At 46.1% G+C, this 57671-nt stretch carries 46 protein-coding genes, 1 pseudogene and 2 CRISPR repeat arrays (1 of these 49 running past the window's edge); of the genes and pseudogenes, 29 read left to right on the forward strand and 18 right to left on the reverse strand.

Going from position 1 to position 57671, the window contains the following annotated elements:
• Window positions 1-673: direct repeats of the CRISPR family, unit length 37 nt; unit sequence GTCCAAGGGCTACCCCGAAACCGGAGGGGATTAAGAC (it extends 899 nt beyond the left edge of the window).
• Window positions 674-885: 212 nt separating this feature from the next.
• The 13 genes from csx2 to AC0L4K_RS05445 all read right to left on the reverse strand — a co-directional run bounded on the left by csx2 (window position 886) and on the right by AC0L4K_RS05445 (window position 15757).
• Entirely contained in the window at window positions 886-2085 is a 1200-nt protein-coding gene (gene csx2, locus AC0L4K_RS05385; protein WP_473268490.1) for a TIGR02221 family CRISPR-associated protein, read from the reverse strand.
• Window positions 2082-4217, reverse strand: coding sequence for a TIGR03986 family type III CRISPR-associated RAMP protein (locus tag AC0L4K_RS05390; RefSeq protein ID WP_473268491.1), 2136 nt, complete (start codon window positions 4215-4217; stop codon window positions 2082-2084). The genes csx2 and AC0L4K_RS05390 overlap by 4 nt, the downstream gene beginning before the upstream one ends.
• Window positions 4218-4219: 2 nt before the next feature.
• Window positions 4220-4720: a hypothetical protein gene (locus AC0L4K_RS05395; RefSeq protein WP_473268492.1), complete on the reverse strand. Its 501-nt coding sequence runs from the start codon at window positions 4718-4720 to the stop codon at window positions 4220-4222.
• A complete protein-coding gene (locus AC0L4K_RS05400; RefSeq protein ID WP_473268493.1) occupies window positions 4717-6120 on the reverse strand; it encodes an RAMP superfamily CRISPR-associated protein in 1404 nt (467 codons plus the stop codon). The genes AC0L4K_RS05395 and AC0L4K_RS05400 overlap by 4 nt, the downstream gene beginning before the upstream one ends.
• Window positions 6117-7670 carry a hypothetical protein gene (locus tag AC0L4K_RS05405; protein WP_473268494.1) on the reverse strand — a complete coding sequence of 518 codons (1554 nt, stop codon included), beginning with the start codon at window positions 7668-7670 and terminating at the stop codon, window positions 6117-6119. The genes AC0L4K_RS05400 and AC0L4K_RS05405 overlap by 4 nt, the downstream gene beginning before the upstream one ends.
• Window positions 7667-8323 (reverse strand): RAMP superfamily CRISPR-associated protein, encoded by a 657-nt coding sequence (locus tag AC0L4K_RS05410; protein ID WP_473268495.1) that lies wholly within the window; start codon window positions 8321-8323, stop codon window positions 7667-7669. The genes AC0L4K_RS05405 and AC0L4K_RS05410 overlap by 4 nt, the downstream gene beginning before the upstream one ends.
• Before the next feature lies 1 nt (window position 8324).
• Window positions 8325-9917, reverse strand: a complete 1593-nt coding sequence (locus AC0L4K_RS05415) for a Cas10/Cmr2 second palm domain-containing protein (protein WP_473268496.1) — start codon at window positions 9915-9917, stop codon at window positions 8325-8327.
• Window positions 9918-9943: 26 nt separating this feature from the next.
• Window positions 9944-10846 (reverse strand): hypothetical protein, encoded by a 903-nt coding sequence (locus tag AC0L4K_RS05420; RefSeq protein ID WP_473268497.1) that lies wholly within the window; start codon window positions 10844-10846, stop codon window positions 9944-9946.
• Window positions 10847-11024: 178 nt separating this feature from the next.
• A CRISPR array of direct repeats spans window positions 11025-12598; the repeat unit is 37 nt; unit sequence GTCTTAATCCCCTCCGGTTTCGGGGTAGTCTTCAGAC.
• 175 nt (window positions 12599-12773) lie between these two features.
• Complete coding sequence (cas2, locus tag AC0L4K_RS05425) at window positions 12774-13079, reverse strand: CRISPR-associated endonuclease Cas2 (protein ID WP_473268498.1); 306 nt, start codon at window positions 13077-13079, stop codon at window positions 12774-12776.
• Window positions 13076-14002 (reverse strand): CRISPR-associated endonuclease Cas1, encoded by a 927-nt coding sequence (gene cas1 / locus AC0L4K_RS05430; RefSeq protein ID WP_473268499.1) that lies wholly within the window; start codon window positions 14000-14002, stop codon window positions 13076-13078. Before cas1 ends, cas2 (AC0L4K_RS05425) begins: the two co-directional genes overlap by 4 nt.
• 8 nt (window positions 14003-14010) lie before the next feature.
• Window positions 14011-14292 carry a CRISPR-associated endonuclease Cas2 gene (gene cas2 / locus AC0L4K_RS05435; RefSeq protein ID WP_473268501.1) on the reverse strand — a complete coding sequence of 94 codons (282 nt, stop codon included), beginning with the start codon at window positions 14290-14292 and terminating at the stop codon, window positions 14011-14013.
• Window positions 14293-14342: 50 nt separating this feature from the next.
• Complete coding sequence (gene csx16, locus AC0L4K_RS05440; RefSeq protein WP_473268502.1) at window positions 14343-14648, reverse strand: CRISPR-associated protein Csx16; 306 nt, start codon at window positions 14646-14648, stop codon at window positions 14343-14345.
• Window positions 14649-14701: 53 nt separating this feature from the next.
• Window positions 14702-15757: a toprim domain-containing protein gene (locus AC0L4K_RS05445; RefSeq protein ID WP_473268503.1), complete on the reverse strand. Its 1056-nt coding sequence runs from the start codon at window positions 15755-15757 to the stop codon at window positions 14702-14704.
• Between the two features lie 157 nt (window positions 15758-15914).
• Here AC0L4K_RS05445 and AC0L4K_RS05450 point away from each other — a divergent pair, with 157 nt between their 5' ends.
• Window positions 15915-16163: a hypothetical protein gene (locus tag AC0L4K_RS05450; RefSeq protein WP_473268504.1), complete on the forward strand. Its 249-nt coding sequence runs from the start codon at window positions 15915-15917 to the stop codon at window positions 16161-16163.
• Window positions 16117-17139: a CRISPR-associated ring nuclease Csm6 gene (csm6, locus tag AC0L4K_RS05455; RefSeq protein ID WP_473268505.1), complete on the forward strand. Its 1023-nt coding sequence runs from the start codon at window positions 16117-16119 to the stop codon at window positions 17137-17139. The genes AC0L4K_RS05450 and csm6 overlap by 47 nt, the downstream gene beginning before the upstream one ends.
• A gap of 12 nt (window positions 17140-17151) precedes the next feature.
• Here csm6 and AC0L4K_RS05460 read toward each other — a convergent pair whose 3' ends face one another.
• The 3 genes from AC0L4K_RS05460 to AC0L4K_RS05470 all read right to left on the reverse strand — a co-directional run bounded on the left by AC0L4K_RS05460 (window position 17152) and on the right by AC0L4K_RS05470 (window position 18927).
• Window positions 17152-17757: a DUF4326 domain-containing protein gene (locus AC0L4K_RS05460; RefSeq protein WP_473268506.1), complete on the reverse strand. Its 606-nt coding sequence runs from the start codon at window positions 17755-17757 to the stop codon at window positions 17152-17154.
• A gap of 2 nt (window positions 17758-17759) precedes the next feature.
• Window positions 17760-18200, reverse strand: coding sequence for a DUF488 domain-containing protein (locus AC0L4K_RS05465; protein WP_473268507.1), 441 nt, complete (start codon window positions 18198-18200; stop codon window positions 17760-17762).
• Between the two features lie 67 nt (window positions 18201-18267).
• On the reverse strand, window positions 18268-18927 hold the full coding sequence (locus AC0L4K_RS05470) for a dual OB domain-containing protein (protein WP_473268508.1): 660 nt from the start codon (window positions 18925-18927) through the stop codon (window positions 18268-18270).
• 377 nt (window positions 18928-19304) lie between these two features.
• On the opposite strand from AC0L4K_RS05470, the gene AC0L4K_RS05475 reads away from it, so the two are divergent.
• From AC0L4K_RS05475 to AC0L4K_RS05550, 16 genes are all read left to right on the forward strand, one after another.
• On the forward strand, window positions 19305-20807 hold the full coding sequence (locus AC0L4K_RS05475; protein WP_473268510.1) for a sigma-54 interaction domain-containing protein: 1503 nt from the start codon (window positions 19305-19307) through the stop codon (window positions 20805-20807).
• A 1225-nt stretch (window positions 20808-22032) separates the two neighbouring features.
• On the forward strand, window positions 22033-22743 hold the full coding sequence (locus AC0L4K_RS05480) for a vWA domain-containing protein (protein ID WP_473268511.1): 711 nt from the start codon (window positions 22033-22035) through the stop codon (window positions 22741-22743).
• 21 nt (window positions 22744-22764) lie between these two features.
• The gene (locus AC0L4K_RS05485) at window positions 22765-23034 is read left to right on the forward strand and encodes a WXG100 family type VII secretion target (protein ID WP_473268512.1); all 270 of its coding nucleotides are present in this window, start codon (window positions 22765-22767) and stop codon (window positions 23032-23034) included.
• An 8-nt stretch (window positions 23035-23042) separates the two neighbouring features.
• A complete protein-coding gene (locus tag AC0L4K_RS05490) occupies window positions 23043-24353 on the forward strand; it encodes a Rho GTPase-activating protein (protein ID WP_473268513.1) in 1311 nt (436 codons plus the stop codon).
• Entirely contained in the window at window positions 24343-24720 is a 378-nt protein-coding gene (locus tag AC0L4K_RS05495) for a hypothetical protein (protein WP_473268514.1), read from the forward strand. Before AC0L4K_RS05490 ends, AC0L4K_RS05495 begins: the two co-directional genes overlap by 11 nt.
• Complete coding sequence (locus tag AC0L4K_RS05500; RefSeq protein ID WP_473268515.1) at window positions 24713-24934, forward strand: hypothetical protein; 222 nt, start codon at window positions 24713-24715, stop codon at window positions 24932-24934. The genes AC0L4K_RS05495 and AC0L4K_RS05500 overlap by 8 nt, the downstream gene beginning before the upstream one ends.
• A 22-nt stretch (window positions 24935-24956) precedes the next feature.
• A complete protein-coding gene (locus AC0L4K_RS05505; protein WP_473268516.1) occupies window positions 24957-28112 on the forward strand; it encodes an FtsK/SpoIIIE domain-containing protein in 3156 nt (1051 codons plus the stop codon).
• Window positions 28109-29851 carry a Card1-like endonuclease domain-containing protein gene (locus AC0L4K_RS05510; protein ID WP_473268517.1) on the forward strand — a complete coding sequence of 581 codons (1743 nt, stop codon included), beginning with the start codon at window positions 28109-28111 and terminating at the stop codon, window positions 29849-29851. Before AC0L4K_RS05505 ends, AC0L4K_RS05510 begins: the two co-directional genes overlap by 4 nt.
• Window positions 29844-30431: a VWA domain-containing protein gene (locus AC0L4K_RS05515; RefSeq protein WP_473268518.1), complete on the forward strand. Its 588-nt coding sequence runs from the start codon at window positions 29844-29846 to the stop codon at window positions 30429-30431. The genes AC0L4K_RS05510 and AC0L4K_RS05515 overlap by 8 nt, the downstream gene beginning before the upstream one ends.
• Window positions 30424-31152: a PP2C family serine/threonine-protein phosphatase gene (locus tag AC0L4K_RS05520; protein WP_473268519.1), complete on the forward strand. Its 729-nt coding sequence runs from the start codon at window positions 30424-30426 to the stop codon at window positions 31150-31152. Before AC0L4K_RS05515 ends, AC0L4K_RS05520 begins: the two co-directional genes overlap by 8 nt.
• Window positions 31149-32705: a protein kinase domain-containing protein gene (locus AC0L4K_RS05525; protein ID WP_473268520.1), complete on the forward strand. Its 1557-nt coding sequence runs from the start codon at window positions 31149-31151 to the stop codon at window positions 32703-32705. Before AC0L4K_RS05520 ends, AC0L4K_RS05525 begins: the two co-directional genes overlap by 4 nt.
• The gene (locus AC0L4K_RS05530; RefSeq protein WP_473268521.1) at window positions 32702-33148 is read left to right on the forward strand and encodes a hypothetical protein; all 447 of its coding nucleotides are present in this window, start codon (window positions 32702-32704) and stop codon (window positions 33146-33148) included. Before AC0L4K_RS05525 ends, AC0L4K_RS05530 begins: the two co-directional genes overlap by 4 nt.
• Window positions 33145-36126 (forward strand): DEAD/DEAH box helicase, encoded by a 2982-nt coding sequence (locus tag AC0L4K_RS05535; protein ID WP_473268522.1) that lies wholly within the window; start codon window positions 33145-33147, stop codon window positions 36124-36126. Before AC0L4K_RS05530 ends, AC0L4K_RS05535 begins: the two co-directional genes overlap by 4 nt.
• A gap of 4 nt (window positions 36127-36130) precedes the next feature.
• The gene (locus tag AC0L4K_RS05540; RefSeq protein WP_473268523.1) at window positions 36131-38278 is read left to right on the forward strand and encodes a hypothetical protein; all 2148 of its coding nucleotides are present in this window, start codon (window positions 36131-36133) and stop codon (window positions 38276-38278) included.
• Window positions 38278-40986, forward strand: coding sequence for an McrB family protein (locus AC0L4K_RS05545; RefSeq protein WP_473268524.1), 2709 nt, complete (start codon window positions 38278-38280; stop codon window positions 40984-40986). The genes AC0L4K_RS05540 and AC0L4K_RS05545 overlap by 1 nt, the downstream gene beginning before the upstream one ends.
• 3 nt (window positions 40987-40989) lie before the next feature.
• Entirely contained in the window at window positions 40990-45039 is a 4050-nt protein-coding gene (locus AC0L4K_RS05550; protein WP_473268525.1) for a DUF2357 domain-containing protein, read from the forward strand.
• 76 nt (window positions 45040-45115) lie between these two features.
• Here the strand turns inward: AC0L4K_RS05550 and AC0L4K_RS05555 are convergent, their stop codons facing one another.
• Entirely contained in the window at window positions 45116-45298 is a 183-nt protein-coding gene (locus tag AC0L4K_RS05555; protein WP_473268526.1) for a transposase, read from the reverse strand.
• A 21-nt stretch (window positions 45299-45319) separates the two neighbouring features.
• Here AC0L4K_RS05555 and AC0L4K_RS05560 point away from each other — a divergent pair, with 21 nt between their 5' ends.
• Window positions 45320-45802: a hypothetical protein gene (locus AC0L4K_RS05560; RefSeq protein ID WP_473268527.1), complete on the forward strand. Its 483-nt coding sequence runs from the start codon at window positions 45320-45322 to the stop codon at window positions 45800-45802.
• 109 nt (window positions 45803-45911) lie between these two features.
• Complete coding sequence (locus AC0L4K_RS05565; protein ID WP_473268528.1) at window positions 45912-46748, forward strand: hypothetical protein; 837 nt, start codon at window positions 45912-45914, stop codon at window positions 46746-46748.
• Between the two features lie 507 nt (window positions 46749-47255).
• On the opposite strand, the gene AC0L4K_RS05570 is transcribed toward AC0L4K_RS05565, so the two are convergent.
• Complete coding sequence (locus AC0L4K_RS05570) at window positions 47256-47939, reverse strand: GntR family transcriptional regulator (RefSeq protein ID WP_473268529.1); 684 nt, start codon at window positions 47937-47939, stop codon at window positions 47256-47258.
• A gap of 350 nt (window positions 47940-48289) precedes the next feature.
• Here AC0L4K_RS05570 and AC0L4K_RS05575 point away from each other — a divergent pair, with 350 nt between their 5' ends.
• The 9 genes and pseudogenes from AC0L4K_RS05575 (at window position 48290) to AC0L4K_RS05615 (ending at window position 57328) form a co-directional block, all read left to right on the forward strand.
• Window positions 48290-49288 (forward strand): TRAP transporter substrate-binding protein, encoded by a 999-nt coding sequence (locus AC0L4K_RS05575; protein WP_473268530.1) that lies wholly within the window; start codon window positions 48290-48292, stop codon window positions 49286-49288.
• A 4-nt stretch (window positions 49289-49292) separates the two neighbouring features.
• The gene (locus AC0L4K_RS05580) at window positions 49293-49850 is read left to right on the forward strand and encodes a TRAP transporter small permease (RefSeq protein ID WP_215950543.1); all 558 of its coding nucleotides are present in this window, start codon (window positions 49293-49295) and stop codon (window positions 49848-49850) included.
• Window positions 49847-51127 carry a TRAP transporter large permease gene (locus tag AC0L4K_RS05585; RefSeq protein ID WP_215950544.1) on the forward strand — a complete coding sequence of 427 codons (1281 nt, stop codon included), beginning with the start codon at window positions 49847-49849 and terminating at the stop codon, window positions 51125-51127. Before AC0L4K_RS05580 ends, AC0L4K_RS05585 begins: the two co-directional genes overlap by 4 nt.
• 10 nt (window positions 51128-51137) lie before the next feature.
• Window positions 51138-52502: an amidohydrolase family protein gene (locus AC0L4K_RS05590; RefSeq protein WP_473268531.1), complete on the forward strand. Its 1365-nt coding sequence runs from the start codon at window positions 51138-51140 to the stop codon at window positions 52500-52502.
• A gap of 13 nt (window positions 52503-52515) precedes the next feature.
• Window positions 52516-53271: an aspartate/glutamate racemase family protein gene (locus AC0L4K_RS05595; protein WP_320135507.1), complete on the forward strand. Its 756-nt coding sequence runs from the start codon at window positions 52516-52518 to the stop codon at window positions 53269-53271.
• Between the two features lie 231 nt (window positions 53272-53502).
• On the forward strand, window positions 53503-54951 hold the full coding sequence (hydA, locus tag AC0L4K_RS05600; RefSeq protein WP_473268532.1) for a dihydropyrimidinase: 1449 nt from the start codon (window positions 53503-53505) through the stop codon (window positions 54949-54951).
• Window positions 54939-55712: a hypothetical protein gene (locus tag AC0L4K_RS05605; protein ID WP_473268533.1), complete on the forward strand. Its 774-nt coding sequence runs from the start codon at window positions 54939-54941 to the stop codon at window positions 55710-55712. The genes hydA and AC0L4K_RS05605 overlap by 13 nt, the downstream gene beginning before the upstream one ends.
• A 252-nt stretch (window positions 55713-55964) precedes the next feature.
• A pseudogene (locus AC0L4K_RS05610) lies at window positions 55965-56405 on the forward strand (transposase); the annotation flags it as partial.
• A gap of 245 nt (window positions 56406-56650) precedes the next feature.
• Window positions 56651-57328, forward strand: coding sequence for a DUF1826 domain-containing protein (locus AC0L4K_RS05615; protein ID WP_473268534.1), 678 nt, complete (start codon window positions 56651-56653; stop codon window positions 57326-57328).
• Window positions 57329-57671 lie beyond the last annotated feature (343 nt).

Below are 57671 nucleotides of genomic sequence, written 5' to 3' on the forward strand. Positions count from 1 at the left end.
GTTGTCCAAGGGCTACCCCGAAACCGGAGGGGATTAAGACCCGGTGATCTCGGTCGGCTATCGGGTCAATTCGGTCCAAGGGCTACCCCGAAACCGGAGGGGATTAAGACGCAAGTACGACGGCCATGAGCCGAACATCAAATACGTCCAAGGGCTACCCCGAAACCGGAGGGGATTAAGACGGTTTGCGGCGGTAGTGTTTGGCAATATTTCGCGTCCAAGGGCTACCCCGAAACCGGAGGGGATTAAGACGGAAGGCGTTGCCCCTACATATGGCACAAAGTTTGTCCAAGGGCTACCCCGAAACCGGAGGGGATTAAGACATTGCAGTTAGTCCTTCCAGGAACATGATGATACGTCCAAGGGCTACCCCGAAACCGGAGGGGATTAAGACTTAAATTCTTTGAGCATGTCAATGCATCCCCAGGTCCAAGGGCTACCCCGAAACCGGAGGGGATTAAGACCTTTTGGTGGATGATGTTTTGTGCTGCGAACTGTCCAAGGGCTACCCCGAAACCGGAGGGGATTAAGACCTAGCACTTTGACGGTACTCTTCAGGTAGAGAGGGTCCAAGGGCTACCCCGAAACCGGAGGGGATTAAGGCTCAACACCCCTTGTTAGGGACGCTTCGTACACGTCCAAGGGCTACCCCGAAACCGGAGGGAATTAATACATCGAAGAAGCTGTCGCCGTCCAACAGGTTCGTTTCTAGGAGCTACCCTTCGAATGAAGTGTAAAACGGTTGAAATTGATCTTACAGAAAGATGCGGTGATCGGCTGCTTTAAGTGATGAAGGCATTATAGCCAGATTCAAATGTCGCTTGAGTCACCTTATGAAGTTTCATCCAGCATTTGCTGGATGAAACTTGGGGTTGAGAGTGTTATTTAATCTCTTGATGGAGCTGCATTAATGCTGAGTATTTTAAATAGCCTTTTCAGTTCAGTACTGAGCTTGGTTTCATCGGTGACGAGTTGATCAATTATTCGGTTTTCATTGCGTATTCCGTGAGCGAGCGAGTTACGGATATGCCTCAGGGTTTTATAATCGTCAGATTTACTGGCGAGTGTTTGGTTGGCTTCGTCTCGCTCTTTATATTCATCGGGTATCTTTTGTCGATAAACGTACTCTGATATTTTTGCTTCAAGCGCAAAGATTGCCGCACGGATATAATCTTTGTGGGTGAGGTATTCATGGGCGAGATGCATTTCGTATTGATAACGTGTTTGCGAACGGTGCCATGAGATACGTTTTTTTAAGGTTTCCTCAAATAGGCTGGCGACGGGGTCATCAGGGTATTGATCTGACTTTGTCCAGGTGGTGAGTTGCTCTTTGGCTTTTTTCGGGTTGCTAGTACGTTCGAAGAAGGCGGCCGCTTTGAGGCTTTTACCGGCTTCGCCTAAGAGGTCGCTAAATACACCGTAATCACCATCTTTGGCATAGGAGTGCATGGATGATAGCCAGTCCGCCATGCGGAGTAAGCCGCGAATGTTGTGTACTGGGGTGGTCTCCGTCCCCTGTGTATAGGCGCCGTACCAAATCCCTTTAATGTTCACATGGCGGATCTCTTGTAGATAAATTGATGCGAGCAGTGCGACCATCGGTAAGCTTCTAAATCCATGGGTTACATCTAGGTGAACATCGATATCGGCGTCGACGTGTTTGGCCATCAGCTCAACTAATTTCACCTGATCTTCCAATGCTTGACCGAAGGGGATGATTTGCAGTTGAACTTTAATGCCCAAAGCCTCTGCCAATAATGGCTGAAGCTGGTCAAGTTGAGTTTGACTCACTGTACTTTGTTCGACCGCTTCGGCTAATTCCAGCCGAGCATCTTCCGCCTGATCACCTAAATCGAGATCACCATCAAACAGGTGATCCCACATGCTGCCATTCGTCCCCATAATAATTAAGGTATCGGGGTTGAGGTGCCGCGTTAAGTTGAAACCTAAAAAGGCTGACGGTGTCTGGGTTTTACCTTCAATTTCATAGGTGGTTTTGGGGTAGCCATCGTTGCTTTTATGGGTACGACCAATAAAGGTAATTAAAGTGGTTGGCATCATTTTACCTATGGGTGTGTTATTCATAGCGCAAGGTGGTCTCGTAGTTTTTTACAGGCCTTGCTAATTACTTTGATCTCCAATGCTTCGGTATCGCGAAGCACCGCCTCTGCTTCGTTTTGATCGACCTGTTCGGGATCAAAACCTAGACTGTCCTTGATCAATTGTTCTAATTTTTTTCGCAATGTTTTACTGGTGGCGATATCGGGGTTTTCGAGGCACAAACGGATCTCAATCAATTGTCGTTGTTCCGGTTGCATGGTTTGCATGGCGATCTGTTGCTGTTGCTTTTTAGCCGCCTCGGCACAGTCTTGCTCATAGCGCTCAATCGCATCGTGTAACGGGGTATTAAGAGGCGGTATGGCACGGGTTATATCGAGTTCAGGGTTATCGATTAACGGCTCGATATAATCCCCTAGTTTATCGCGATTACTTTTAACCTCCTGATAGGCTTTGGGAGACGGTAGATAATCTAATTGACGGTTACTCGCTTCATCGGGTGAGGCCATGCCCAATAACTGCCTGAGGGGTTCGGAATCTTGCCATTTGGCTTTAGGGTCACCACTGACGGTTTGCCACGCACTGTCCATATACTGGGTAAAAATCTCTCGACAGCCACCGAGTAGCGCCGGTAATGCTTGCGCGGGCATAGTGGGGTCATTGGGGCGGATTTGACAGAGGGCTTCATTAATATACAGCCCTACTTGGCCGAGCCCAAAGGGTTTACCCATCCCTAAGCTGTGACGCCGTGTGTTGTCTTTACCAAAGTCTAAGCACCACAGCAAAGCTCCTAATTCCACGGGCAGTAGGTTGTGGAAGCGAATCTTACCGGTAAAGGTATGGTGTGCGGGTAAGGTTTCTAATTCGACAAAGGATTTTTCACTGTTACTTTTACCCGTCGGTTGTATCACATTGGCGTATTTAACGGGGTAGCGTTTCCAACCGGCCAGTTCGGGGTTTTTGCTCATTAGGGTATTGTAAGGCTTACCTTCCTCAGCATCTTGGCGTATATAGGCTGGATAAAAGCTGGGTTTGGGAGCATTGAGGACAGTTTTTTCGGTCCAGCGAAACTTATCAGGCGCTGAGGTGATACTCAGGCCGATGTTAACCCGCCCTCGTAAACTGGCGTTATGGGTTTCGTTGCTTTCCATGCGGCCAAAAATCAAGTCAGCGAAATCCACCGGTGTGTTGTCTAGATGGTCGGCATTGGTGTTGCGTATCGCATCATGCAAGCTGTTGGTATAAGCCAAACGGTACATGCGGGCTAGCCCAATGGACGCAGGTGATGATGGGTTGCCTGGTTTAGGATGCCAAAAGACGGGCACACCCTGTTCGGTGCCGGTTTTATCTTTCCAAAACTGCCAAGGTGAATCTTCTTCGCCGGTATCATGGACAAACAAGAAGTCCGTGATAACTTCACGGGATAGAGTAATGGGGTCGGTTTCATTGTAGAAAACAAACTCCCATTTTTTGGCTGATTTACCCGCGGTAAAATCACTCCCCGGTTGGCCGGTCACCACCAGAGTACCGTCGTGGGTGCCGTGGTCTAAATTCTCAGTGATGCCTTCTGGGTGGTTTTTATGCTCTAGTTTATTGAATTTAACGGCCCGCAAACCTTGTAGTAATGTGTAACGTTCTTTGACTTGCTTCGCACGTTTCCATGCTTGCTCATTAATTGAAAAATGCTCAATCAGAGTGCGTTGATGCACGCGGGTAAACTGGCAGGGGGTGAGTTGCCAAGCGCCGTTGGTGAAGCGTAACCAGCCGCCTAGAGGCTTATTTTGCATGACATCTTTACGGTATGGATGTTTAGCGTCCTTTAGTTCACGCACGCTTAGTTTTTTCTCTTCTACCTGATCAAAGTGACCAAAGGTAGCGATCGACATCACTTGTCTTAACATCCCTTTCAGGCTACTGCCGGGAATGGCGGGCAGCCCTTCTGGGGTGGTGAAAAAGTGCACGCGGCCCGGTTGAGTTTGGCTCGATGGGGTTTGTTTGCCGCCAACGCACAAAGGGGTGTCATTGGTGAGCTCAAAGGCTAGCTCACCACATAAACCTTGTTGAAAAGGTTGGTCGTGGCTAACGTGCGAGGCCCAATCAGGCGACAGAATAAAGGGCGACAGTGGTACAAAACTATATGGACTCGAAAAATCTGACATCTTCAGCACTCCTTAAAACCAGTGAAAGCCGCTAACGTGCATTGGCAGGTGGGCGTGTCGGAGGCATCATCCAGATACCAGAGCGATTGATAACTCAGTTTCTCGCGTTTAGGCCGCGTTGATATGTGGTGAACCGTTTGTGCCAGATGGGTCGCTTGGCTTGCTTCGCAAGGGGTAATTTTAATGTGATTGAGGAGCCATTGATCTTGCTGTATATAACTGAGTTGCCAACTGATGTTATCGGCATAACCTTCTGCTTTGAGCGGCAGTTGGTCATTGGTTAAGGTGGCGGGTAGGCGTACTACCGACGAAGGGAACTGCACCCAACCCTCTTGTTGCGACAGCTCAGACAGCGCCGCACTGACATCTGTTGCGGAGAGGGTTTGCTGTTCTAAGGTCATGCTAACCGGTTCGAATTGAGCCGGTTGATAGCCTATCTTGATGTTTGTTAGGGCGCTTTGGCAGCGCTGCCATTGTGTTAAAAACGTTTCTAAAGCGCTCATACTGCCTCCACTTGTTCTGTTAACCAGCGCGGATCGCTGCATTGGATTTCACCATGAAAACAACCGTGGCCTCGTGAACCTCCGGCACCAATGGCTAACCAGCCCTGTGTTAAGTCTTGCAATGTTAGTGTTAACGCCTGTTTAGCAAGTGGCGATATCTCTTCGGGGTGCTGTAGCGAGAGATTGAGTGTTAAAGGGGTTTGCCACAATAGCTCTTCTTCAAAAAGAGCACTGTTCATGACGCCCCCCGTAAATTGGTCGATGCGGTTATGCATCTGTCGGGTGGCGGTTGTGTTATTGAGGTAGAGGTCATTGATAATAAGGCGTCCAGCAACTCCGGTTTGTTCATTGAGTGTGTCATTGCTGGTGCCAAATATCTCTTGTACCGCGGGGCATTCCAAATGAGAGACGACGGAGGATTGCTCTGCAAATTCGCCGTTTAACCGGCGATAATGGAATGCCAGTCGGTGGGATAATGCGCCTTTGATAGCGGTGGCCGGCACAAGCGCTTGTTGCTTATGCAGTTCAGCTTGCTGCTGCTCATTCCAGCGAATACACAGCTCTGATTGCGGGAGTAGATCCGGAGTACGTCCTTGCTGATCTGGCTGGCTAAAGGGTTGTTCTCCGCCACCAATTCGCCAGCCTGCTTCGGCAGTAAGCTGTAAGGTAAAGCGTAATGCGGTGTCATTTAAAGGTGTTGTTTCAATGGGGGACAAATTGCCAAGTGTTGCACGTTGCCGTGGGCGTTGACGATAGCCTTGCTGGCCTTGCGGAGTTCTTAAATCCCAGCGGGCGCCGTCTATCGATAGCACTTTAAAGGCACCTTGGCCGGCACGGGTGCCGTGGCCTAAACGAAAGGCGGATGTACCCAATAATGACAATAAACGCTCGATACTGGTTTCCTGTTGTTCTGAACCATCGCTCCAGATACCGAGAAAACAGCTATAGCGAGCCCCTGCAGGAATCATCGTGGTATCAAATTTACCGGTATCGACGGCGCTGCCTAGGCTGTTAAGCCGTACTCTTTGGCGCACTAAAGGCTTATCATCGGCTAACATCTGTAGGAGTGTGTCGCTATTGAGATCTTGACGGATACCTTCTATGGGCTGATTGTGGCTGTTATGGATCAATCCCCAAGTAACATGCAGCGCACTGAGTTTTCCCGAGTCACCCTGGGTATAGCCAAACAGTTGCTGTGCGTCTTGGCTGCCGAAGTGTTGTGTATAGAGGTGACGAAGCACACCGGCTAAGCTGGTGGCGGGTATCGCCGGTAGGCCATTGACATCCCTTACCAGCAAGACATCGTGGGTGATATCACCTTTACCACTATGTATCCCATGGGGTGTTTCAGCTTCAAGGGCAACCCGAAAGTAATGAAAAATAGGGGTGTCAGCGATCATGGTCGTGTCTCCTGCATGGGTTTAACCGTGCCGTCAATCTGTTGTTGCCAGCGGGGACTAAGGCCCAAGGTGGCGAGTTGTCCCATGATAGCTCCCAGCTGTGGATCTTTTGCTAACGACTCCCGCTCGCAGAGCGTTCGAAGATGGTCAGCCAGGGTGGTGCTAGGGCCCACCGATAGATCCCATCCTGAGCGTGCGCGGATGACAGCATTGTCGGCTTCAAAAAGGAGCGTCCATAATGTGTCTGGGCGTGAGCGGTGATCGCTGCTAAGTGATTTGATTTGTCCCCATTGGCTGCGGCCAGGAGATGAAGGCAGCGGTTGATTTTCGGGTAAACCTAACCATTGTCTAGCGTCAATCAATGCCTCAATGAGCGCCTTAAATAGCCGTAGGGCGCACTCGGTGATTTGCTTATGTTGATCGATGCCATCGGCCCGTTGGTGTAATAAGGCGATTAATGGCGTTTTGGGCGTCGCTAATGGTGTATGTTTAGTTTTTGCAGGCAGTAACGGCTGTGTAAAGAGAGGGTGCGCCTCACTAAGTATCTTAGGGTTAACCGTGATTTGTCCTAAACCTGATTCTTGATAGAGCCCGATACGTTGTAAGTTAGCGAGTGCCTGTGCATTGAGTGACTGCGATATCTCAAAACGTAAAATACTGCCTCGGCAGATCACCTCACGTTCGCTGTCAAAGCAGCGTCGTTTTGCATTGTATTGGCTATAGCGGCGTGTGCGAAGATAACTTTGTTCCGCTAGCCATCGGCTCCCTTCTGGTAAACCGAATAGCTCAGGTGTGGGCGTTAAACAGGCCTGCCCTTGGTGGTCGAGCAAGGCTAAGTCACTTTGCAACCAAAGCGTCAACGGCGTTGTGGTTGTTGCCTCTATTAAGCTGAGCGGTTGCTGGTGTTTGATAGGTTCAAGGGTGATGCCACCATACTGGGCTGAGCGAGAACGGCCAATCTGTGCCGACCCGGCTAACCAATGGATACAGCGTTTAAATAGGGCGGCGGCTGAATCATCGGCTTGTAAGGTAAAGAGATATTGTTGACCGGCTTGCAGTGCCTGATAACCAAATAATTGACTGTGGGCAGCACGGCCAGAGTCCGGCTCGATAGCCGTTTTCATGCGATGACTGAAAACAGGTAGATGCCAGAGGCCGGTATCGGTGATATAGCCCTTACGGAGTTGCTTGGGTTGTCGTGATGAGTTGGTCTCTAGTAGGGCGGGGTCAAACACCTTATTGGCGTCGAGTCGCGAGCTTTGAGCTTCACGGGCCCGTTCACCTTTATAGGTGTGTAGAGAGAGGGGCACTGGGTATGATGGCTGCGAATCAATGAAGGGTAAGGCATCTAAAAAACGGACACTGCCACTATGAAAAACGGACCATGCTTCGGCTGTGGTTAGTTCTGCATAGCCCCGTGATGCTGCTAGCCCTAAAAACAGAGAACCGGGCAGATAATCGAGCGACTGATGTTGGCCTGTGGTTGCTGAACTGGCGCTGACGATGACATCTTGGGTTAAGGTAATGATAAAGGTTTGTGTTTGAGTCATGACCGTACTCCCTGTTGCTGGGCACTCAATGACAGGGTGGCTTCTCCAAACCCTCGGGTGCGGTGGGCACCGACGGCATCGATCAGGGGGAGGCATATTTCCAGCCATTGCCATGCGTCGGACTGGGATAACCAGGCCTGTTGCTGGGCTCTATGCTCGCTGTCGACACTGGTTAATGTCATCTGTATTTTACTACTTAGTTGTACTGGTAAGCAGACTTCAATACCGCGTAGGCTACCTTCTTTGGCTGTACCATTATCATCGATAGCGGTTGAATAGAGCGGTGTGTATAGGTGGCTAGCTAAGCGGGGATGTTGTTGCAGATAGGTCTGTTCTTCATGGCTTAACTGGGCATCATTTACCTGCAACATACCGGGTAGGGTTTCATGTCGGCTTTGTGTTTGTGAACGGCTGCCGAAGATGAGGGTTTCTAAATCGCTGGCTGGACCTGTCGGTAGGTTTGGCTCGAACCACTGCCAAATTAGACTGCGATGTAGGGCATTGCGCAGCAAACCTTTGAGCTGCTTACCGGCGACAAAAGGCAGTCCATGGAGGTCTTTTTCGGTGAGTGCGTCTAAATGGGTGCCTGCACTGCGGCCTGATCCGCTATGCCAGTAACCGGCTAAGTCAATATGAAGATATTTTTCGGTCATCCTAGTTCTCCCAATTCATATGGCCATGAATTGATAAATACATCAATAGATCGGCTAATGGACTGATGGATTCGTCAGCATTAGTTGGCAATGCTGCGCTGGTGGAGCCTAACAAGGCAGTTAAGGCATTATCAAATTGACTGAGTGTAGCTGCCTGTGTGCGTGCCACCAGTGCGCGCCAGCGTAGATAATCTTTTTTGGCCAGAGACAGATCGGTATGCAGTAACGTGGCGATGGCCCTAAGCCGTTTTTCATTTAAGCGGTTAGGTCCAAAGCACTGAGCGAGGGTTTCAAGGTGTTGATAGTTGGGCAGTTGGTTCGCGTCACCGACACCGTATACGGGAAGTCCCAAGGCGAGGCCTGCTTCGGTGGTGAGTTCTAATGCAAATAGCTGCTCGGCATCATCGATGAGCGACCCCTGTATTTTGTGAAAGCTAATACTGGATGGGATCGCTTCCTCGGTGGTGTTACGTTGCTCTCGCGAGTGTTGTTTAGCGCGGTTACATAAACTTTCTGCTAGTTCATAACATTGAGCAAACGGTTGGCTGTGCTTCATAAAAGTCACACCCGCACAAGCGGTCAGTTTAGAGGGTAATCTGTCGATAACGGCTGGGCTGATATTGCAGTCATTCATACTGGTTTTTAGCGAGTCTAAAAAACGCGCCGAGCTAATTTCAAACTGTTGGATAAACTCGACGGTAAAGGGGAGCGCTAATGAGGCTTTAACCAGTAGGGTTAAATCATCACCGCCCAGTACGAGGGGGCGGGCCGGTATTACGTGATCGTTGGTGGCCGCGGGTAGTAGCACTCTTTGGCTAGCCTTTTGTGCGGCCTCGCAGGTGGTCTGGTCAATTCCCTCAGAAAATGCACGGTACAAACGAATATAGGTTGTTTCATCAACGATTTTAGTGGCTTCACTAAGGATGCGCAGAATCTCACCTAAACCATTACCATCGGCATGCACTAAGCCAACTAAGTTATCGTTATCAAGGGGAAAACGTTTTTCAACAGAGGCGTTGGTTTCAAAATTATCCGGCCAATAATAGCCGGGCTCAGAGCAAAAACGTTGTACCAGCGTGCGGCTATCGGTTGGGCGGGTAAAGGTACGCTTGGCTTGGGTTGCGGCATCAATCGGTTCGTCCTGATCCCAAGCAACCGCTACCTCACCGGTACGCGGGCTGCGCATGGCAAACGGCGAGGCTGCTGGGTGTTTGACCGTATGTTTATTGCGAACTGTTTGTAGCGCCAGCAATCCTTTAGCCATCGCTGCTTGAACGGTTTCGCCAGCAACGCACACCTGTACTTGTTCGACACCGGGAAGCAATTGAGCCACGACCATTGGCCAGAGGTAACTGAATTGTTGCGCTTTGTCGGCATCGTCAATGAGTAAGTAAAAAGCACCGCCGGCACAACGGGGGCTGTGTTCGGCATGGTGATAGTTGGCTAGGTTACAGATCTCGAGCGTTTTGGCTAAGGGATCAGTACAGAGGTAATCGATGAGTTCACTGCCTGCCACCATATCTTTGAGTTTACCGGTGGCGAATAAAAAAGGTTGGATGGCACGTATTTCAAACAGATAAGCATGCACAGTCATCGTGTATATCCCTATGAAGTAAAAAGTTAAAAGGTAACTGCCGCTGCTTGGTTTGCCGTCGGGGTTAAGCTTAGCCCGCCTAAACCAAACGCTGTTTTACCCCCGCCGTGCAGCACACAACCGAGCGAGAGAAGACCACTTAATGGGGCTAGGCCGAAAGGGGTTGGGTGATTGATCTTGATGACCCCTTTGATGCCTCTCAGCGGGTGTTTATTCGATTGCCGTTCTGAGTGGCGTTGCCAGCTAATATCTTGCAGTGAGGACTCAATTTCAGTTTCATCGGCAAGCTGTAACAGGGTTTTGTTATCGGGCACTATCAGGTCGAGACCTAGAGATTGATTTATATGTCGTTGGCGCTGGGCCAATGCAATGAGAATATCGTGCAGACGGGTCTGATGGGCGCTGATAATTTTGCCCTTATGTTTAATTAACCAAGGAGTTGTTAGACACAAGTTGACCTGCTGCTGTAATGGTGTGAGGGTAATGGGTGACGCCTGACAGGTGAGCAGGTCACAAGGAATACGATCACGTCCAAGTCCTCGGTATAGCCCCATTTTTAACGCATCAATCAAGCTAGCATGAACGGATGTTGGTAAGCCGATGAGGGTGAGTGCAAAGCGAAAGGGTTGCTTCGTTTGCACGGTTTGATGGGCATCAATGGGGGTAATAACAAAGGCCGGTATACCGTCTTGCTGATGTTGGCGAAACCCTTCAAAGATTAGCTGGTATAAACAGTCTGGTTGATGGTTATCGGGTTGCGAACAGCGACAAAATTTCGCCAGCAAAGCATGACCCAAGGCCCCTCTAAGCATACTGCCTGGATGAGCCGGCAATGAAAAACGCTGATGTGGGGCAGCGGTAATGAGATAACGGTTAATTGTGCTGTTGGCAAGAGAAGGTGACGCCGATAACGATGACTCTACTAACATGTGCTTGTCCTTAGCAAAAAATCCACTGCGCCGAAGATTAGCGTTATCTGAGACGAATGTGAAATAACGAAGCAAAAAACTGTGCGGTATTTTTAACGATCTGTCGAATTTGCCTAATTTCCTGCGGTGTCGGGTAGCTCTCGGACGCTGTATGAAGCGATACACATCTGCAACGAGAGTCTTAATCCCCTCCGGTTTCGAGGTAGCTCTCGGACGTAAAAGCAAAAGCTCCTGTAAAAGCAAAAGCTGTCTTAATCCCCTCCGGTTTCGGGGTAGCTCTCGGACGAAATAACGTCCCATCATCGATCATCCCCCCCGTGTCTTAATCCCCTCCGGTTTCGGGGTAGCTCTCGGACTAAGAAGTGGGACTTACAGCAATCGATGGACGTCTTAATCCCCTCCGGTTTCGGGGTAGCTCTCGGACTCTAGACTCCATGGTATCGGAAGCCACGCAGGGTCTTAATCCCCTCCGGTTTCGGGGTAGTCTTCAGACAGCAACCCTGAGTCACGACGCTGTTTTAAATACGTCTTAATCCCCTCCGGTTTCGGGGTAGTCTTCAGACACATAGACGGTGATCCGCTGACTGCTCTAGCTGAGTCTTAATCCCCTCCGGTTTCGGGGTAGTCTTCAGACATCTAGCACTCATTATAGGCGAATCAGCCGCGTCTTAATCCCCTCCGGTTTCGGGGTAGTCTTCAGACATGAAACAGCGCCGCGTTAACGCAAGTGATCCGTCTTAATCCCCTCCGGTTTCGGGGTAGTCTTCAGACGGCGATATGGGAAAGCAGAAGCGCCGCCGTTTTAGTCTTAATCCCCTCCGGTTTCGGGGTAGTCTTCAGACGAACAAATTACACACCACCAAAACAGACGGTGAAGTCTTAATCCCCTCCGGTTTCGGGGTAGTCTTCAGACCCCACAGGAGCTTAAAATGGTTTATATCTCACAGTCTTAATCCCCTCCGGTTTCGGGGTAGTCTTCAGACTTAACTGATCCTCTCACTATTCAACCGTCAGGTCTTAATCCCCTCCGGTTTCGGGGTAGTCTTCAGACGGAGATGATTAATCCTACACCAAAGGCATGATCGTCTTAATCCCCTCCGGTTTCGGGGTAGTCTTCAGACCTTCAAAGACACAGGTATCAGCCTAGACGAATACGTCTTAATCCCCTCCGGTTTCGGGGTAGTCTTCAGACCTTTAATCACCTATACCCAGAGAGTGTAATAGACCGTCTTAATCCCCTCCGGTTTCGGGGTAGTCTTCAGACAAAGAATTGATCCTTATGCAAAAAGATGGGTTGGTCTTAATCCCCTCCGGTTTCGGGGTAGTCTTCAGACCTGCACGATTCACACCACGGATCGGAGTAGTAGGTCTTAATCCCCTCCGGTTTCGGGGTAGTCTTCAGACGAACACCAGTTTTCTTGTGGGTGTTGGTTGATCTGTCTTAATCCCCTCCGGTTTCGGGGTAGTCTTCAGACATTATGTCTTGCGATCTCACTGTAGAGGTTTGTCTTAATCCCCTCCGGTTTCGGGGTAGTCTTCAGACATTTTATTACGTTATTAAATTAACTGACGATAGTCTTAATCCCCTCCGGTTTCGGGGTAGTCTTCAGACAGCTAGCGGCTGTATGCTGCTATCATCATATTAGTCTTAATCCCCTCCGGTTTCGGGGTAGTCTTCAGACCCTTCGCAGGACAGCTGGCGAAAGAGCTGAAGGGTCTTAATCCCCTCCGGTTTCGGGGTAGTCTTCAGACTCCAAGATAAAATAATAATGCGCTTTATCAAGTACTTGCAGTAGTGATTTTGCTGTATGTTTTTCGATCAAAAAGTTGGCTAAAAAATAACCAGCTGTTATTGTCGTATTCATTATCATTTGAGATGAATATTGCCTGATAGGCAGGTTTTAGGCAAGAGGCGTGTTTAAGTCGATTAGTGGGTGGTGTAGATAGGGGGATAGTCGTTATTAAACACGCCGTCGACAAAAGGGCTTGCTCCCCATAGATGGATATGTTGATTCGAGGGCAGTCTATATAGGCGAAGGTCATCCTCTAACGGGCGTATCAATGTGGTGAGTTTATGTTTGAACCGTGCTGTTGCTTGGTAATCACCTTGCCAAGCAAATACCGATTCTTGCAGGGCATAACCCTGAGTGCGTAAATATCGATGCAATCGTTGTAAGCGTTTCTTATTGCGGATGTCATAGGCGACGATATACCAGTGGGTTGAGGTATTCATGGTGCGGGGGCTGCTGAGTTATCCAGCTTGTTACTAAGCCAGTGAGCACCTGCGTCTAGGTGTCGCCTCCAATTGTCGGCGTGTTCGTCATAGGCTGCATAAAAAAGTTGGCGGCCCCGTTTACCTAATAAGCATTGGCCTTCAGTTTGTGAAAAATGCTGTTGAGTTAACTGCCCTGATGAAAAAAGCTCTGTTATCCATAGTTCAATACGAGGGCGCACCGGTTCCATAAGATCACAGGCAAGCGAGTGACGGCCATAGGCGGGACGATGGTAAAAGCCTAGTTGAGGGTCGAGAGCGTGTTTTCGTGCTTGCCTGACGGCTTCATGATAGATCAGCGTATAAGCGAGAGACAACGCTGCGTTGACAGGATCTTTTGGGGGCCGTCGTTCTCGCTTGATAAAGCCCAAGCTGGCGGGTAGATGTTGACGCCATTGTTCGAAGGCGATGCATTGTATGCTGCCCTCCAGACCCCGAAGCGTTTGTTCTTGTTGGCATTGAGGCAGGCGGGCGTGAATCTGTTCGATATCGAATTGTGCGTTTGATGTTCCTTCTAGTTGCTTAAGGGCTCTCTCCAACACATTAAATTTATGATTGCAGAGGTGTTTTGCAAAGGCTAAGCGGCCTTTAGCGTCGCCTTGCCAAGCATATTGCTGACAGCGACGATTGACTTGTTTTTGTTGATCGCCATACAGGGCAAAGCTGTTTTGCGAATATCGTTGATTCAACACGATGAGGTCGATGTTCCGGCATTGTAGTTGGCCGATGAGTTGGGTCGTTAGTTGGACGCTATGCATACAAACGAGCTGCTCAATTCTGTTCAAGGGTAGCGTACGCGGCGGTTGATTATCTGCCCGAATGATTAGGCAGTCTGTCGCGTATTCTAGTGAGAGGTTTCGTTTGTCGAGAATTACTTTTGTCATCGGTCGTCTCAGCAAATAATGAACAGGGGGCCGGTCGGTGTGCTTGGTCCTGTTCCAAGCTGTTCACAGCGGCTAAAACTGTTTAAATGGATGCTAAATAGGTAGTCATCTTCATTGTTGAGTAATGCTGTTAGTTGCTGCAGAAGGTATTTATATTGCGATGCACTGATTTCTACCTCAAAGACTGAATCCTGATAACCTAGACTTTGAGCACGTAACAACCTAAGCGCGCGGTGTCGTTGTGTATTGTCATGGATGTCATAACCTATTAAATAATGCTGTATACCCATGCCGCCTCCGGTTGACGTTTATGATCGCACTAAGCGAAACAATTCATTGCTTAACTGCCCTCTGTAATCTGGTATGGCCGAATGCTGGCACCTAACTGTTCGAGTGTGTCGGCGGAGAGTTCTTGGCCACGTAAGTCTTGGGTTAACTCAATGCACAGATGCCAGTATTGAATACCTAGCTGATTAAGGCGGGCAACGATATTGATCGGCAGGTTACCGATAATACGGTCTCCTTTACAGAGCTGTGTCAGATCAAGGTGCGGCATGACTTTGCCATCGATTCCTTGGCGAGCAATAAACTCCTGTGCACCAGGGTGCCGAGTCGCGATCCATGTTGTAGGTTGCTGTACGCTCAATCGTTCTATTCCCTTAGTGTGTGTCAGTTATTGTAGTGAAAACGACGTTAATGCTAATGCTTGCCAAGCTTGGCTGGTGCTTGTTGCGTTGCTAGCCGCAGGCTATTTTCGAGTGCTGCAATACCTTGTAATCTCAACAGGTCATTGAAATCTGTGGGGCGTTGATGAAACTCGTTTGGCGAAAATTGGGGAATACAGATAATGTCGTGTTTTTTCCCTGCTAGAGTTGCTTGTTGGATACCCGTGTTTCCTATAGAGGGTTTCCACTGATCATTGTCTGCGCAGATGATGACGGGCCCTTGTAGGTGTTGGCGAACATGTTTTAAATTGTTGGCGCACAGAGCAATAGCGATGTTGCCATCCCAGATGGAAGCGAGACTTAACCCGGTTGCTAGTCCTTCACATAGTAATGTAGGTAGTGATAAGCCATGGGGGACGGCCTTGATGGGGATATAGCTGCCATTGAATAGACCTGCGGTATGGGTAAAGTGGCGCTTTTGGTCTTTTTGTGGCGTGCTGGTGATAACATGAAAACCGGTTGCACCATGAATAGCGTGTTGAATTGGAACGATAACTTGATTCTTATGCGTACGTATCTGAGTGCGTGTAAGTACGGTTACCTCTAGGTTGCCAAGTTTTTTTTGCAGCCAATGATGTTTTGGTGTTATCTCAGATGCCGTGTTGTAGTGTCTCAGTAGCGAGGTGTGGCGTGATTGTTTATAGGCGTTGTCGGCGTCTTTTTTCGGCGAATGGCCGAGGGTCGCAAATGGTTGCGGAGTATGGGCGTTGGCCTGAAATTCATGCTGATGACGTAACCAGCGTAGGCCGTTAAACTGTCTGATAAGACCGCCATGTTTGAAGGTGTGAAAGCGCAGCAATGGCCAAGATAAGCCTGAGCGACACTGGTTTATATACAATAGTACGCTGCAGGTGCCTTGATATTTTTTCGAGAGTACGGGCACGCTGTGGCCGGTCATGAGTTGGCCTGGTTGAGGGAGATTCTGTAATAGAGGCATCGCATCGATGCCCACATCTGCCGCTAATACTTGAATATCGCTGATAGCGGAATCGAGTATCTCAAAGGCTTTTGAATCGCTGCTATACATCATGTCGTACTTGTCACCGGTCTATAAAGTGATTACTGCAGCGCTGTTTGCGCTGTTTGAACCGGTATAGTAATGACGATTACTCGATTGAAAGGGTTAGCCAAGCTTGGCAAGTTGTGTCTTATGAATGAAAAACTGAGTGGTTTATATAGGGATTGATATGTCACATGTGTTGTTGTCGGTTACGGGTATGTCGCCTGCGGTTATTACTGAAACGTTGTTTTCTATTCAACAAAATGGGCTGCAATGGCCCGATCGTTTAGTGGTTATTACAACAACGGTTGGGGCCGCTAAATTAGAAAACTTACAGGCAAATATTGCGCTATTGTGTGCTGAGTATAACTGCCAACCATTGGCGGCAGATGACATTGAGATTGCTATTATCACCGATGCTGAAGGGGGGCGTTAATGATGCGCGTTCACTGGAAGACCATGAAGCTCTAGGTGATTTTATTATGCAAAAAGTGCGAGATACCTCCAGTGATCCACATACGACTATTCATGCATCGATTGCCGGCGGCCGAAAAACGATGACTTTTTATCTAGGCTATGCAATGAGTCTTTTTGGCCGTCCTGAAGATCGGTTGTCGCATGTATTGGTTAGCGAGCTGTTTGAGCAGGTGCCTGAATTTCGATTTCCTCGAGTGGAGTCTACGATGCTGTCTACCTATCAAGGGGAGGCAGTCGATGCCGCCTCAGCGAAGGTTACGTTGGCGGATATTCCCTTTATTTGTCTGCGGGATGAGTTGTCTCCTGCGATGCTAGAAATGGGGGGCGGCGTTAGCTTTCGCGAAATGGTAAAACTTATTAACTTGGGGGATCGAGAGTGTAGCGAGCCACAGTTGCATTTGGTGTTACCTTTATCGGAATGTGAATTACGTTTAGTCGATGATCAGCAGAATGTTATTCATCACTTAACCCTCAATACGCTGGATTATGCTTTTTACCGTACGGTGATTGAGCTGAGTGTAGAGCCCCAGATGGCTGCTGTGCGTCCTTTAAGAGGGGAGAGAGATACAGACTTGGCGGTGTCGCTGGCTGAGACTTTGTTACGTATGGCGGGGGTTCACTGTAATGATCTGCCGCTAACTCAGTTGTTGGAAAAATTATATGATCTTGATCAGGAGTTGCAGATCTCGTCTAGAACATTAGATACGCTCGGGTCTGGTGGTATTAATACACACTTTTTTGATACCCGTTGTAATGGTATTCGGGATGCCATTACGCAGGTGTTGCCGCCCAAAATAGCCCGCTGGTTAGTACTTCGACAAGTGACTGACGATGCTTGTATGCGGTTAGATTTTTATGCCAAGCATTGGCCCAATATTATTCGTGGTGGAGGGTATGGCATCGCTTTAACACCCACTCACGTACACCTGTATTGAATGCCGACACGTTTATTGACCATCATCATAGCGGTTTAAATAGTCAGCGAGAATGTCGCCATGGCAAGGGGCGGGCTTGCAAAAGCAGCCTAGCCGCTTACCGGTGAGTTCATGAACACGTGAAGGGTCAATATTGATGAATTTATGATGTTCAAAATCATATTGGTATTTACGGATGACCTCTTCGCGGCTTTCTCCTTCGCCATACATTGCATGTGGATTGCCCCAGTATGCGCCGCGACCAATGTATTCATAAGTAGATGAATTCTTCATACTTTGAAAATCGGGCTCTCGTTTTATATTCACGACCCGTGTAATGGGGGTTTTAATCCAACGGAATGCGATCTTCTGCTCCGTAAGCCATGTACGCACCGCTATAAACTCTTCACCGTCATCAATTATAACCGCATGGGTTATATTGGCCGTTTCAACGGTGTTTATGTCTTCTATGCTTTTTACCCTATCGTCCTGAGAGAATAATGCGTTAATCAGGCCGTGGTGGTCACCCTTATGTACGATGCTGAACCGTGCAAAGTTATGGGTGATTTTACTGAGCTTGCGATTAAACTTGCTTTGGCAGGCAAACTCGCTTGGATAGAGGATGAGTAATTTGTTCATATTCAGTAGAGGTGCTTTATGTTGAGTGTTGTGTGCCAGTATGAATTTAGATATTCAGCAATTAAGCGCCGATGGCAGAAATGTGGTTGATGTTCGCTACAAAGTAAACAGCCTTGGTCAAAAAGATCGGCTGATAATGTATTTTCTATTTGCCGCTGTGCCATTAAGTTAAGAAACTGATCTTCATAAATTTCCCAAGAGACACCCTGTTTTTTATATCCGTTGAACATATCGGGTGTCGGAGCCAGTTCAGGTAGATGTAAATAGTCAGTGTCACATAATTCACGGAGGAAAAAGCCTAAATCATCTTTTTTGGCAAAACCAGACAGCTGTGATCGATTATTTAACCTTACGTCGATCAGCGTTTTGATATTGGCTTGCCTTAACAGCGTGAAAAAGCTTTCGGCTCCTTTTTGCGTGAAACCAATAGTGTATGTATTCATCGATAGTTCCTATTCAGGTAGCCGGTTTTGTCAATGATGGCCGCGACGAGAATGTAGTGAGCATTTTTTACGCCAAAAGGGGGGATAGGCTCAAGGTAAGCCAATATGCATCACCGTGGTTCAGTGTTTTTTTCGTTGAGCATCCGGGCGTGCTTGGAAATTGGTTTTTAAAAATGCGAAATAGCACCGGGTCTGTTACGGGCAGTCCTTGATAGTAGCGACGGTTGTGTGTAAAGGCTGCAGTGATGCGTGGACACCGGTTGTTCGAGTTAAGGCTGAGTGTGAAGGTGAGGTCGATAGGTTGTACCAACATCAGAGAACGGGCCGCTTTAGCTAGATGTGCGCATTGCATCGAAATTTCATGATCTGATTGTGTACTAGCGTCAGACCAAATTGATTGTGCTTGATCAATTAGACCATTGAGGTTTGGCTTATAAGCCGCTGGGGATAGCCGTGTAATCGCTGATTCTGCCCAGCACCAATTCTCAGGTTGACCTTGAGTCGGTGTGTAGTGGGTGCATTCCAACTGTATATGGTCGAGCACTCCGAAGTTTTGGCAAGCAGCAGCGGGCAATGCACCACAGGCCCCTTGTTGTGATTTGACAACAGGCCTTAACCACCGATTGCTGATTTGGCGACCCTGTGCACTGCTATCAATCTCAAGGCCCGCGACGCAAAAGCCACCAGGCTTTTTCGATTTCGCCAATACCAGCAATTCTCTACCCATATGTGTTTCGTCCCTTTGCATATTAAATGTGACAAGGGCGAGTTTAAGTAGAACGGCAATGGCATAGGCTGTTGCCAAGCTTGGGAGGATTTGAGTCGCGCGAAGCCAGTGGGTTAAGTGATCAATCGTTGTCACGCTTTTCAAACATAACGAAGGTTTAATTATAACGCTTGTACAAAAAGGGCATTATTGAGGGAGATTAGAACCTTGGTGTGGCATGTTTAAACGTGATTCAAAATTGATCTGCTGCTGTTATTAGCTCTCAATAAGTGGATGCCTATAAAACGTTTTTTAGTAGCGCTGGATGATGGGAGGAGTCAGGACATTCAATCTTTAACGTGATAAATTCTTTTTCAGATTAGTAAAGGAATATTCTAGTGATTAAGAAAAGGATTCTGCTGACTTGGTTGGGTCGACATGATTTAGACGCAGTTGATAAGGGGTCGCGTGGCCCCATTGCCTCTATTCTTTTTGATTCTGATGCGCCTTTCGATGAAGTGCGTATTTTGGTTAGTAATTGGTTTGATGAGACTGAGGGGTATCAGCAGTGGCTATCGAAGCAGTTAAGTGAGTCGAATCGGAAGGCGAGAGTGTCTATTTTTAACGCGCTGTTAGAAAGCCCTATCCATTATCCTAGTATTTATAGCGTCGCGGATGAAGAGCTACAAAAACTATCAGCTTCAGAGTCCCTCGTGACCCTAAACCTTTCCTCGGGTACGCCCGCGATGGCTGCTATTTGGTTGCTGCTGGGTAAGGGGGTTTATAACACTCAGCTGGTTCAAACGTCGCAGCAAAATGGTCTTGCTGATATAGAATTGCCCTTCAATATTGCATTAGCTTATTTAGAACACCAAGATGGCGTATTAGGTAAGCTTGCCGCTTCATCTCCTGTATTAGATAGTTATTTTGAGCATATTCAGAGTCGTTCTCCGGTGATGAATGAGGCGATTGAAATGGCAAAGAAGTTAGCGACGCGTAATTTACCCGTGATTATTCAAGGCGAGTCGGGCACCGGTAAAGAGGTAATAGCGAAAGCGATTCACAGCGCATCCCCGCGGTCTGAAAAATCATTTATACCCGTAAACTGCGGCGCCATCCCTGAAACCCTGATCGATTCTCAGCTGTTTGGTCATAAAAAGGGCGCTTTTACCGGCGCAGACTCAAGCCGTAAAGGTTTTTTTGATGAGGCGGATGGAGGCACTTTGTTTCTAGATGAAATCGGTGAGTTGCCTCTGGATGCCCAGGCTAAGCTGCTTCGCGCTTTGCAAGAAAAAGAAATTAACCCTGTCGGTGAAAGTAAACCTCATAAGGTTAATGTTCGGATTATCGCAGCAACGCATAGAGATCTTTTGGCGATGATAGAGGAAGGCTCTTTTCGTGAAGATCTATTCTATCGCCTGGCAGTGGGTATCGTGCAACTGCCGCCACTACGAGAGAGAGGGGATGATATTCCTGAGTTGTTGACGGTATTGATGGATCAGCTAAATAACGACGCGCAGGAACAACCCGGTTATAAAAGTAAAAACATCTCCGAAGCTGCAATAAAGTTTATTTGTCAGCAACGATGGCCGGGTAATATTCGAGAGCTTTGGAATACCTTGCTACGTGCTTCCATCTGGTCAGAGGGGCAGGTGCTAGACGTTGAGCATTTACAGCGTGCGATGTTGCCGAGAAATAAAAAGGCGGATCAAAAAAGCTTAGGAATCGATGTTTCTCTCGGTATAAATATTTCAGAAATCATCGATAATACCAAGCGTTATTGTGTAGAGGAAGCGTTGCGTTTAACCTCGGGTCAGAAGAGTAAAGCGGCTAAGTTATTGGGTTTACCCAACCATCAAACACTGACTAATTGGATTGATAAGCTTGATATCAACGAGTGAAAAAGTGTAGATTCTTTTAAAGTTAGCGCGATATGTGAAATACAGGATGTAATAACGGTCACAATGACATGAAGTCTATGAACTTTGAAAATCTTAGAAAACCCTGGCCACAGTTGGCAGATCTCGGCGCTTTTGCTGAGACCTGTGCCTATCTCAACCCGCAAAGCTCGCTGGTTAAGCTGAGGTGCTATGTATAGAAAGTGGTTGGGGTTATTTATAGGGAGCTCAAGCTTCCTTCCGAACCTAATGCTACCGGTCGATTGTGAAATAATTTGCTGTGGCTACCCCATTTTAAAGGAAATTCAACAGGACGTTGCCATGCTAGACAATTTAATAATCCCAGCCAATCCATCAGGTTGGTCTCTGAGGCTCAACGAAGCTCGGCTCAGGCAAGATGAATGGGTTTGGGCTGGGCTCAGCGGTTTGAAGAGAGCATCAGACTTCAGCTTTTGCTCGTAACCCCTACTCTTTAAAAATTAACGGACTAATTTATGCGTATTACATCATTCTCGTTAACTAACTTTCGCTCGTTCCGCTCAACATAAACGACCGGCTTCACGCTGACCATGCTGATGTTTGGTTCTAATTGTGTGGGTAAGGTTCGCTACTTGAAGGCGCTATTTTACATCCAGATAGCTCTTGATAAAGGGCGCTGTGATCCTGTGTATATAGATGCGCTAAGTGGTTGTGATATTGATGGGTTTACCGCGTAGGTCAATGGAGAAACCTTGATAGCACTATCACCTTAAAGTTCGAATATGAGCTTGATATGTCTTTAGGAATAATTATGCAACATTTGCCGAAGCCGTTGATAGTTCGCATTCGTAACTCTTAATGCCGGATATCGTTAATTCAGAGAGCAGCTCGATGATGTGTTATCTGCTGTGATTATTTAAATGAAAATTAAGACAAGCAATGGTAATAAATATTAAAAATCAGTAAAAAAAATTACCTAAATTATTAGTTGTTATAGTTGGATTTGATTTAAGTTGTTGATTTAAAATGGATGATTGATATTGGCATTGTCTCTGCATATCCCTAATAAGATTAATTAAGATATGCGCTGTGAGCCAGAAAGGAAGCAGTTTAATTGAATAGTTTCTACTGGAGGAGTATGTGGGATAGAAGACTTTTATCTATTGAGTGCTTGTCGGAAGCGAATATTTTACTGAATAAGCAGAATTATATGAAATTTAAACCAGCAAATGAATTAGGAGAATAATTCATGTTTGATCCTAAAAAGTTCACCACCCCTACCGCTAAACCGCTTCCTGTCGTTTTGCTTCTGGATGTCAGCTCCAGCATGTCCGGAGATAAAATCGAGAACCTTAATAAGGCTGTTGAGGATATGCTGGACACTTTTGCGCAGGAAGAGAAGATGGAGACTGAGATTCTTGTTTCCGTCATTACTTTTGGCAATCAAGTTGAACTGCATGTTCCCTACACCAAGGCTTCTCAGGTGCAGTGGCAAGGCCTTCAGGCAAACGGTATGACCCCGATGGGAACGGCCCTCAAGATGGCCAAGGCCATGATTGAGGATAAAGAGACTACTCCGTCTCGTGCTTACCGCCCGACCGTCGTTCTTGTTTCAGACGGACAGCCAAATGATAGTTGGAAAACACCTTTAAAGGACTTTATCTCCGAAGGACGCTCGTCCAAATGTGACCGTATGGCAATGGCTATCGGGCGTGATGCGGATGAGAAGGTTCTGAAGCGTTTTATCGAGGGCACGCCCCATGATCTTTTCTATGCGGAAAACGCCGGGCAGCTGCATGAGTTTTTCCAGCGATTAACCATGTCAGTGACCACGCGTTCGCAGTCCAAGAACCCGAACGTGGTACCGGCCCCGTCGGAAATCAAACTGGACGGTGGCAGTGTCAAGTCGGCTACAGCCGGAAATACAACCGCTTCATCCGACGATGAAGGCTACTGGTAAACAAAAATTTGGAGGTAAATCATGTCACAGGCCATTGGCGATCCTGATGAACTTGACCGTTTCGCGCAGTCTCTAACGCAGTTCATCGACACGTTGAATGAAGCGGTTAACGGTTTGAATCATAGCTTTGGTGCCCTCGGGGATACCTGGCAGGATGAAAAGCGAGCGAGTTTTGAAGAGGACTATAACGTGCTGGTGGAGCAGCTTGCTTATTTTGAGGCTAACGCATCGGAACAGGTCCCTTATCTTCACGCTCTGGCTTCGCGTTTAAGAGATTATTTACAGAGTTAAGGTGGGGAATGGCGTACGTATCCGTTGGACAAGTTGAGAATCTCGAGGAAGCAATTGCCGGACTTCAGTCAGCCTATGATTCTATGGAGAGTACCTGTCAGGCTCAGATTGCTGCGGCTGAAGCCAAGTTGGCCGAAGCACAGAAGGAGGCCGACAACAGCGCTCAATTACTGGATGCTGTGATGGAAGATGAAATGGAGGCCGGACAGCAGCTAGTACAGGCTAATGAGCAGCTTACTTCAGCCAATGAGCAATTGAGTTCCGCTTGTTTATCTCTTTCCGCCTGCGAAGCGAGTGGCAGCTATGAACCGCCCAACTGTTCATCTGAAGAAACCGATGTCTCCGCCGCAGAATCTGCAGTCGCCGAAATGGAATCCGCCGTTGGGACTGCTGAGGACGCTTTGAAATCAGCGAAAGACCATCGTATGAAGATGGAGCAGCGAAATGAAATGGCCAAGCAGTGTCTTTATATGGCAACGCAGCTGGCGGAAACAGTGCAAACGGAGTGTATAACCCGGCTTGCCAGTGCGGCGGCTCACATTGAAACAGGAAAAGCCCGGCTGGAAAACGCTAAGGCAGCTCTCAACGCTTATCTCGATACGCACCCGCCAGCAGCGGAATTTTATTCATGGCTGAAATGGACTCCCGACTTGAATAAGCCGGTTACGCCAACAGAACTGCATTCACGGCTGAATCTATCCATAGAGCAGCAGCGCTACTATTTTGAATACCTTGCAGATCGTGATCCGGCATTTAGAGCCAAGATTACGGACTACAGAAACCAGCTCGAAGCCGCCAACGGTCCTGCTGAGAGGCATGCGGTTCAGCTTAAGATCCGCCGAAATCTGAGTGGCTACTGTGGTGAAAAAATTGTTGAACAGGCTCTAAGTCCACTCGGACATAAAGCGGACACGCAGGCCAGGACCAAATTTGAGGACGGTCGATTTACCAAAACTGATCTAATCATTGAGGACCTGAAAGTGCCGGTTATTCTGGGCCGTGGTGAAGGTATGAGTGCTCCGGCTGGAGGCTCTATCGCCATTGAAGTGAAATGCGGCCGGGCTTCGTACCTTTATTTTCAGAAAGAGCACATGGTTTTCCAGTCCGGCGGACATCAGGAAGCCAATGCGTCGATGACGGTATGTTCACGCGACATCAAAGATTTAACTCCCGAACAGGAAAAAGAGCTGCGTGAAGCCCTTCGGAGTGCCGGATCGCCATTAATAGGTATGCTCCCGACAAAAGACGAGATCGACAAAGCCTGCTGGGACATGGTGACCGGTTCTAATGCAAATAACGGGGGAACTCATGAAAATTAAAATCGCTCTGATACCAAGTGAACACACCAGCAAAGCTCAGGATCTTTCCTCCAAGCTCCAGAACGCTATGGAGGCAGGCGAGATGGGTGCTGTTGATCAGCTTACTGAAGAACTGATTTCGCTAACGGATAGTGAGTATTCCCTGTCCTTGACAGAAGGATACTGGCACCAGCTGATTGAAAAGGTCAGAAACTCTGATGAGGATTTCAAGTCCGGCTACATCATGGACAAGCCGCAACTCGAAACGATTAGTGCAGCCGGTGTGGCTGAATCATTTGCGGATGTTTCAGGTGTTATTGAGCAGGCATTAAAGGCTGATGTTGTCGCCCTCCAGCTACCGATCGAAGAGGAGGATGTCGATGTTTGATGATTTATTTAATGCGACATCTCAACAGATGGGTAGATTTTCCGACACAGTCAGGGACGAGTTTGGCCAGTCTATTGTTACAGGTGTTTTCGAGCCTCTTTTGCAGGACATCTCCGCCCTTCAGCAAATGGGAGAATTATTTCAGACCCGAGCCGTCGAGATTGATCAGCTAACCGGAGAACTGCAATCGATAGGAAGCATGGACTATGAGTAACAGCGGGAAAAATAGGGAGTCCATGCCTAAACGTCTGTTTGATGCAGTTGGTACCTTGAATAAGGCAATTCTAAGGCAGGAAGGTACCTACGGTCAGCTTCAAATAGAATTGAAGCAATCGGAGCGGGATTACGACAGAACGGTGGATAATCTCAGAGCTGTCAGCGACTCTGCAGAAAGAGGCGAGCTGGCCGCGCTGCATGATAAAGAGACCGGTTTGCAGAAAGGCCTGCAATCACTAAGCGATGAGGTTCGCAGCATACCGGATCATATAAAACAGATTGAAAAAGCTATTTCCGATCTCGCGAATAATAAGGGTAGGCTTGACCGTGAGATCAACGAGCGATCCATTTTAATTTCAATCGTAAAATGCGTGTTCGGTGATGCTGAACGTAAGGAATCTGAAAGAATCCAGAGAGAGATTCAAAAGAATGAGCTTGGCAAAGATGATTTAATTAAAACTAGAACCAAGCTCAGTTCGCGAAAGGCTGATTTGGAGAATCGCCAGAATGACCTGAAAACTGAGCTTGCCGGTATCCAGGCCAAAATTAAGCGATTAAGTGATTCCAAACTCGCTGGAGCCAGAAAAAGAAACGACGCGCTGAATGCTCTCAAATCAAAAAAAGAGCAGATTAGTGAGAGAAAACATCGGGTGCACGAGGAGTTTGAGAAGGAATGGGTTTCGGCCCTGAAGAATCTTGATGATCTATGCAAAAGGGTTCGCCTGCGTCAGCCGCATCTGAATGAGTTAACAGCCAAAAATATCAACGGGGGCACCCATTTCCCTGACGCTCTGGCGTTCGGGCGCATGTACCTTGCCTATCAGAACTGGAAAGGTTATATCCCAAGGCTGATCCCTTTTCCTTTTAAGAAATCGCTCTGGCTTCCTGACCAGACTACAGGACACCGGTTGATTCATCAGCTGATGCTTCGGCTGATGCACTGCATGCCGGTCGGCAATGTTGAAATTACCGCTGCAGATCCGCTGAGATTGGGCACGTCTCTGGACCCGTTTCTTTCTCTGTTGAAAGTAAAACGTCTCTTTCCCGAGCAGCGATTGCTGACTCGGTCGGACGAACTGGAAAATGCACTGGCCCGGTTAACGGATTATGTCGAGGATCTGCTTCAGAATAAATTCAAGGGAGAGATCAAGAGCTGGTCCGCCTACAACGAGGCAAACAGCAGCAATCCCATACCATATAAACTGCTGCTCATTTTCGGAGTGCCGGAACAGTTGACGGACAAAAGCCTCTGGTACCTTAGTCGTCTTCTGGAACATGGACCTGTCTGCGGCGTGCTCCCGGTGTTGACCATTGATGAGAGTCGGCTGCAGGATCGCAAGTTTACAGGGCTAATCACCGCGATAGATAAATATTCCAAGAGAATGGATTCCATTGTTCCGGCAGGGATACTGACCAAGTATATCTCTGAAATCAATGTTGTGGAGGAACAGGAGTTCTGGCCCAAACGTTCTGAGCTAACGAACTTTTTGGCATCCATATTGCTAAAGTACGAACAGAGCGCAAAATTCAGCAAGAGTCTGACAGATCTCTGGTGCAACTCAGACTACTGGGGACACGACGCTGTTCAGGGTGTACAAGCGCCGATCGGCTGGACTGCGGATGGCGAGACCGTAACTTTTTCAATCGGCGGGGTGAATACAGAACACCATGTTCTTTTGGCCGGGCGTTCAGGCTCCGGTAAATCAAACTTGCTCCATGTTTTGATTCATAGCCTCTGCCACACGTATTCACCTTCGGAGTTGAATATCTACCTGCTGGATTACAAACAGGGTATGGAATTCAGTGTTTATGCTTCCCCACCGCTTCCTCAGGCAAAGTTGGTGGCTACAGAAAGTGATCCCGAATATGGTGTAACTGTTCTGGCGCATTTGACCGAGGAATTTGAAAAACGGGCTCAAGAATTCAAAAGTCGATCTGTCCGCGATTTTTATGAATACAGGGAATCTTCTGCGACCGAACTCCCGCGCATCCTACTGATTATCGATGAGTTTCAGATTCTGTTTTCCGAGGGGCGGCAAGTGGCTGAACCCGCAGAGAAAATGTTGAACCAGCTGTTGAGACAAGGACGAGCCTACGGTATACATGTGTTGCTGGCCACTCAGACACTAAAAGGAATTCAGTCTCTTTCAATGGGGCAGCTGATAAGCCAGATCGGCTGCCGGATTGCTCTTGCCTGCAGCGAGGAAGATTCCGCAATGATTCTTGGCAACGGTAACTGGGAGGCTTCTAAATTGAGCAGCCCGCCGGAGGGAATTATTAACAATTCCAACGGGGCAAAATCGGCAAATCAACGGTTTTTGATACCTTTTGCCGATAGAGAACTGTGCAAGGATCACATTACTAAGATTACTCAAACCGCAAACCAGCGTGGTTACTGCGGCTTAACAAGAATATTCAATGGTTCGCGTCTACCTGAAATACCTGCTGCAGATTGGTTCAATTCAAAAAGTCGCGAGGCGTTGCAATTGCACCTTGGTGAGCGTTTGAGTTTTGAAGCTGAGCCGCTCTCACTGACGCTGGTTAACCGGCCATCATCGAATTTACTGATATCCGGCTATAACGACGCAATCCATGACGGACTGCTCGCCTCCATCTTTCAAAGCTTGGATGCTCAGAATAGCATTGATGAGATCATCTACTTTAACGGGCGCTCCATTGTACCAGTGGGTGTATCAAAATATCTCGATGGTTCCGGGGAAAAAAACGTTTCCAAATACGAGAGCGTTCCGGCGCTGAATCTGACCGAGATCTTCGGGGAATTACAACTATCAAAAAGAATCGTGATTATTGACGGGCTGGATTCGACCAAAGAATTTCACTCCGGGCCGGCGAGTTTTAGACCGGTGAAAAAAGATGAGCCGCCATCACCACAAGAGAGTTTGAAGAAAATTCTCGAAGACGGTCCGCTGCAAGGGACATTTGTAATTGCCTTTGCGGATAACTGGAAGCGCTGTAATTCATCGTGCAAGGATCTTCTTGGGTTCTTTGAGGTGCGCATCGGATTCTGCATGAATGAAGATGATGCAGGCTCATTCGTTAGTGGAACAATAGGAAAATTTAAAGGACTTGAAACAGACAATCGTGCGGTCTTTGCTGATCGTTTGAAAAATCAGGTTAGTTGGTTCCGTCCATACATAAATGGGAAAGGTTTATGAAAAAATATTTAATGACATGGTATGGCATGACTGATTTCAGGGCTTCACTCGGACTGGAAAAGACAACCGGACCCGTTCTGGGAGCCTTGCTGGCTGAAGAGTATACCGATGTGGTTATCCTTGGCTTTACGCACCCGGATAAAAGCGAAATTAATACTGAAGAGTTTCAGCAAAAAATAGCAGATGTTGAAGGCTCTGAACCGGATACTGCAAGACAGTTTATCGATTATTTTTCAAATACAGAGGGGGCACACTATCATTTCAATGAGTGGCTAAAGAAATGTCTTAGGGAGGCCGGAAAAAAGGTAGATGTGAGTTTTCACTCAGTAGGGCTAACTCATCTCAATGACACGGAAGGTATCTATGAGGCTGCGACGAAATTCTTGAATGCGGTTGCCGCATCTAAAGGTGAAAAACTTGTTACGCTTTACTTGAGTCCAGGTACGCCTGTTATGGCTTTCGTCTGGGCTTTTGCTGCCCTGAGGCACCCGACATTAAAAAAACGTCTTATCGCCTCCTCTCAACCGGGGAGACCTCCAGAGAGAATTATTTTGCCGAACGAGTGGTTGGAATGGCACGCAAGATCTCTGCCTGAAAAAGGCCAAGAAATTGAACAGTTTGATGCTGTTTTTCATTTGTTTGGAGAGCAAAGAGCTCCTAGCTTGCTTGGAATTAATCAATTCCAAAGTAAAAATCATATTTTTGTTAATTCTGCAGACTTTCCAGCCAGTATAATGAAGCAATTTATTGGTGATAGTGATTTTCATGAATTGTCTGTCGAACCTTATGATCCTGAAGATGTAAAAACAAAGCTGCTTAATATTCTTGAGGCTTTGCCTTCGAATTATCGTGTAGGCTTTAATTTGACGGGGGGGACAAAACTTATGTATGCAGGTGCATTAGCTGCTTGTAGAAAGGTAAGTGCGATCCCTTTTTATTTTGATAGCCGAAGCCATAAAACTATTTTTTTAAATGATTTTAAATCGATTCCTACAAAACCGATTAACTCTGTTGATACATTTATCAAGTTAAATGGAGATAATCTTTGGATTTCAAAAAAAGGTGATTGGCAAGATATATCTAATATAAATAGCTCTGATAGAAGTGATTTGACTTCTGAATTATGGCGCTCTCGCACTAAAATTTCGAAGTTATATAGAGATATTGTTAAATTTAATGACTCTCAAGAACCGTTTGATATTAAATTTTCTGACGTATCTGTACGGTTATCAAAAGACCATAAAGCTGAAATTAAAATAAATAATAAAATATACTCTTTTGTAAATTGGCCTGATTTTGCACGTTATCTATCCGGAGGTTGGTTTGAAGAATATACGTACCGTCAATTAGAACCACTGCTTGAGTTAGGACTTATAAAGGATCTGAAAATAGGATTGGAAGTATCCATTGATGATGAAAAGGGCTATTCCTTTTTATCTGAAAAGTCGTTATATCAAGAGTTAGATATAACGTTTACGGATGGAAGGGCGCTTTATATTGTGGAATGTAAATCTGGTGGAGTAAAAAGTGATCAGATAATGAAGCTGCAAAATATCGTTAGGTACTTTGGAGGGATTTCTGGGTATGGGATTTTAGCTTGTTGTTTCTCCCCTAAAAATAAAGTTGTTTGTAAGAAGATTAATGACTCTCACAATATCCAAGAAGTGATTGGAAGTTCTTTGTTAGAACAGGTTAAGGCCATTATTTTGAAAAATAATGAAGTGCCAGTCCATGGATAATCAAATTAAATTTATTATTGATGTTTCCGGCAGTATGAATGAGATGGGAAAAGTCCATCTTCAGCGGAATTTGTGTCGTTACGCGGCTCAACTGCAGGGCATTGATCAGCAAAAGTATGCGGATTTAGGCATCCGTTTTTATCAGTGGTCACAGGATATTTCCGAGATCACTATTCAAAGCGACGGAGATATTCCTGCCTTAAACGCTGTGGGCTCCTCGAACCTGTGTGATCTCTCTGATTTCCTCTCCCAGCATCTGAATGATACCGGGAGATCGAGGATTCTCATTCTGTCTGACGGAAATTTTCCCAATTCAGACATCGTAAGCTTTCAGAACCAATTGAGCAAATTTCCTGATCTGATCATCCGGACTGTTGCAGTCGGCGCTGACGCCGACCTGCTGAAGTTAAAGAAAATATCCACAAACAACAGTTTTCATCTTTCAGAGAATATTTCTTCCGCGATTGACAGCACAATCTTTGGTTCTGATGAGCCGTTTTCCATGCCAGTTTCTACAGCCCAGATTCTGCAATCCGAACCGGCTGAAACAGAAGAACTAGGGGAGGATTGGGATGCTTGATCAACTCTGGAACAGCTGGGGTGCCTCAGTAATCGGCCCCCTACATGTTAAAGCCGGGATTCCAAATCAGGATTCTTGGATGGCACGCCGGTATAAATGGGGAAATGTCGTTGTTGTATCGGACGGACTGGGCAGCAAGGCACATTCAGATCACGGTTCAAAAGCCGCTTGTCTTGCTGTGTTCGAGGCAGCCAAGAGCTATCAGAATATCCCTGATGCCAATATCGTTGATATTTTAAGGCTCATTCATGCCAACTGGCTTGTGAAAATAGCTCCGTACTCTTCAACAGATTGTTCGGCTACATGCCTTTTCGCCATCCAGATCGAAGGAGTTATCACTCTTGGCCGCCTCGGCGACGGAATGATTGCCGCCCTTGGAAAAACTGGCGAAAACCACCTTATCCTCAGTGATAACAAACAGGGTTCCTTCTCAAACTACACAAACTGTCTTCAACAGGAATTCAAACCGGAACAGTGGGAAACCGTGACGATAGAAAGCACGGCATGTAAGGCAGTTGTACTATGCACGGATGGCATATCCGATGACATATTACCTGACTCAGAAGTTGTTTTTTGTAAAGAGCTTGCAGAATCGTACTCAGCACTATCTGCATCCAAGCGAACGTATGAATTAAAAACAATGCTTAATGAGTGGCCCGTTCCTCATCACTCCGATGACAAGACGATTGCCTGTCTGTTTAAGAAAGGAGGTTCCCAATGAGCCAAAGATTCAACGAGCATGTGGATGAATATCAGAATGTACACATTCAGGACAAGGTGCTCGGTAAAGGTGGCCAAGGCGTTGTTTTCCGTACCAAGGACCCTGATCTGGCGATTAAGCTTGTTACAGATGAAAGCGGGAACTCTGTCACCGATGAAGAGTCGGTGGAACGGTATTCAAAGCGCTTTAAGCGCGTCCGGCTTCTGCCTCTGCCGGAAAGCCTGAATATATCCGTACCGGCAGCGCTGCTTCAGAACAATGCCGGTTATGTGATGCAGCTTTTGAGTGAGATGGTTCCGTTCAGTCATTTTTGGCTCGATGGCAAGTCCGCAGAAAAAATTGGTCCCGGCGATATCCCGGCATGGCTTTCGGCAATGCCGGAGAAGGAAGCTAAAAAGATCGTCCATTACTACAAAACTGGAGGGCTAAGGCGCAGACTTCATGCACTCTACAAGTGCGCGTCATTATTGGCACGCCTCCATGGTAACGGCATGGTCTATGGCGACATATCCCCCGACAATATCTTTATTTCAGAAGGAATTGATGACTCATCAGTCTGGCTGATTGATGCCGACAATATTCGATTTGAAATCACTGCAGGCGGAAGTGTTGTTTACACGCCCAAATACGGTGCCCCCGAGCTGGTGCAGGGCAAAGACGGAGGAAGACCTTCAAGCGATTGTCATGCGTTCGCGGTCGTGGCTTTCTACTTGCTCTCTATGCTGCATCCATTTAATGGAAAATATGTTGAAAATGGAGGTGGTGGTTGGGATACCACTGAAGCCGATAAAGTATTAGAAAAAGATCCCCTAATAATGAAAAGGCTGAGGGGGATAAAGGAAGCCCAGGAGTGGAGTTGGGAAGAAATATATGCATATTCAGGATACATCCCCTATGTGGATGATCCTGCCGATGATAGTAATTCCTCAACTCATTGTCTGCCAAGATCCCTTCTCCTTACAGAGAAACTGACCGTGTTATTTGAGGGCACATTCGGCCGGGGCAGGACATGCCCCTCACTGCGGCCGACCATTTATCACTGGCCTGAAGCTCTCGCTCAGGCAGCGGATATGACCGTCACGTGCCCGGGCTGCTCAATGAACTATTACTATGATTTCATTCATCCGGAAACAGAGGATCATAATTGCCCTTACTGTAAAACGCAGAGGCCGCAGGTGCTCATTCTTGAGTCTTATCGATGGAATGGACCTGATAAGCCCCTAAACTCACCATGCTGGCGCTATGTACGTGAGATCTCGCAGGAGTCAGAACTGACAGTACCGAGACGAGTTTTTGATGAGTTTGCAATGCTTGATTCGGATACAGCAGAGTTGCTCATCTCTTCGAGCAATAATGGCATTCTGATTAAAAAGTCAGACCATGGCAAAGCCGATTTATCCGTTGCCGTTGATAGCCACCCGCAAAGTGGTTTTCAGAAGGTTTATTCACAGATGAAAATAGACCGGGCAACGCCGGGTTTTCAGTTTTTGATGTTCGCACATTTGAATAGTCCTCGGTTGGTTAAATGCATGATCAGCGGAGGTAGCAAATGAGACTGAAAGACATAAATGCTGAAATCACCTTTGAATTATGGATGAAACCGGAGCTGTCTGGAGATTCTCCAAACATAGGTGTTGGAACTATCGCACCGAGCAGTACTGGACAGGCATACAAATTAAGACTCGATGGCCAGCAGTGGAGCATGGCGCTCCGGGTCGCTTCGGCTGAAAAAGATCTGAATTTCCACTTAAAAAGAGGTTGTGCGCACCTTGCCGAGGTAATGCAGATTGCCAAGGACGGTAGTGCGTTTGTGAAAATCATCTTTTTCAATGGAGAAATTGTTGAAATTGGCGATGTGGAGATCGGCATTGATGAGCGCATTGAGTCAACGGCTAAAAGAAATGGCATTCGGTTTAATGGAACCGAAGAGCTAGGGAGCGTATTAAACGAGAAATGCAAAATCAGCGTTGGCAACGAAGATTTTTTCTGCTTATGAGCGGCCCATCCGCCAAGGCTGACTTTGAAGCGGATAATCCTGAGGATGAAGATTCGATTGACGGTCAAGCCGTTGTTCAGGAGGAGTACCGGGAATTCTCTATCTATGGGGAGAGGGTTCGTATCCCGGTTGAAAGGCGCAATGTCGATAAGTCAAAGAACATCTATTTTGCGACCAAAGCGGTCTTTAGAGATAATCAGAAGAGTGAAGGATCATTGCGTCTGGCAAGGGGGGCGGTCCAGTTTTCTGATTACACTAAGACGGGTCGCATCCGTGCTTTAGCTGCTGGAGCTATGAGTCAGCTTACCAAGGAAACCGGGAGCTACTTGAAACAGTGGGACGAATACGGCGCTATTGAAGGTGAAATGCTGTTGGCAAGGGCGAAAGCCGTAGGTCGAATAGATTTTCATGGTACAGAGCAGACAACAAAAGGAGTGAAGTTCTTTGTGCAGTCCATCCCGGATCAACTTACCGAAGGAGATGAGATAGAGATAACCTCTGAGGAGCCTTTGTATCTCCAGAATCCTGATCTTACATGGGAAGCCTACAGCAAGGCTCTGCAAGAAGAATTTACATCCAAAACGGATCAGAAAAAGAATGATGCTGAAATACCAGCTTCTGTTTATGTCCCGATCCTTAAACTTTCAAAAAACAGTATTGAGTTGGACTTGCCGTCAATTCCGTCTGGTCCAATGTTTTTGATTCTGTCCATCAATGGAGACAAAATTCAGATTGAAAGACGAATGCGGACACGGTCATCCATTTTGGAAGGACGCTGTGCCAATCCGCTTCTCGGCCTGTTGATTGAAGAAGGAGGAATACTCCCGGACATCCAACGCGTCACTAAACTGAAGTCTTTGACGCCCTTCGTGAAAGAGAAGATTTTTAAATACCCTCCCACAAAAAGGCAGGTGGAGGCTATTGACGTCGCATTGAACACCCCGGATATTGCTCTTATTCAGGGGCCTCCGGGAACAGGAAAAACAACTGTCGTTACAGCAATTCTTGAAAGGCTCAATGAGGAGTATGACAAAACAAAGTCGATAAAAGGACAGATACTTGTTTCCGGTTTTCAGCACGATGCCGTTGAAAATATCGTGGCTAGGCTGAGTGTTAATGCCCTTCCGGCCGTTAAGTTCGGCAGAAGGTCCGGTAATTCCGAATTTACGGAAGATGCCGTTACCGAAAAAATTAACAAGTGGTGTGCCAATGTCGCCGAGAATATTCGAAAAAAGAACCCTCAAATTGCTCAGACTGAAGAGCAGGTAAGGTTGACAGAGTTGTTTGTCGCTTATTCATTGTGTCCTTCTAGGAGCAACACAATCAGTTTGATGAGGCGTATTCTGAATTTGCCCAGAGACGTGATTTCTGAAGAGGTCACTAATGAGGCTGAAGAAATTATCAATTCCCTGCAGGCGGAACTGAAACCGAATGATCCTTCCACCTTGCGGCTCGTTCGCGCTCTTCGTGTCAGTGAAGCTGCCTTTGTAGACGACGGTGCGGCAAGAGCTGTCGATTTGCTGGACAAGATCGAAGACGAATCAGCCAATTTAGATTTAAGCGTTCTTGAAAAAGCGGCCCGTTGGCGAAGCGGTAAGCCGCTGAGTTTTCTTCCCGAGCTGAGAGGGCTGAAAGAGTCGCTGCTCTATAAATATCTTTCTTCGCCCGATTTTAGGACAGAAAAACCAAGAGAGGATGTGTTGAGATTGGTGGCAACGGTATCTCAGCTTCTGGAGAAAAAACTTAATTCAACCAATAAGCGGGATGCAATACTAGCTGAGTTTTTACATGAGCTTGAAGACAATTCTGATGGTGTTCGTGAAGCCATAGAGGATTATAACTTTGTGTATGCTGCAACTACTCAACAGGCGGTCGGGAAAGACATCATCCGTTCAAAGAATAAAAACGTCCGATATGATCAGCGAACGGAAATGGTTAAGTACGATACGGTGATCATAGATGAGGCTGCGAGAACCAGCCCGCGAGATCTGCTTATCCCGATGTCTCAGGCTGTAAAAAGGATAATCCTTGTCGGGGACCACAGGCAGTTACCCCACTTGATTGACGAGGAGGTCGCCAGAGCCTTGGAAGGTGATGATTCATCGGGTCCGCCGGTAGATGTCGATTTTGTGAAGAAAAGTATGTTTGAGTATCTGTTCAACCGCCTGAAAAAATTGGAAGAGAAGGACGACATCAAACGAACCGTGACGCTGAATGCTCAGTACCGAACACACCCGTTGTTGGGTGATTTTGCAAGCCTCAACTTTTATGAACAATACAATGAAGGTTATCGTTCTCCTTTAGTCGCTAAATATTTTACTCAGAAATTAAAAGGCATCGAAGATAGAGCAGCAGTTTGGGTTAGTGTACCAAATGAGTGTGGGAAAGAGCAGCGTCTTGAAAGTGGTAGTCGTGAAAGAGAAGCTGAAGCCAAAATTATCGCTAAGAGAGTAAGTGACTGGATTAAGTCATATGAATCCAGTGCAGAGTTTATGAAAAAGCTAACCAAAGATGATAAGCATCCAGGTTTAAGCTTTGGTGTAATTAGTTTTTACAAGGCCCAAGTATTTGCTGTTTATAAAGCTTTGAAAGAATATGGCATCACAGAAAAAGCTCAAGATGGTACATGGCAGATATGTCAGGAGTACCGCGTTCTTGAAAATGGTGAAGAGCGGCTTCGCATCGGTACTGTTGATGCCTTTCAGGGTATGGAGTTCGACATTGTATTTCTTTCCATGGTCAGGTCTCAGGATATGAACGCCTTACCGCCTTATATTCGGAACGAGGAGGATTACAAAAAGAAGCAGCAAAAAATATTCGGTCATCTCATGTCGGAAAATCGTCTATGTGTGAGCATGAGCCGCCAGAAGAGGGTCTTAGTTATTGTGGGCGACGACGTTCTTGTGAATACTCAGATATCTGCAGATGCGGTTCCGGCACTGAAAAACTTCTATGATTTATGCCGTGAAAAGGGGTAATCCTATGAGTGCTCTCTCTACTAATAAGCCGGCAAAAGATCTTCGTCCCAAAGTAATTAGTTTCAATACCGCATTAGATGGATTGAATATAGCAGCCAGGCAGAGTGTTCTTTGGCCATGCCATGCCTTCAACATCTCTATTCCGCAAAAGAAAAAGAGCGGTCTCAATGTGTTCGAAGAAACTGTCTTGAAGATAACAGAGATTGAATCCGGGGATACAGAAAAGATTGCATTGCTCACTTGTCTGGAAAAGGAGCTGGTGGCCTTTATTCAGAATCGTCTCAACCAGCTCGGCCTTTTGAATGACCGCTATGAGTTGTCTGAGCACGGACAGGAACTTCTGAACGAGTGGAAAAATGAACCAGACGGAAATCTGGAATACACCGTGGCCACAGTGTTTGTAGATCTGCTGTCCGGGAAGCTTCTCCCCTATGTCAGCACCGAGCAGATGAGCTATAAAAAAATCTCAAGGATTGGTGACAACGGATTTATTGATTTTCTAATCAATTCAACCAATGAGAATTCTAGGGTCAATGCGAGACAGATACGCCCTGCAAAAGACTCTTTTTGGAAAGCAGTTCCTGACTCCAACGATATCATCAGAGCTATCAGAGAGTTTAAGAAAAAATATAAACGGCATGCCCTGTTGAACCAAGGTGCCGATCAGTACCCGCCTCCGGTGCCAATGGCCGAAGCCATATCCTTACATGAGAATCCGGAACTGGTTTACTTGCATTGCAATGTCATTATCCAGATAGGTAATTCTGACCTTTTGGTGACGGATGGATGTGGCTTTGGCTTCTCAGAAAGTTTTGCGAATTACCTTACTTCTCAGAACTGGAAGTGGGTCAAGGACATTAAGAAGAAAGGAGTTGTTGATAGAATAACACCTGTTAAAAACGACGCTACTTACTTGAAGGGGCGCCAGTGGAGATACCCTCGCATCACTAGACAATTCATTCATCCTGAATACGGTATCAATTACGCATTGAAAAAATTAAATGGATATCCAAAAACCGAGCATGAAGAAAGAGAATATGTTTATAACAAACAGCAGATCGGCTCGAAACTTTTCTCTTCAGTTGAATATGCATTAGCCATTGTCGTTGCTGAATATCCTGTTCCGGAGTGGGAACAAATATTTTCTGCTCAGAAGTATGAGAACAACGAACGGTTATTGTATGAGTTCTCGAAAAAAATAGGCCTATCTTTATCACCTCAAAACAAAAAGCTGCTTCAAATAAAGGCAGGTGCGATAAAGCACATTCAACATGGAAAAGTTAAGCTTCAACCTTTATTAGCAATGGCCATAACCGGCGCTGCAACAAAAATAACTACTCATCCAGTTCATGATTTGGCACAAAATCATAGTGGATTCTTGGATTTTGTTCTATCCCTTAAAAAACTGCGCGATCCTGTTTCCCATGGTGACATTTCTGACTATAAGAAGGATACAGATCAACTCAAGGAAGATGTTAATCGTACTAAAGCGGTTATCAAGACGCTTTTGCCCTCTATTTCTTCGGAGCTGTCAGAAAATAATCAGTATTATGACATTGAGAAAGATGTAAATCAGGAACGCCTCAGCGCAGAAACTAATCTAGATGAATACTTTGGGCTCTCTTTTGTCTGCGAACTGGAGATTGGCTTGAAGGAGCAGCTCATTCGCATTGAACGTATGTTTGCTAAACCTTGGGATGGTCTTCTGACAGTTGAAATCCTCAGGGCTCTTGCTGCAGCGATGGAAACCAGCCTTAACCCAAAAGTACGGGACAGAAGGACTGTTGAACGTAGCAGTATGGGAGACATAAAAGAAATAGCCCTTAAGAAAATAATTGAGGCTGGTTTCTACGAGAGTCGCGATGACATTCCGGCATCAATTTCAATGGTAAAAGGTGACTTTATAAAAAAATCTATTGGTGGATATGGGGCTTCACTTGGAGCTGAATTGCTTGGACTTATATTTGTTGCTTCAAATGATGAGATACAACGTCTGTATCAAGCAGATAAACATATAATTCGATTCACAGCAGGTTTGTTGAGCAAACGTGGTGATGGGAACACGCTTTCGACAGCTCTTTCGCAGAATGACATGGAGTCGTTGAAAAAGAATGTATTCAAAGCAATCAAGATAATAACGGAGGTCTTCTAATGAGCAACACGAACAAGCAGAACGCCCAGCCTTCTGCAGGTAATGAACAAGCAGAACAGGCTGATAACACTATGAACGTTACAGAGGCTGGCCTCCTGAATAAGCAACAAGAATTAAAAGAATCCGAAGGTTCCCTGAGCCAAAAAGAGACGGCTATCGCTCAAAAGGAACAGGAATTGAAGACCGCTAAAGAAGCGATAGTCAAAAAAGAAGCGGAGCTGAATGAAAAACGTGTTCAGCTTGAAGAGATGGAGCTTCAGGCAAAAAATGGTTTCCCGAAGCTCTTTGAGGAAAAGTTTGCTGGTTTCAAAAAACAATTGGAGCAGCGGGAGGCTAAATGCGTGAGTGAACTGGCATCACTTGAAGCTGACAAGGAGAAATTGAGGCAGCGAGAACTAACGATTCAAAAGGCTGAACTCCAAAGGGACAATAGGTATGCAGATGCCCGGGCAAAGCTTGATGACGAGCTCTTTGCTCTTCGTAAAAAACAGGAAAAGGAGTTGGAGTTTAAACGGTCAAGTGCTCTGACTAGTATTGAAAAAGAACTTTCAGAGGAGAGAACGACCAGAATAGCAACCTTGGAAAAAGAGATAGCGGATAGTCTGAAAGCTCATAAGGCCGCGATTCAGCAGGATAGAGATGAACTCGAACAAAAAAGAAAGGCCTTTCTGAAGGCTCAGGCTGAGCTTGACGAACTCAAGGATGAACTTGAGTATCAAAAGAATCGCCTACAATCTAGCAAAGACCGTCTTGAGGAAAGAGAAACTAATCTGAACCTTGAGGTGGAGGCTAAAGTTGTTGAACGGAAGCTTTCATTAGAGAGTGAGAGGTCTGCGCTTAATGATGAAATTGGCCGTTTGAGAGAGTCCATCAAAACGAGTAGTGTTTTAATTTCGAATTTTGAAGAACTCAAAATTAAATTAGGTGATGAAGACCCCGCCGCTGTTTTGCTGAAGTTAAAAACTTATGAGGAGGAAATTAAAAAGCTGCGTGATGACCTTGCCACACGTCCAACACAAGAAATGCAGGAGGCTTTTGATCGGTTGAAATCCGAAGAGAGTGATCTACATCTAGCATGTGAGCGACTCTCTGAAGAAAATAAAATTCTCAGAAGTTCAGCGCGCGAACAGTCATATCTTGAAATGCAGGTAGCCGAGCTGTCCGATAAAAACAAATCTCTGCAGAGGCGGTTTGAATCAGTGGATGCCGATAATAATCGACTGATGGAAGAGCTTAAACGCTTACAGTCCTCGTACGAACGAGAACAGGATCGAGAGGCGAGAATTCGGGACATTGAATTTCCGTATATCCAAAAGGCACTCCCTCGTTTGAACGATAAGTTTAGTGAAATTCAATGGCTTGATGGAGTTAGAAAATCTTGCATGGATTATGGCCTGAGATTTCCTCGTCGAATATTATATGCATTTCACACCGCTTTAAAAACTGCTGAGTGGTCTCCTATGACTGTTCTATCAGGTGTTAGTGGCACAGGTAAGTCTGAGTTGCCAAGACTGTACTCTCATTTTGGTGGCATTAACTTTCTGAGCCTGTCCGTGCAGCCAAATTGGGATAGTCAGGAATCTATGCTGGGTTTTTTCAATTCTATTGATAATAAATTTGATGCTCAGCCCGTGTTGCGTTTATTAGCACAAAGTCAAAAGGCTCCGGCTGAAGAATATCCTTTTGGTTTAAAAGATACCGTAAATCTAATTTTAATGGATGAAATGAACCTTGCTCATGTCGAACTCTATTTTGCAGAGTTTTTGAGCAAACTAGAACTGCGGCGAGGCCGGAAAGGCAGTGAGGTACCTAGCCTTGAAGTTAAGCTTGGCGCAGGTATGCAGCATTATGATCTGCCATTGGGCCGCAACGTTCTTTGGGCTGGAACAATGAATCAAGATGAGACTACTAAGTCTCTCTCAGATAAGGTTCTTGATCGAGGCATTGTAATCAACTTTCCTCGACCGACCACCTTAGAAAGGCGTCGTCGGTTGATACCATTGGGTGATCAAGCTCCATTATTGTCTCGCAAACAGTGGGAAAGCTGGTGGTGTAAAGAAAGTAGCTTCAGTGATGACCAAATATTGCCCTTTAAAAGGTTTATTGAAGAAATGAACACTTCGTTATCCAAGGTTGGTAGGGCTCTGGGGCACCGGGTGTGGCAATCTATCGAGTATTACATGGCTAATTATCCCGATGTGTTGGAAGCCCAGAGAAACAACGATGATGCAGGCTTGGTAAAAGCAATGAAGGTTGCCTTTGAAGATCAGCTTGTACAGAAGGTTATGCCTAAACTGCGCGGCATTGAAACCAGAGGGAAATCAAAATCAGACTGCCTTGACAAAATAAGAACTCAGCTAGTCAATAACGACTACACAATAATCGAGGACTTCGATCTGGCTTGTGAATTTGGCTATGGGCAGTTTATCTGGAACAGTGCCAATTATTTAAAGGATGATGAGGCTGTCAACGGTCTGGAAACGGCAGCTTCAAACGGTAGTATCGGTGTCGCACCTGAACCGAATAGCGGTAATGCAGACAATGCCAATCCTTCAGTACTGATTCCTGAAGCATTAGTTACGTTGGCAAAGGACAAATCAAAAGAGCTTTGGCAGTTAACCATGCCAGAAATTATGGAAACAATGAATTGTGATGTAAAAAAAGCCAAGGAGCTAAAGGCTGAATGTAATCAGACGAAGGAGTCATAGTTGATGGGATACTCTTTAAACATTGATTCTATCGAGTCTATTTACAAGGCATTAAACGATCGAGATGAGATAAAGGCCAAGGCTCTTTTGATGCTGATGCTCCGCAACTGGCTGACGGAAGTATCAAACTTCGACCCTGTTTCAGGACATGCCCTGCATACCGGTATTATCGACTTTTTAGATGCCGTGGCGAAATCGGTGCAGGATGAGTCACCTGAGGGTGAGATAAAAGACCGTATTTATCGAATTGTGTCGCATACAATGGAAGCTGTTCTGGCAATCATGGAGCATACTCGGGATAAGATATTACGGGAACATGCCATGCTGCCAATACATGCGGTGAGAGAGGTTGACAGCAACTGTGTTCAATGGCTCAGCCGTCAGCCGGGAAGAACACTTCGTGAGAAGCTTTCTGGCAAGCCCTATATGAAGGCTGTTAGGCGGAGATCCAGTGTTGATACGGCAGAAAACCGACTTTTGAGAGCTTTCCTGTTCCGGCTGGAACAAATTTTAATTGAAAGACAGAATGTTTTATCAGCAGCGGCAGAAGGGACTTGTGAGGAGTTACTTGTTTCCATCCAGCGCTGGCTCAGAACTGAAGATGCCGCTGAAATCGGTGCTTGGGGTAATCTTCCTCCTAACAACACACTGCTTCAAGACAAACGTTATCGAAAAGTTTGGGATGGTTGGCTCTGGCTCCAAGCTATAGATGAGCAGATCGCAGGAGACAGTGAAAGAATCCATAAGGATATTCTCAGCGTTATTTATTGGAATACGCTTTCTTTACTTAGTCAATGTGATCGCTTTCGTACAGTTCAGCAACCGGTCGGTCTCGATTATGATAATTTTTCTATCTCCCCAGCATTACCAGTTCGGGGATACTTGTTTCCTTCGAGCGAGTCAAAAATAAAGGGAAAAATTAAAACCATAAATTATGAAAAAAAATTTGGTTTTTTGACAAAAGAAAATGGAGGAGATCTGTTTTTTCACCAAAGTAATTTATCACAAAGTCTTACTCTTAATTCATTATCCATTGGAGATGAAATTGTTTTTGTTATCGGTAGCAACCGACAGGGAAAATGTGCTGACGACATAACCCTTCCAGTAGGAATAATCCCTGTAGATTTCAATTTGACGGGTGATAAATGGGAGATACAATTCGGGGGAGATCAGTATTTATTACAGATCGTTTCCGGGGATCTTGTTATTGAGCAAGCTCAGGGCGCAAAAAAGAAATTAAGAATAGAACCAGCAACTCTCAAAGAGATCCCAAAGACGATATTGTTATTAGTCACGGGCGCTTTGTTTGAGTATTCCGAACCGGGTAATAATCAATGTGATCCAGTACAGGTAGATAGTTCTGTTGTGGACTTATGCTCTATCCGTCCTGCATTCATGAATAATACTGGCTCTCAGGCGCATCTGCCATTCAGGTTTCTCCAGCAAATTTGGACACATGAAAATGGTACGAAACAATCTGTTGATTGTGGAGCTGCAACGGCAATTGTACTGCAACCTGATATTGAAACGGTCAGCATGAAGAGCCTTTTTTCACATAGCTCAACACTGCCTGATGCCACCAAAAGCAGTGCGTCTATGTTTTTTACTAAAAAGTTGAGTGACTATATTAAGACAGACGAACTGACCTACCTTGTACCTGATTGGGGTAATGACTTCGATCTGGAAGGGATAAGAAAAAGTGTCAATTTATATTTCGATGAATCGACTCCGCTTCCCAAAAGCATAACTGCTATCTTTGCATGGCAATCATCGAAGGAATTTGTACAGGACAGAGTTCGAGAGAATGATTTTGTGCTGGTGGTCGATTCATTTGACGGTGGCATTTCAATAACCCCAGTTCAGGCAATATACCAAAAAGAGCTAGACGAAATATTGCCTGAGACTCAAGGCATCAGCTGGGAAAGACATCCTACGGTTATTGTGCCAAACAGAGGCATACATACTGCCATGGCCCGCAATCTTGACCGTAATGGTTGCCAGACATCTGAAGAACTCCTCCATTTGTTCGGCTTCGATGGTTTAGTTAGTGATTCCGGGGAAGTGTCCTTTGTAAAAGATAATCACTGGTATCACTTACCGGGTTCTATTCGGGAGGCTCTGACTCAGGATTTAGATCTCAACATATTGTCAAATTACGCTATCAGTGATTACCTGAACTCTACAAACAGAGATTGTCGAGGAGTTAATGTCTTCATCCTGTCTCTTGAGGATACAATCGGGAGGCCACAGCATCTCCATAAGAACTATAGCTGGGTTCATGGAAGGATTAGCCCGGTTCTGGGTGGGAGTACATTAAACAGATGGCAGGATGAAGTTGGTGACATTGCCCTTTGGCGTGATCATCTGCCAGAGCTGTCGATCAGAATTGTACGTGATGGGCACTTTGAAAATTTCTATCTGGTAAAAGATGCGACAGTAACACCGCAACGTGGCAGAACAGTGAATATACCAGTAGAAGAGTCATTTACTCTTCCAGCCGGACAAACGCATTACAGTTTTCCTCTACAGCAGGGAGAAGGCAATAAAGAGCTGCATTTTGTTGCATACCTGAAATCGCCAGCATTCCCTTTGAAGAAGGCCACGGCCTGTAAGCTGAAGATGACCTATACCTATGGAGCGGATGATCCATATGAACTGAAATTCATTCCGTTGGATTCTGCGGAAGCAGATTTCAAATCTATTCGGGTTGAATGGCGCTCAGCATCAGAGGGTGAGGTTGCCGATCTTGAGAACTTACCGGTTCCAGATTTCCCAGCCCGTAAAAGCTGGTCCGATTTTCAGAAGTTTCCTAAAGAAGATGGCAAGAGCTTCTCTGACCTTCTGGACTGGTGTTGTTCCAAAATTGCAGGCTTGAATGATCTGATCTCGTTCGATTATGAACAGGAATTTCAATCCATCCTGAATATAAGAAAAGTCGGCTATTTGGAATGGGGAACCACTGACCGTACCGGGAAATACTATTGCCGAGTCAATGTTGAGGGAGAGAGTGTATTTTGCCACAGTTCTCAATTTATTGAGGCTGTTGATAAAAGTTCGCTATATGAAGGATGCCCAGTTTATTTAGACGTTTCTACTAATGAAAAAGGTCCTTCCGGGGCAAATATATCATTTTCAGAGAGCTTACCCTCACGGCTCCAGGAGAAGACACAGGATACCATTAATCGGAAGCTTTCAAGAACGATGGAGTATGCAGAAAAAGGAATTTTCAGTCTCCGATTTCCAGCATTAACCATCTGGAATCATGGCCACTCCCTTTCAGAGTCAGATGTGCCTGACCATTTTAGGAACACGATATTCGAAGGTACTCAAAAGATTACTTCAATAATTGAGTCAGAAAAGATGCCGGACACCCTTAAAGAGGAGCTTTTCTTCTTTCTGTGCTGTCTACATAAGGATGCCCCCGGAATTGTTGGCTCCCGGCTTCTTGATGCAGTGAAGGATAAAAGGCTTTTGCGGAGGTACTACAAGAATATTGCATTCGCCATCGGTAATGCAGAACTGCCATACCAACAAGAACTGTTGGAGAATGTTATCGACCCCATTGATAATGAGGGCCTGACCAGATCCATTACCATGGAGGTTTTGTCGATAGCCCTTTGGCGGTCCAAAACATTGATCAACAAATTGACGAAAGAGGAGCTCGGAGCTTTATCCAGAAACTTATATGGCTGCCTTGAGTTCGACATCCAGAAGGTTGTCAATTATGGGAAAGGATATCAGATAGCGACTCTCTGTAAGCATTTGGAGCTTCTTCTTGCACTCCTGAGAAGCCGAGGGATTGAGGGCGAAGAGTTCAAAATGGTTTTCGCCCCGGATAATGATCTGACCAAACAATATGTGACCTTGGTAGATGATGTTTCCAGAATAGTGATCGATAGTGACATCGATCTGAAGTCCCGAATCAGCCTTCAAATAGAGAAGCCAGAAACGTTTCGTAATACACCGGATCTATTATATGCGCTTAGGGTATACTTGACGGGAGCCACTGGTGCAAATGCAATTATAATCACCGGAATCAGTGACGATGACTAATGTGGATATGGCTCCTTCAATACTGGTTATTCGTTTTTTGAATTCACTAGCCTCCAGCTTAATGGGTATTTATCATTTACTTAAGGTAAATAAATTTACTTTTTGTATGACGTAACTGGCGTACCCATTTATCGACAGTTGATTTACCTAGGCCAAGGCTTCCATTCACGTCACGAGTTGAGCGACCGGCATCGACAACTTGTTGTGCAATTTCAAGGCGGAACTCGGGTGAATATGGTGGTCTGCTTTGTTTTGTCATTTTTATACCTGATTAGTTAAGGTGAGTTTATCACCTCCAATCAGGTGGCCAAATTCACTATGCCACTACACCCTTGCATTGTTATTAACAGGGAGTACATTTGATGAAGATACGCTGGCTCATATAATTCGAATAGAAAAGGAATTAGAGAAACATGTTGGTAGTTGGTACTTGATATCCAATCTTACAGCCATAATTCGAAATATGACGTATAAAAAGCCGGAAGACCGTTGTGACCTAAGGCAAGCAATAGAAGATTTTGAGGAGCTTCAGTTGACTGAGATTGAGTGGGATATTCTAGATACCACATTAAAGTTGGATGGGACAAAGGGCTATCAATTTAACTCGTTTGTTGATTTTATTTTCCCAATAGTTGCCAAGCATGAATCATGGAAGAAACGTACAGATAAACGTAATGAATATGTTAAGAGGATGATAAAAGAAATGACTAAGAAAAATATTTTATTAACTGATTCCTCTAAGGTATATAGGGCTAATTATTAATGTTTTACATTCGTAAAGTTATGTATTTTTCTGAGTTTATTTGACGGTTATAGAGTTAGTTTATTCGTAATTTTTTAGAATTTATTTTACCTTATATCAAGGATTTTATATGTTTAAACTGGTAAGTTCGACATCTGAAGGGGCTGTCCTTAGAATTATCTGCTTTTCTTCCGAGTTTAAGGCGCTTCCTGTGATCGTTGGATGCCATTATCTCGTTATTGATGATGTGACAGGGAAAATGGTGGATTGGCGTTGGGTTGGGGCTGCAAATGGTGATGAAAGCGGTACGTATAAAGCATCTGATAGTGTGGCGGTTACGGATGATGCACTTTATCGCCTATTGGAAAACACGGATCTAGCAGTCTTTTTATGTAGTGATACCCACATATGGCGTAAGAAGGTGGTGGAGCAATTAGGACGTTATGATACGGATATCTTATTTATAGCGGTTCATTGGTCTGCAGATAAAATTGATGATGTGCGAAGCGTTATAACGTCTGAATATAAGGCCTTGTATTATGATGGGAACCTTATCTGTGGATCTTTTGAGAATGCCGTTAGCGCAGTGCGTGGCATCATTGAATTGATCATGGATTCGAGTTTGGTTGCTATTGATTTTGCTGATGTTCGTTCAGTGTTAAAGAGCAATGATACATTGCAATTGCATGCGGCAGTTGGTCGCTCAACGGGTGAAGGTGCAGCCTTACGTGCCATAAATAGCGCGTTAAATCAGGTTTCATTATCACCGTTAGAAGTGATGCTCGTTACCATTTATGGCGGGCCTGATATAAATCTACAGGAGTTTTCAATTGTTACCGAGGCCGTTGAAAATTTTGTAGTGCCCGAAGGGAGGGTTGTTGTTGGTATGGTGCGCCGCCAGGAATTTGAAGATAACGGTTGTATAGAGGTTAGTCTCGTTGCTGGCACTACTGGGATACAGTCATAAATTTCAAACTGCAAATAGTGACAATGGATGTTGAAACTTTAGCTTAATAGTTAGTTTTATGCTGCGCAAACTGTAAATAAACAGAGACTAAATTCGCCATTCCTGATTGGGTGTATAGATTATAGTTTTACCCCGATTTGTCGGAACCTAGCGAACTTGCGAATAAGTATCCAAGTGTTGCTCAATTCACTGATTTCAGCCGAAAGGATCAGTATTCAGAAACACTCAATCCAAATAATTCGGCATTTAAATCTGACAAGAAAATCGTGCGGAGCCGTTGTCGCAGCAGAACGATAACAAAGGCGTTAGAGATGTAGCAACACCGCCTATTTACATCGAAGAAGATATTATCTTTGATTGTGAGTTCTATAGCGGCATGTTTGATAACGGTTAGTTTTCTTATCCTACCATCACTTTATGATGGTAGGATTTTTTCTATTTAGTGTATTTGATGACAGAACACCGGCTCTATGTTGTGTTCGACCCAAACGGATCTAAGGTAAAGTATTAACTGTAAATGGATTCCCAATGAATATCTCTCTCTTCATAGGCATCAATGTTGAGCTCGTTTTCTATGTGAGATAGATGGCGTTTCATCAGCTTGATTGCTGTCGCTGAATCATTGGCTTCAATCGCATCGATAATTTGCGTGTGTTCGTCTTCAGGGCAGGCGGGTATTTTAGGGCCGTCATAAAGAGCAATGATTAAGCAGGTTAGTGGGCATAGCTCGGTCATTAGTTTATTGATGACTTGGTTGCCAGCGAGTTCAGCCAGTAATAAATGAAACTCGCCTGATAGTCGGATCACACGTCGTCTATCATCAGTACGTCTTGCTTTCGCTTCTTCTTCCAGGTGTTTACGTAAGCGTGAAATATCTTGTGGGGATGCTTTGGCAATCACATCCCTAATGATTTCAGGTTCGATTAGACGCCGAGTTTTGAATATGTCCCTCGTTTGCTCTGTCGTCGGGCTAGTTACAAAAGCTCCTCGGTTGGGATGAAGCGTTACTAGGCCTTCGTTGGCGAGCAGAATAAACGCTTGGCGAATTTTGGTTCGACTAACATTAAATGCACCTGCAAGTTTATCTTCGGCAAGTTTACTACCGGGTGGTAGTCTGTGCTCCATGATTGCATCGGTAATGCGAACCGCAATCTGCTCAATGCTGGGTTTTACCATTGACGAATTATCCACTCCAAGCCTTCCCTTGTTTCTCCAGCGTGCAATTATGTCACAAGATCAGAGTCATCAGCTACTGGTTGATGTTAGTTTTAGGTAGATAAAACACGCACTAATGCAATGCATAAGGCATTATATTGCACCAGTTTTGAGTATCAAATGTGTTTATTTTATTGTTTTTAGGATTGCGAACAATTAATACAACAATATTTAAAACTATATATCACTATTTATTTCAATGAGTTAATTTTTAATATGACTAGTTTTAATAGGGTTGGCATATAGCTTGCTGTTATGAGATAGCGGATATCTGAAGCGTTTTTCAGTTTTATTCATTACCTAAGACAACTAGGAGATTTTCTTCGATGACTAAAATTAGCACCCTTAAGGCTGTAGCAGTGCTAGTGGGAGGCGTTCTTTTCTCCTCTTATGCTAGCAGTACAGAGCGACTACGTGTGGCAGGTAATTTTCCTGCCGATCATTCTGTTTCGCGGGCAATGGAGGTATTTAAAACAGAAGTGGAAAATGCTTCTGGTGGCGAGATTCAAGTCGATCTGTTTCCAGCAATGCAGCTCGGCGGCGCGACGGAAAACGTAGATCAAGTTCGTTCAGGCAGTATTTTTGCTGTGTTTACTTCTATTGCTTACTTCTCCCGTTCTGTACCTGAGTACGAAGCCGTCAGTTTGCCATTCTTGTTTAATAACCGTGATCAGGCATTCCAGGTGATGGATGGTCCTTTAGGTCAGCAACTCGACAGTAAGATGGCCACCCAGGGATATAAAAACCTAGGTTATGGTGAGCTTGGTTTCCGCCATGTTACGAATAGCCTTCGGCCTCTTAAATCCGTAGAAGATTTTAAGGGTCTGCGTATTCGTTTGCAGCCTAATGAAGTTCATCTGCAAACATTCAGAGCGCTAGGTGCGAATCCGGTTTCTATGGATGTATCAGAGCTTTACTCTGCCTTACAGCAAGGGGTAATGGATGCTCAAGAAAACCCATATAACATTATTTCTAGCCGTCGGTTTAATGAAGTACAGAAGTATCTGTCTAACACAGGCCATTTTTATGACTTCATCAATGTCGCAGCGAATAAGCGTAAGTTTGAAAAGCTCAGCGAAGAGAATCAAGCCATCGTCGCTGACGCGGCTAAAAAAGCATTGATGTGGCAGCGTAAAACCGCCGCTGAAGAAGAAGAGAGCTGGCGTCAGCGTTTAGTTGATGATGGCATGATTTACACTCCTATCAGTAATGAATTAAGAGCCGAGCTACGTCAAGCGACACTCTCTGTCAGCGATACCATTAAACAACGAGTGAATCCTGAATTTGTTGATGCGGTATTAAAAGCAGTTAGCGAGACTGAGTAATTATATGAGCCCTCAAACTAATCACCGTACTGATGGCCCTGAAAACGAGGTGCCATTCACTCTGTCTCAGGTATGTCTTGCTAAGGTTATCCATCTTTTACGGTGGTTGGATATAGGTAGCTATTGGGGAATAACGTTAGTGATGGGAATGATGGTTATCATCGTTTCTGTCCAAGTTGTTCTGCGTTACCTGTTTGGGGCATCGATTGATTCTGCCGATGAGCTGGCGAGGTTGTGCTTCGTATGGACAATCTTTCTAGCCATTCCCCACGGGATTAGACATGGGGCGCATGTAGGCATCGATTTACTTGTTCACAAGCTGCCTGCAGGCATTGAAGAGACGTTACTTAGAGTGATGGCGTTAGTGTCTATGTTCTTGATGGTTATGATCATGATGGGGTCTTGGCAGGCCACTATCGATCGTTGGCCGGAGCTGATGCCCACCTTGCCTATAACCTCAGCCGTTTATTACATAGCGCTGCTTGTTTGTGCTGTCCATTCTATTCTACACCTCGCTGTTTTAGCGTGGGGTGGTTCTAAAATTTGGGAGAAGCAATCATGACTTGGATTGCTATTGGGCTCTTTCTAGGTCTAGCCTTATTAGGTATGCCGTTAGCTTTTTCGATCGGTGTGGGTGCGCTAGCAGGAATTTGGTTACTCGACTTTGATTGGGTGGTTTTACCGCAACGAATGATGCACGCGGTTAATAGTTTTCCGTTAATGGCAATACCTTTATTTATGCTGGCAGGGGAGTTGATGGTCCGTGCCGGTATCATGGATCGATTGATCTCTTTTGCTAATAGTATGGTGGGTCGAGTTCATGGAGGCTTGGCGCATGTCACTATTACGTCAGGTACTATTTTTGCCTCAGTCAGTGGCGCTGCCGTCGCCAGCGCTAGCGCGATGGGGAGTACGCTGGTGCCATCGATGCGTAAATATTATCCCGATGCCTATTCTAGTGCCGTGATTACAGCTGCAGCAAATCTAGGGCCGGTGATTCCTCCGAGTAATGCCATGATTGTTTATGCCTTGATGGCAGGGTCTTCGGTATCCGTTGGAGGGTTGTTCCTATCTGGTATTGTGCCCGGTATTTTACTGGCGATTAGCTTTATGGGGATCGCCAGCTGGATCTCTTGGCGGCGTGGTTACCCACTGACTGGCAAGAAGTTTAATCTTCGCAATGTTTTGCAGCAGGCACGTCAAGCTATTGTCATTATCTTAATGCCCGTGATCGTTGTTGGAGGCATTGTGGGTGGTGTTTTCACCGCAACAGAAGGGGCCGCCATTGCGGTTGTGTATTCTGCTTTCATCGGTTTTTTTGTGACTCGGCAGCTAAAAATAGCCGATCTACCCGCCTGTTTCTTTAAGGCTGCGGTGACCTCTTCTATGGTCGGAGCGTTAATCGCTTTTGCCTCGGTTATGACATTTATTTTCACCATTGAGATGGTGCCAGTGATGTTGTCGCAGTTCATTCAATCACTCACTGCGGACCCAATGACCTTTATTTTGCTGACGATGGCCTTGTTGATTGTCGTGGGTATGCTGATTGAATCCAATGCTGCTTATATCATGCTGGTGCCGTTGTTTGCGCCTGTGGCGCTGACGTATGGGATCGACCCTCTCTACTTTGGTTTTCTGTTTATGTACAACTTGGTTGTCGGCATGATGACACCCCCCGTTGGTGTGCTGTATTTCGTCATGTGCGGTATTACTAAAGTACCGATGGCGCAGTTAGTTAAAGAGTCTCTGCCGTTTGTCGCCTGCCAATTTTTGTTGTTGGCGTTGTGTATCGTATTCCCGTCGATCGTCACTGGGTTACCGCGTTTGATGGGATATTGAGTCTAAATTTATGAATACTACCAATACACATGAGCTGTTTGATTTAGTCATTTATGGTGCTCGAGTGCTAACGGTTGATCCGTTACTCGGGGAAATTCCTAATGCGCTGTTGATCATCGATCAGGGCCGTATTCTGAAGGTCAGCCATTATGATTCGCAGATACCGCTTCCGAAGGCTAAGCAGACCTTGGACCTGTCTGGCCGGGTCATCACACCGGGTTTTATTAATGTTCATACACATACCATTCTAACAATGGTACGTGGCGTCGCAGAAGATATGGGGTTTGCGCCGGCTTATACGCCTGGAGTCCCTCATGGGCATGATGTTTCAGAAGAAGAGGCGGTTGCATTAGCACGGTTAGGTGCAGCCGAGGCTTTGTTATTTGGTTCAACACTGATCAACGATAGCTTTGTACATGCCGATCTTACTTTGCCGGCGATGGGTGAGTTAGGCATGCGCGTTATCACCTGTGGACGAATACACGATGTCGATTTTACCCGAGTGCATCAGGGTATTTGGCAGCATGACATTGCCATTGGTGAACGACGGCTTGAAGAGGCTCTTGCGCTACATGACCGATGGCACGGGAAAATGGATGGCCGACTCGGCACTGAGCTAGCGGCGCATGCACCAGACACCTGTTCACGCGCCTTGCTTGAGCAAGTTGTCAATGTGCGTGATCGTCACGGTATTCGTGTTAACGGACACCTTTCTCAAAGCGTTAAAGAAAACCAGCGTATTGCTGAGCGTGAAGGGATGACGCCGACAGAGCTACTTGATGATGTTGGCTTGCTGGGTTCTCAGTTTACGGCGGCGCACTGTATGTATGTTACTGACAGTGATATCGAGAAAATAGGCCGTAGTCGAACCAGTGTTGCCCATGTGCCGCGGGGCAATGCGACAGGGGGGCGAATAGCACCCACAACTCAGTTAAGGGCGGCAGGGGCTAACCTCGCATTGGCGACAGACAATATGCATGGCGATATGGTTGAAGTGATGCGCTGGGCATTAATCATGGGACGAGTGCAAGAAAGTGCGATCACTGATAACTGGCAGCCTCACCATGTGCTGGAAATGGCAACGATGGGTGGTGCGCGGGCACTCGGTTTAGAGGATACGCTGGGGTCTATTAGTGAGGGTAAGTTAGCTGATTTAGTGGTGTTTAATTTCCAACGACCTCACTTGGTGCCTCTGATCGATGCCCTAGGTAACTTGGTACATACCGCTCAAGGTAGAGATGTCGATATGGTGATCTGCCAAGGTGAGATAGTGGTGAAGAATGGTGAGCTTTGTTTGGCTGACCAAGATGATCTGCTTGATCAAGCACAGCGAGCGGCTGAGAACCTGTGGGCAAGAGCTAAAGCTCAAATTTAAAGGATATAGAAGCATGCGTATTTTAATTGTTAACCCGAACATCTCCACCAGTGTGACCGCATTGATCGAAGCTGAAGCGCGTCGAGCGGCGCTTGCTACCACTGAATTGACCGTCAAAACCGCTGAGCTAGGTGTGGCTTATATCGAAACTCGGGCTGAAGCGGCAGTTGGTGCCTATGCCACGTTGAATCAATTAGCTGAGCATTATGAAGGCCATGATGCTGCGATTGTTGCCGCTTTTGGTGATCCAGGGTTGGCAGCTGCACGAGAGATGTTACCGATTCCCGTGGTTGGTCTCACGGAAAGCTCTTTGATGAGTGCCGCCCAATTAGGTGGACGTATTGGCATTATCGCCATTTCGCAGCGTATTAAGGCTTGGTATGAAGAAACCGTTGTTCAGTACGGTATGGGAAGTCGTCTATGTACAATTCGTTGTTTAGATGAGTCTCTATCAGACATCGCCACAGTGCAGCAAGATCAAGAAGAGCGTTTAATTCAACTGTGCCATCAGGCTGTTAAAGAAGATCGTGCCGATGTTCTTATTATTGCCGGCGCGCCGTTGGCCGGTTTAGCGCGCAATGTTGTTGATCAAATCAGCGTACCGATTGTCGACGGGGTGAGTTGCGCCGTTAAACAGGCAGAGCTATTGGCGATGTTGGCAGCACGTAAAGCGAGCAGCGGTAGTTATGCTCAGCCGCCGAGTAAGCTTTGCCAAGGGTTATCACCTGCACTGTCTGCATTAATCGGACGTGAACTAACGTCCGAATAGCCTATCAGGCCCAACTTCACATAAAGACATCCGTATGCCGAAAAGCATTTAAGCATGATGGTTATCAGCCATCGCTTTGGCGTGTTTTTGCCGCCTGTACGGTGTTGTTCTCTATTTATGTCGCTGAGCTTGTTAGTACTAAACACATGAGTTATGTGTCATATAAAAAACCGTTGAGATGTAAGGCCCTTGTTGTGGCTCGATGTTGCTTAATGGTAGGAGTTGTAATGTATGTCTGAGTTTGATCTCGTTATTCGCAACGCTCGTTGTGCAACTGCTGCAGATACTTTCTGTGCCGATATTGCGATCCGTGATGGGCGTATTGTTTCTCTAGGCGAAGCGCTCGGTAAGGGTAAGGAAGAGATTGATGCTGCGGGTCGCTGGGTGTTGCCCGGTGGAATTGATGGGCATTGTCATCTGGATCAACCCACGAACGATGATTCACGAATGGCGGATGACTTTGTTAGTGGCACTCGCTCTGCTGCTTGCGGCGGAACCACCACTATTATTCCCTTTGCTTGCCAAATAAAGGGTCAAAGTTTACGAGCTGCGGTTGATGATTATCATCAACGTGCGGGTAATAAAGCCTGTATCGATTATGCTTTTCATTTGATCGTGACGGATGCTACGGAAGATGTGTTGAAGCGAGAGCTACCTGAGTTGATTAGCGAAGGTTACACATCCTTTAAAATCTATATGACCTATGACGATCTTAAATTAGCAGATCGCGAAGTGATTGATGTCTTAGCGGTTGCTCGAGCTCATGGCGCGATGGTGATGGTACATGCGGAAAATGCCGACTGTATCGCTTGGTTGACTGAACGCTTGCTAGCGAATGGCCACAGTGGGCCTAAGTATCATGCTGATGCTCATCCGATGCTGGCAGAACGAGAAGCCACTCACCGTGCTATCGCCTATGCTGAGCTGGTGGACGTACCCATTTTAATTGTGCATGTGTCAGCTCGGGAAGCAGTGGAACAATTACGTTGGGCTCACTCTCATGGTTTACGTGTGTATGCAGAAACCTGTCCACAATATCTGTTTTTGACCGCTGACGACTTGGCCCATGAGGATGAGAAAGAAGGGGCTAAATGTATTTGTAGCCCACCGCCTCGTGATAAGGCTAATCAGGAAGTTATCTGGAGCGGACTTGAAAATGGAGTGTTTCAAGTGTTTTCCTCTGATCATGCGCCGTTTAAGTTTGCGGGGCCCGATGGTAAGTTTTCGGCGGGTGAGGATGCGAGTTTCGACAAAATTCCGAATGGTATTCCAGGGCTTGAAACACGCCTTGCACTATTGTTTAGTCACGGCGTAGAAACAGGTCGCTTGAGTATCGAACAGTTTGTTGCGTTAACGGCGACTAACGTGGCGAAGATGTATGGGCTCTACCCTCGTAAGGGCTCTATCGCCATAGGATCAGATGCCGATCTGGTGATCTGGGATACGGGTATACAACGGAAGATTCGTAACGCAGCACTTCATCATGAGGTGGATTACACGCCCTATGAAGGTATCCCGGTTAATGCTTGGCCCGCTATCACGCTGTGTCGTGGCCAAAGGGTTTGGCAGGATGGTCAGTATTTGGGTAAGGAGGGGATGGGAGAGTTTTTGCCTTGTCAGTTGCCGACACCGGCGAGACCTAAGCCTAGACCTGAAGGTGGTGTCTCATGGATCGGATAAGTTTCCCTTTAGAGTCTCAACTGCTTGATCGTTTGGCGGATGCTTGGCAAACGGGTCGACCGATTCCATACAAAGATGCTTGCCTGTTGTCTCCTCTAACCGATCAGCAGGCTTATGATACGCAGCGTAAACTGGGTAATCGATTAGGGTGGTGGCCTAATGGTCGACCAACAGCTTGGAAGCTGGCAACCGGATCACCGCCGAAAGTTGCGCCTGTGCCGGATGCTCGATTATTTACACAGGATGTTTCTGTGGTTGATGATTACCGTCCCGCAACCCTATGTGGTATTGAAGTGGAACTTGTATGTGAGTTAAAACAACCGATTACGGCGAATATGTCTTTGGATGAGTTGGCCGCTGCCATCGCGGCAACCTATGCAGGGATTGAGATCTTTGATGTGCGTGGCGAAGATTGGCAGTACCTTCCAGAGCGCTTTTTACTGGCTGATCTACAGATGCATGGCGCGTTAATCCTTGGCGAAAGCGTGCCCGGTTGGCAACCGGATAATCGGCTGGTGATTAGTGCCGGTGATGTCGATCTTAGCCAGCGTCAATTCGTACCACAAATTCCTGATTTATTGGCATCCCTGCCGTGGTTAGCCGAGCATGCTATGCAACAAGGCTGGCCTTTGACAGCAGGAGACCTGATTGCAACGGGTAGTTGGTGTGGCTTGCTTGAGCTACCTGCGGGTACGCCGGTGAAAGCCAGCTTTACTAACGTTGGCAGTGTTAGCTTTGTGACATCAAAGGTCGATACATGAGGTGCGATGACTGTATTTTTTAGTGGGCGCGAATTGCTCAGAATCAGGCTATTTGTAATATCGATCCACTATTTTTTCACCGAATCCTTCAATGGCCGTGTACGGACAATTATTTATCGACATTAGCGCTTATCTTTATTCTACGAAGTAGGGCTATTGAATTTGATCATCCTAGAGTCGGGTAAGTGCGTTTTCGGGATAAAAGTGTCACCCAATGGAGATGACTGCTGCAAAGTCACGTTGGTGAATTAGTTGACACCTTGGGGTCAGCTTGAAGCGGTGATTGAGCCTTTCTACCCAAAAGCAGGAAAAAGAAGAAGACCGTATCCTCTGTCGACTATGTTTCGCATTCACTGCATGCAGCATTGGTACAACATGAGCGACCCTGCCATGGAGGATGCGCTTTATGACATCGCGTTCATGCACTTGTTCATTGGGTTATCGTTGGACGCTGCGACTCCTGACTACGCTACCATTATGACTTTTAGGCATTTATTTAAAAGAAGAGACGATCGTTGATGCCACCATTATTGAAGCGGCTAGCTCAACGAAAAATAAGGCGAAAGCACGCGACCCCGAAATGCACCAGGCTCAGAAAGGGAAGCAGGGCTTTTTCGGGTTAAAAGCCCATATTGGCGTCACGCCAGAACAGGGTTAACTCACAGTTTAAGCACGACAGTCGCCAACGTACATGTGTTTAGAATTGACCAGATGATACGAGCCGCAAGGGTTAATCCGTTCAAAATCCACTAAACAAGGCTAAATAAGCTTGTTCAGTGGTGAAAAGGATCAAAACAGATGACATTCTGTGCTTTTTCATTCGAGAGAAAGGGAATGAGTATTTTGTGACTTCTTAATTGTAGTTTCCTTAGAATAACTTGATTAAAGATGTTATAACATAACTTAAATGAGATGTGGCAAGTATGTTAGGTGTTGGTATGAATGTGGTAGAGCGGGAAGAAAGTCGGGCAGGTTGTATTGGTCTTGGAGAGCAGAGCTATGCATCAGGTTTAATGCCTGAAGTGATGACAAAGATTTATCAGGAACAGATAAATCTAGTCGTATTAGAGCGAACGTTGGCAAAAGAAGTAGCTGGCTATTGCCAGTTGCTAGTCAAAAACAAACCTGGTTTTAATCTTCGCTCTGTCATAAATCCTGAGAAAGCGGTTTCGTCTCTAAGATCTCTATTGCCTGATCTGGAAAGCCAATCAGCGTTCATCGATGATCTGGCATTGTTGCTTGATATGTATGCCTGCTTGTTTGAACTTGATGAGGTTGGTGTAAGGCTACAGGTGCTGGATCGTGCGATGTGCCCCCGTTTCCATACTGACAAATTAGGTTGTCGTTTAGTCAGCACTTATCAGGGGCAAGGAACAGAGTGGCTTCATAATAGTGATGTAGACCGCAGCAAGTTGGGCTCTGGAAATATGGGTTTGAGTGACGATGAGTCAGGGCTGATTTTTGGTCCAGCTTGTATACAACAGGTTAACTCGGGAGATATTGTTCTGTTAAAAGGCGATGGCTGGTATAGCAATGATGGGTTGGGAGCGGTGCATCGTTCTCCGGCAGTTTCCGGTGGTGAAAAGCGCCTTGTTGTTACTATGGATTTTGCTTGAGAGTGAAACATAACTTAGTGAGTCGAGGGTTTTAGAATAAATACGATAGCGGGGGAATAAGCGGTTCACTACTGATCGTTAAGCCACCATTCTTATGTGAAAGTTAAAGATTAACGTTTGCCATGAAGTCAGTAGAGGAAGTTAGCCTCCTCTCTATTAATGAAATTGAAGAGACTCGATTCGGTCGTTCAATGATCATCAATCTAGCAGAAAATCTACAGGCTGAATAAAGTCGAATTCAAAACGCTAAGCCATGCACTTAATCCAATAATACTCAGGAGTGTGTATAGAACATTCCAGCGGTAGGTGATTATCCTCGGCAGGCAGCCCGTTATTTTACTGA

This window comes from Amphritea sp. GJ51-11 (assembly GCF_055808735.1).

Coding starts and splice junctions, on each gene's coding strand:
- csx2 (WP_473268490.1), bottom strand. CDS start 2,085: ATGAATAACACACCCATAGGTAAAATGATGCCAACCACTTTAATTACC.
- AC0L4K_RS05390 (WP_473268491.1), bottom strand. CDS start 4,217: ATGTCAGATTTTTCGAGTCCATATAGTTTTGTACCACTGTCGCCCTTT.
- AC0L4K_RS05395 (WP_473268492.1), bottom strand. CDS start 4,720: ATGAGCGCTTTAGAAACGTTTTTAACACAATGGCAGCGCTGCCAAAGC.
- AC0L4K_RS05400 (WP_473268493.1), bottom strand. CDS start 6,120: ATGATCGCTGACACCCCTATTTTTCATTACTTTCGGGTTGCCCTTGAA.
- AC0L4K_RS05405 (WP_473268494.1), bottom strand. CDS start 7,670: ATGACTCAAACACAAACCTTTATCATTACCTTAACCCAAGATGTCATC.
- AC0L4K_RS05410 (WP_473268495.1), bottom strand. CDS start 8,323: ATGACCGAAAAATATCTTCATATTGACTTAGCCGGTTACTGGCATAGC.
- AC0L4K_RS05415 (WP_473268496.1), bottom strand. CDS start 9,917: ATGACTGTGCATGCTTATCTGTTTGAAATACGTGCCATCCAACCTTTT.
- AC0L4K_RS05420 (WP_473268497.1), bottom strand. CDS start 10,846: ATGTTAGTAGAGTCATCGTTATCGGCGTCACCTTCTCTTGCCAACAGC.
- cas2 (WP_473268498.1), bottom strand. CDS start 13,079: ATGAATACCTCAACCCACTGGTATATCGTCGCCTATGACATCCGCAAT.
- cas1 (WP_473268499.1), bottom strand. CDS start 14,002: ATGACAAAAGTAATTCTCGACAAACGAAACCTCTCACTAGAATACGCG.
- cas2 (WP_473268501.1), bottom strand. CDS start 14,292: ATGGGTATACAGCATTATTTAATAGGTTATGACATCCATGACAATACA.
- AC0L4K_RS05445 (WP_473268503.1), bottom strand. CDS start 15,757: ATGATGTATAGCAGCGATTCAAAAGCCTTTGAGATACTCGATTCCGCT.
- AC0L4K_RS05450 (WP_473268504.1), top strand. CDS start 15,915: ATGTCACATGTGTTGTTGTCGGTTACGGGTATGTCGCCTGCGGTTATT.
- csm6 (WP_473268505.1), top strand. CDS start 16,117: ATGACATTGAGATTGCTATTATCACCGATGCTGAAGGGGGGCGTTAAT.
- AC0L4K_RS05460 (WP_473268506.1), bottom strand. CDS start 17,757: ATGAACAAATTACTCATCCTCTATCCAAGCGAGTTTGCCTGCCAAAGC.
- AC0L4K_RS05465 (WP_473268507.1), bottom strand. CDS start 18,200: ATGAATACATACACTATTGGTTTCACGCAAAAAGGAGCCGAAAGCTTT.
- AC0L4K_RS05470 (WP_473268508.1), bottom strand. CDS start 18,927: ATGGGTAGAGAATTGCTGGTATTGGCGAAATCGAAAAAGCCTGGTGGC.
- AC0L4K_RS05480 (WP_473268511.1), top strand. CDS start 22,033: ATGTTTGATCCTAAAAAGTTCACCACCCCTACCGCTAAACCGCTTCCT.
- AC0L4K_RS05485 (WP_473268512.1), top strand. CDS start 22,765: ATGTCACAGGCCATTGGCGATCCTGATGAACTTGACCGTTTCGCGCAG.
- AC0L4K_RS05490 (WP_473268513.1), top strand. CDS start 23,043: ATGGCGTACGTATCCGTTGGACAAGTTGAGAATCTCGAGGAAGCAATT.
- AC0L4K_RS05495 (WP_473268514.1), top strand. CDS start 24,343: ATGAAAATTAAAATCGCTCTGATACCAAGTGAACACACCAGCAAAGCT.
- AC0L4K_RS05500 (WP_473268515.1), top strand. CDS start 24,713: ATGTTTGATGATTTATTTAATGCGACATCTCAACAGATGGGTAGATTT.
- AC0L4K_RS05505 (WP_473268516.1), top strand. CDS start 24,957: ATGCCTAAACGTCTGTTTGATGCAGTTGGTACCTTGAATAAGGCAATT.
- AC0L4K_RS05510 (WP_473268517.1), top strand. CDS start 28,109: ATGAAAAAATATTTAATGACATGGTATGGCATGACTGATTTCAGGGCT.
- AC0L4K_RS05515 (WP_473268518.1), top strand. CDS start 29,844: ATGGATAATCAAATTAAATTTATTATTGATGTTTCCGGCAGTATGAAT.
- AC0L4K_RS05520 (WP_473268519.1), top strand. CDS start 30,424: ATGCTTGATCAACTCTGGAACAGCTGGGGTGCCTCAGTAATCGGCCCC.
- AC0L4K_RS05525 (WP_473268520.1), top strand. CDS start 31,149: ATGAGCCAAAGATTCAACGAGCATGTGGATGAATATCAGAATGTACAC.
- AC0L4K_RS05530 (WP_473268521.1), top strand. CDS start 32,702: ATGAGACTGAAAGACATAAATGCTGAAATCACCTTTGAATTATGGATG.
- AC0L4K_RS05535 (WP_473268522.1), top strand. CDS start 33,145: ATGAGCGGCCCATCCGCCAAGGCTGACTTTGAAGCGGATAATCCTGAG.
- AC0L4K_RS05540 (WP_473268523.1), top strand. CDS start 36,131: ATGAGTGCTCTCTCTACTAATAAGCCGGCAAAAGATCTTCGTCCCAAA.
- AC0L4K_RS05545 (WP_473268524.1), top strand. CDS start 38,278: ATGAGCAACACGAACAAGCAGAACGCCCAGCCTTCTGCAGGTAATGAA.
- AC0L4K_RS05550 (WP_473268525.1), top strand. CDS start 40,990: ATGGGATACTCTTTAAACATTGATTCTATCGAGTCTATTTACAAGGCA.
- AC0L4K_RS05555 (WP_473268526.1), bottom strand. CDS start 45,298: ATGACAAAACAAAGCAGACCACCATATTCACCCGAGTTCCGCCTTGAA.
- AC0L4K_RS05565 (WP_473268528.1), top strand. CDS start 45,912: ATGTTTAAACTGGTAAGTTCGACATCTGAAGGGGCTGTCCTTAGAATT.
- AC0L4K_RS05575 (WP_473268530.1), top strand. CDS start 48,290: ATGACTAAAATTAGCACCCTTAAGGCTGTAGCAGTGCTAGTGGGAGGC.
- AC0L4K_RS05580 (WP_215950543.1), top strand. CDS start 49,293: ATGAGCCCTCAAACTAATCACCGTACTGATGGCCCTGAAAACGAGGTG.
- AC0L4K_RS05585 (WP_215950544.1), top strand. CDS start 49,847: ATGACTTGGATTGCTATTGGGCTCTTTCTAGGTCTAGCCTTATTAGGT.
- AC0L4K_RS05590 (WP_473268531.1), top strand. CDS start 51,138: ATGAATACTACCAATACACATGAGCTGTTTGATTTAGTCATTTATGGT.
- AC0L4K_RS05595 (WP_320135507.1), top strand. CDS start 52,516: ATGCGTATTTTAATTGTTAACCCGAACATCTCCACCAGTGTGACCGCA.
- hydA (WP_473268532.1), top strand. CDS start 53,503: ATGTCTGAGTTTGATCTCGTTATTCGCAACGCTCGTTGTGCAACTGCT.
- AC0L4K_RS05605 (WP_473268533.1), top strand. CDS start 54,939: ATGGATCGGATAAGTTTCCCTTTAGAGTCTCAACTGCTTGATCGTTTG.
- AC0L4K_RS05615 (WP_473268534.1), top strand. CDS start 56,651: ATGAATGTGGTAGAGCGGGAAGAAAGTCGGGCAGGTTGTATTGGTCTT.